This is a genomic window from Monashia sp. NPDC004114 (assembly GCF_053603855.1).
This window is the reverse complement of the sequence record NZ_JBSGGK010000002.1, coordinates 1-55660: the sequence shown is the minus strand read 5'-3', so window position 1 is coordinate 55660 and position 55660 is coordinate 1. Positions and strand designations below refer to the sequence as shown.

56 protein-coding genes (1 of these 56 cut by a window edge) are annotated in these 55660 nt (G+C 69.3%); 36 read left to right on the top strand and 20 right to left on the bottom strand.

All coding sequences use genetic code 11. The annotated features are described in order from the left end of the window. On the bottom strand, window positions 1-404 hold the 5' portion of the coding sequence (locus ACWEOW_RS02990) for a hypothetical protein (protein ID WP_452267671.1). 34 nt of this gene lie to the left of the window's left edge; only the first 404 of its 438 coding nucleotides appear in the window; it begins with the start codon at window positions 402-404; its stop codon lies beyond the left edge, outside the window. 87 nt (window positions 405-491) lie between these two features. Here ACWEOW_RS02990 and ACWEOW_RS02985 point away from each other — a divergent pair, with 87 nt between their 5' ends. The 8 genes from ACWEOW_RS02985 to ACWEOW_RS02950 all read left to right on the top strand — a co-directional run bounded on the left by ACWEOW_RS02985 (window position 492) and on the right by ACWEOW_RS02950 (window position 8141). Next, a complete protein-coding gene (locus ACWEOW_RS02985) occupies window positions 492-1562 on the top strand; it encodes a sigma-70 family RNA polymerase sigma factor (protein WP_452267670.1) in 1071 nt (356 codons plus the stop codon). Window positions 1563-1585: 23 nt separating this feature from the next. After that, window positions 1586-2470, top strand: a complete 885-nt coding sequence (locus ACWEOW_RS02980; protein WP_452267669.1) for an STAS domain-containing protein — start codon at window positions 1586-1588, stop codon at window positions 2468-2470. Further along, window positions 2467-2847, top strand: a complete 381-nt coding sequence (locus ACWEOW_RS02975; RefSeq protein ID WP_452267668.1) for an STAS domain-containing protein — start codon at window positions 2467-2469, stop codon at window positions 2845-2847. The genes ACWEOW_RS02980 and ACWEOW_RS02975 overlap by 4 nt, the downstream gene beginning before the upstream one ends. Then, a complete protein-coding gene (locus ACWEOW_RS02970; protein ID WP_452267667.1) occupies window positions 2844-3131 on the top strand; it encodes a phosphatase RsbU N-terminal domain-containing protein in 288 nt (95 codons plus the stop codon). The genes ACWEOW_RS02975 and ACWEOW_RS02970 overlap by 4 nt, the downstream gene beginning before the upstream one ends. A gap of 259 nt (window positions 3132-3390) precedes the next feature. Further along, the gene (locus ACWEOW_RS02965; RefSeq protein ID WP_452267666.1) at window positions 3391-4842 is read left to right on the top strand and encodes a glycosyltransferase family 2 protein; all 1452 of its coding nucleotides are present in this window, start codon (window positions 3391-3393) and stop codon (window positions 4840-4842) included. A gap of 100 nt (window positions 4843-4942) precedes the next feature. Next, window positions 4943-5974, top strand: coding sequence for a glycoside hydrolase family 113 (locus tag ACWEOW_RS02960; RefSeq protein ID WP_452267665.1), 1032 nt, complete (start codon window positions 4943-4945; stop codon window positions 5972-5974). Window positions 5975-6068: 94 nt separating this feature from the next. After that, entirely contained in the window at window positions 6069-6389 is a 321-nt protein-coding gene (locus ACWEOW_RS02955) for a hypothetical protein (RefSeq protein ID WP_452267664.1), read from the top strand. 282 nt (window positions 6390-6671) lie between these two features. After that, window positions 6672-8141 carry a phospholipase D-like domain-containing protein gene (locus ACWEOW_RS02950; protein WP_452267663.1) on the top strand — a complete coding sequence of 490 codons (1470 nt, stop codon included), beginning with the start codon at window positions 6672-6674 and terminating at the stop codon, window positions 8139-8141. 46 nt (window positions 8142-8187) lie between these two features. Here the strand turns inward: ACWEOW_RS02950 and ACWEOW_RS02945 are convergent, their stop codons facing one another. From ACWEOW_RS02945 to ACWEOW_RS02930, 4 genes are all read right to left on the bottom strand, one after another. Next, window positions 8188-8694, bottom strand: coding sequence for a hypothetical protein (locus ACWEOW_RS02945; RefSeq protein WP_452267662.1), 507 nt, complete (start codon window positions 8692-8694; stop codon window positions 8188-8190). Between the two features lie 5 nt (window positions 8695-8699). Then, window positions 8700-9323 (bottom strand): hypothetical protein, encoded by a 624-nt coding sequence (locus ACWEOW_RS02940; protein ID WP_452267661.1) that lies wholly within the window; start codon window positions 9321-9323, stop codon window positions 8700-8702. Window positions 9324-9503: 180 nt separating this feature from the next. Continuing rightward, window positions 9504-11525, bottom strand: coding sequence for an acyl-CoA dehydrogenase family protein (locus tag ACWEOW_RS02935; protein WP_452267660.1), 2022 nt, complete (start codon window positions 11523-11525; stop codon window positions 9504-9506). A gap of 104 nt (window positions 11526-11629) precedes the next feature. Beyond that, a complete protein-coding gene (locus tag ACWEOW_RS02930) occupies window positions 11630-12673 on the bottom strand; it encodes a S66 family peptidase (protein ID WP_452267659.1) in 1044 nt (347 codons plus the stop codon). A gap of 252 nt (window positions 12674-12925) precedes the next feature. Here ACWEOW_RS02930 and ACWEOW_RS02925 point away from each other — a divergent pair, with 252 nt between their 5' ends. Next, window positions 12926-13651, top strand: coding sequence for a hypothetical protein (locus ACWEOW_RS02925; protein ID WP_452267658.1), 726 nt, complete (start codon window positions 12926-12928; stop codon window positions 13649-13651). A 129-nt stretch (window positions 13652-13780) separates the two neighbouring features. Here the strand turns inward: ACWEOW_RS02925 and ACWEOW_RS02920 are convergent, their stop codons facing one another. After that, the gene (locus tag ACWEOW_RS02920; protein ID WP_452267657.1) at window positions 13781-14335 is read right to left on the bottom strand and encodes a carboxymuconolactone decarboxylase family protein; all 555 of its coding nucleotides are present in this window, start codon (window positions 14333-14335) and stop codon (window positions 13781-13783) included. 102 nt (window positions 14336-14437) lie between these two features. Here ACWEOW_RS02920 and ACWEOW_RS02915 point away from each other — a divergent pair, with 102 nt between their 5' ends. Further along, complete coding sequence (locus ACWEOW_RS02915; protein ID WP_452267656.1) at window positions 14438-14698, top strand: winged helix-turn-helix transcriptional regulator; 261 nt, start codon at window positions 14438-14440, stop codon at window positions 14696-14698. A 33-nt stretch (window positions 14699-14731) separates the two neighbouring features. Here the strand turns inward: ACWEOW_RS02915 and ACWEOW_RS02910 are convergent, their stop codons facing one another. Genes ACWEOW_RS02910 through ACWEOW_RS02895 form a run of 4 tightly spaced genes read right to left on the bottom strand, consistent with a single transcriptional unit; the run spans window position 14732 to window position 17007 of the window. Next, entirely contained in the window at window positions 14732-15688 is a 957-nt protein-coding gene (locus ACWEOW_RS02910) for a hypothetical protein (protein WP_452267655.1), read from the bottom strand. Continuing rightward, a complete protein-coding gene (locus tag ACWEOW_RS02905; RefSeq protein ID WP_452267654.1) occupies window positions 15685-16296 on the bottom strand; it encodes a cytochrome b N-terminal domain-containing protein in 612 nt (203 codons plus the stop codon). The genes ACWEOW_RS02910 and ACWEOW_RS02905 overlap by 4 nt, the downstream gene beginning before the upstream one ends. Continuing rightward, window positions 16293-16508 carry a hypothetical protein gene (locus ACWEOW_RS02900; protein ID WP_452267653.1) on the bottom strand — a complete coding sequence of 72 codons (216 nt, stop codon included), beginning with the start codon at window positions 16506-16508 and terminating at the stop codon, window positions 16293-16295. Before ACWEOW_RS02900 ends, ACWEOW_RS02905 begins: the two co-directional genes overlap by 4 nt. A 22-nt stretch (window positions 16509-16530) precedes the next feature. Continuing rightward, window positions 16531-17007, bottom strand: a complete 477-nt coding sequence (locus ACWEOW_RS02895; RefSeq protein WP_452267652.1) for a CoA-binding protein — start codon at window positions 17005-17007, stop codon at window positions 16531-16533. A 287-nt stretch (window positions 17008-17294) separates the two neighbouring features. Between ACWEOW_RS02895 and ACWEOW_RS02890 the strand changes: the two genes are divergently transcribed. From ACWEOW_RS02890 to ACWEOW_RS02850, 9 genes are all read left to right on the top strand, one after another. After that, on the top strand, window positions 17295-17564 hold the full coding sequence (locus ACWEOW_RS02890) for a hypothetical protein (RefSeq protein WP_452267651.1): 270 nt from the start codon (window positions 17295-17297) through the stop codon (window positions 17562-17564). A gap of 5 nt (window positions 17565-17569) precedes the next feature. Further along, window positions 17570-17974: a hypothetical protein gene (locus ACWEOW_RS02885; RefSeq protein ID WP_452267650.1), complete on the top strand. Its 405-nt coding sequence runs from the start codon at window positions 17570-17572 to the stop codon at window positions 17972-17974. A gap of 3 nt (window positions 17975-17977) precedes the next feature. Beyond that, window positions 17978-20620 carry an ATP-binding protein gene (locus tag ACWEOW_RS02880; protein ID WP_452267649.1) on the top strand — a complete coding sequence of 881 codons (2643 nt, stop codon included), beginning with the start codon at window positions 17978-17980 and terminating at the stop codon, window positions 20618-20620. Then, window positions 20617-22737, top strand: coding sequence for a hypothetical protein (locus ACWEOW_RS02875; RefSeq protein WP_452267648.1), 2121 nt, complete (start codon window positions 20617-20619; stop codon window positions 22735-22737). The genes ACWEOW_RS02880 and ACWEOW_RS02875 overlap by 4 nt, the downstream gene beginning before the upstream one ends. Further along, window positions 22727-23407 (top strand): hypothetical protein, encoded by a 681-nt coding sequence (locus tag ACWEOW_RS02870; RefSeq protein WP_452267647.1) that lies wholly within the window; start codon window positions 22727-22729, stop codon window positions 23405-23407. Before ACWEOW_RS02875 ends, ACWEOW_RS02870 begins: the two co-directional genes overlap by 11 nt. Window positions 23408-23414: 7 nt before the next feature. Continuing rightward, the gene (locus ACWEOW_RS02865) at window positions 23415-24548 is read left to right on the top strand and encodes a M23 family metallopeptidase (protein ID WP_452267646.1); all 1134 of its coding nucleotides are present in this window, start codon (window positions 23415-23417) and stop codon (window positions 24546-24548) included. A gap of 136 nt (window positions 24549-24684) precedes the next feature. Then, a complete protein-coding gene (locus ACWEOW_RS02860) occupies window positions 24685-25329 on the top strand; it encodes a dihydrofolate reductase family protein (protein ID WP_452267645.1) in 645 nt (214 codons plus the stop codon). Window positions 25330-25410: 81 nt separating this feature from the next. After that, window positions 25411-25980, top strand: a complete 570-nt coding sequence (locus ACWEOW_RS02855) for a GNAT family N-acetyltransferase (RefSeq protein WP_452267644.1) — start codon at window positions 25411-25413, stop codon at window positions 25978-25980. A gap of 120 nt (window positions 25981-26100) precedes the next feature. Then, complete coding sequence (locus ACWEOW_RS02850) at window positions 26101-28647, top strand: cellulase family glycosylhydrolase (protein ID WP_452267643.1); 2547 nt, start codon at window positions 26101-26103, stop codon at window positions 28645-28647. A gap of 22 nt (window positions 28648-28669) precedes the next feature. Here ACWEOW_RS02850 and ACWEOW_RS02845 read toward each other — a convergent pair whose 3' ends face one another. The 6 genes from ACWEOW_RS02845 to ACWEOW_RS02820 form a co-directional block, all read right to left on the bottom strand. After that, complete coding sequence (locus ACWEOW_RS02845; protein WP_452267642.1) at window positions 28670-29428, bottom strand: SDR family NAD(P)-dependent oxidoreductase; 759 nt, start codon at window positions 29426-29428, stop codon at window positions 28670-28672. A 34-nt stretch (window positions 29429-29462) separates the two neighbouring features. Continuing rightward, on the bottom strand, window positions 29463-30470 hold the full coding sequence (locus ACWEOW_RS02840) for an acetamidase/formamidase family protein (protein WP_452267641.1): 1008 nt from the start codon (window positions 30468-30470) through the stop codon (window positions 29463-29465). Then, window positions 30457-31701, bottom strand: coding sequence for an alpha-hydroxy acid oxidase (locus tag ACWEOW_RS02835; RefSeq protein ID WP_452267640.1), 1245 nt, complete (start codon window positions 31699-31701; stop codon window positions 30457-30459). Before ACWEOW_RS02835 ends, ACWEOW_RS02840 begins: the two co-directional genes overlap by 14 nt. Window positions 31702-31756: 55 nt before the next feature. Further along, window positions 31757-34141, bottom strand: coding sequence for a lysylphosphatidylglycerol synthase transmembrane domain-containing protein (locus ACWEOW_RS02830; protein WP_452267639.1), 2385 nt, complete (start codon window positions 34139-34141; stop codon window positions 31757-31759). Between the two features lie 211 nt (window positions 34142-34352). Beyond that, the gene (locus tag ACWEOW_RS02825; protein ID WP_452267638.1) at window positions 34353-35264 is read right to left on the bottom strand and encodes an alpha/beta fold hydrolase; all 912 of its coding nucleotides are present in this window, start codon (window positions 35262-35264) and stop codon (window positions 34353-34355) included. A 113-nt stretch (window positions 35265-35377) separates the two neighbouring features. Further along, the gene (locus ACWEOW_RS02820) at window positions 35378-36895 is read right to left on the bottom strand and encodes an alpha/beta fold hydrolase (protein ID WP_452267637.1); all 1518 of its coding nucleotides are present in this window, start codon (window positions 36893-36895) and stop codon (window positions 35378-35380) included. A gap of 268 nt (window positions 36896-37163) precedes the next feature. Here ACWEOW_RS02820 and ACWEOW_RS02815 point away from each other — a divergent pair, with 268 nt between their 5' ends. The 11 genes from ACWEOW_RS02815 to ACWEOW_RS02765 all read left to right on the top strand — a co-directional run bounded on the left by ACWEOW_RS02815 (window position 37164) and on the right by ACWEOW_RS02765 (window position 46721). Continuing rightward, complete coding sequence (locus ACWEOW_RS02815; protein WP_452267636.1) at window positions 37164-38828, top strand: DUF4389 domain-containing protein; 1665 nt, start codon at window positions 37164-37166, stop codon at window positions 38826-38828. A gap of 20 nt (window positions 38829-38848) precedes the next feature. Next, window positions 38849-40090, top strand: coding sequence for an acyltransferase family protein (locus tag ACWEOW_RS02810; RefSeq protein WP_452267635.1), 1242 nt, complete (start codon window positions 38849-38851; stop codon window positions 40088-40090). Between the two features lie 15 nt (window positions 40091-40105). After that, a complete protein-coding gene (locus ACWEOW_RS02805) occupies window positions 40106-40363 on the top strand; it encodes a DUF3303 domain-containing protein (RefSeq protein WP_452267634.1) in 258 nt (85 codons plus the stop codon). Window positions 40364-40414: 51 nt separating this feature from the next. Then, on the top strand, window positions 40415-40858 hold the full coding sequence (locus tag ACWEOW_RS02800) for a hypothetical protein (protein WP_452267633.1): 444 nt from the start codon (window positions 40415-40417) through the stop codon (window positions 40856-40858). Between the two features lie 65 nt (window positions 40859-40923). Further along, window positions 40924-41955 carry an alpha/beta fold hydrolase gene (locus ACWEOW_RS02795; protein WP_452267632.1) on the top strand — a complete coding sequence of 344 codons (1032 nt, stop codon included), beginning with the start codon at window positions 40924-40926 and terminating at the stop codon, window positions 41953-41955. Between the two features lie 48 nt (window positions 41956-42003). Then, complete coding sequence (locus ACWEOW_RS02790) at window positions 42004-42735, top strand: methyltransferase family protein (protein ID WP_452267631.1); 732 nt, start codon at window positions 42004-42006, stop codon at window positions 42733-42735. A 66-nt stretch (window positions 42736-42801) separates the two neighbouring features. Then, window positions 42802-43773 carry an alpha/beta fold hydrolase gene (locus ACWEOW_RS02785; RefSeq protein WP_452267630.1) on the top strand — a complete coding sequence of 324 codons (972 nt, stop codon included), beginning with the start codon at window positions 42802-42804 and terminating at the stop codon, window positions 43771-43773. A gap of 139 nt (window positions 43774-43912) precedes the next feature. Further along, window positions 43913-44170, top strand: coding sequence for a hypothetical protein (locus ACWEOW_RS02780; protein ID WP_452267629.1), 258 nt, complete (start codon window positions 43913-43915; stop codon window positions 44168-44170). Window positions 44171-44305: 135 nt separating this feature from the next. Beyond that, window positions 44306-44809: a GntR family transcriptional regulator gene (locus ACWEOW_RS02775; RefSeq protein ID WP_452267628.1), complete on the top strand. Its 504-nt coding sequence runs from the start codon at window positions 44306-44308 to the stop codon at window positions 44807-44809. Continuing rightward, window positions 44806-45693, top strand: a complete 888-nt coding sequence (locus tag ACWEOW_RS02770; RefSeq protein ID WP_452267627.1) for an ABC transporter ATP-binding protein — start codon at window positions 44806-44808, stop codon at window positions 45691-45693. The genes ACWEOW_RS02775 and ACWEOW_RS02770 overlap by 4 nt, the downstream gene beginning before the upstream one ends. Further along, on the top strand, window positions 45690-46721 hold the full coding sequence (locus ACWEOW_RS02765; protein WP_452267626.1) for a hypothetical protein: 1032 nt from the start codon (window positions 45690-45692) through the stop codon (window positions 46719-46721). The genes ACWEOW_RS02770 and ACWEOW_RS02765 overlap by 4 nt, the downstream gene beginning before the upstream one ends. Before the next feature lie 78 nt (window positions 46722-46799). Here ACWEOW_RS02765 and ACWEOW_RS02760 read toward each other — a convergent pair whose 3' ends face one another. Beyond that, window positions 46800-47690, bottom strand: a complete 891-nt coding sequence (locus ACWEOW_RS02760) for a universal stress protein (protein ID WP_452267625.1) — start codon at window positions 47688-47690, stop codon at window positions 46800-46802. Further along, window positions 47687-48196, bottom strand: coding sequence for a hypothetical protein (locus tag ACWEOW_RS02755; protein WP_452267624.1), 510 nt, complete (start codon window positions 48194-48196; stop codon window positions 47687-47689). The genes ACWEOW_RS02760 and ACWEOW_RS02755 overlap by 4 nt, the downstream gene beginning before the upstream one ends. Before the next feature lie 129 nt (window positions 48197-48325). Between ACWEOW_RS02755 and ACWEOW_RS02750 the strand changes: the two genes are divergently transcribed. Together ACWEOW_RS02750 and ACWEOW_RS02745 are read left to right on the top strand one after the other, a co-directional pair. Next, window positions 48326-50098 carry a GAF domain-containing protein gene (locus tag ACWEOW_RS02750; protein ID WP_452267623.1) on the top strand — a complete coding sequence of 591 codons (1773 nt, stop codon included), beginning with the start codon at window positions 48326-48328 and terminating at the stop codon, window positions 50096-50098. Window positions 50099-50183: 85 nt separating this feature from the next. After that, a complete protein-coding gene (locus ACWEOW_RS02745; protein ID WP_452267622.1) occupies window positions 50184-50840 on the top strand; it encodes a response regulator in 657 nt (218 codons plus the stop codon). A 46-nt stretch (window positions 50841-50886) separates the two neighbouring features. Here ACWEOW_RS02745 and ACWEOW_RS02740 read toward each other — a convergent pair whose 3' ends face one another. Continuing rightward, window positions 50887-52263, bottom strand: a complete 1377-nt coding sequence (locus tag ACWEOW_RS02740) for an MBL fold metallo-hydrolase RNA specificity domain-containing protein (protein WP_452267621.1) — start codon at window positions 52261-52263, stop codon at window positions 50887-50889. 156 nt (window positions 52264-52419) lie between these two features. Here ACWEOW_RS02740 and ACWEOW_RS02735 point away from each other — a divergent pair, with 156 nt between their 5' ends. The 4 genes from ACWEOW_RS02735 (at window position 52420) to ACWEOW_RS02720 (ending at window position 55133) form a co-directional block, all read left to right on the top strand. Next, window positions 52420-52863, top strand: a complete 444-nt coding sequence (locus ACWEOW_RS02735) for a pyridoxamine 5'-phosphate oxidase family protein (protein WP_452267620.1) — start codon at window positions 52420-52422, stop codon at window positions 52861-52863. Window positions 52864-53033: 170 nt separating this feature from the next. Further along, entirely contained in the window at window positions 53034-54281 is a 1248-nt protein-coding gene (gene sqr, locus ACWEOW_RS02730; RefSeq protein WP_452267619.1) for a type III sulfide quinone reductase, selenoprotein subtype, read from the top strand. 22 nt (window positions 54282-54303) lie between these two features. Then, a complete protein-coding gene (locus ACWEOW_RS02725; RefSeq protein WP_452267618.1) occupies window positions 54304-54618 on the top strand; it encodes a TusE/DsrC/DsvC family sulfur relay protein in 315 nt (104 codons plus the stop codon). Beyond that, a complete protein-coding gene (locus ACWEOW_RS02720; RefSeq protein ID WP_452267617.1) occupies window positions 54618-55133 on the top strand; it encodes a DsrE/DsrF/DrsH-like family protein in 516 nt (171 codons plus the stop codon). The genes ACWEOW_RS02725 and ACWEOW_RS02720 overlap by 1 nt, the downstream gene beginning before the upstream one ends. Window positions 55134-55290: 157 nt before the next feature. Here the strand turns inward: ACWEOW_RS02720 and ACWEOW_RS02715 are convergent. Further along, window positions 55291-55660, bottom strand: a 370-nt coding sequence (locus tag ACWEOW_RS02715; RefSeq protein WP_452267616.1) for an HNH endonuclease signature motif containing protein, incomplete at its 5' end; no start/stop codon positions are given.

The window sequence follows — 55660 nt, the reverse complement described above, 5'->3', positions numbered from 1 at the left end:
TGCAGACGGGGTCGGAAGCTGCGGGTGAACGCGGACGCTCCATCGGGTTCTGGGACACGGATGGCGCAGACCGTGACGACGAGTCCCATGAGGTCGACGTCGACTGGGCCGATGGTGACCGGTGCGTCATCCGACTGCCCGAGCCGCGCTGGAGCGGACTGCCGCCTGCTGCAGGCACCGATGCGCTTCCCGTCGGCGTCATACAGCTCACCTGTGAAGACTCCGTCTGCCCAGGCTCGTGTTCCACCCAGGCGAAGGCGCAGGAGACGCAGCGAGCCGGTCATCGTCCCGGACCGGCCGCTGGGTCCTGCGAATCTGCCGCAGATCGCCATGGACCGGCATGTATCGGCGGAGTCCAGGTGGCACCCGGCGGCCTGGCGCTGTGGAAACGGGATGACAGTCATCGTGAGTCCTTGGAGTCGCTTCGTCCTATTGCGGGTATGACGACGCCGTGGATGGATCGGCATGACGTGGGACCCGGGGCGCGAAGGATGAGCGCCGCGCAGGACGATCCGCGTGCCGAGGTCGAGGCCGGCGATGTGGCTGCTCTCATGCCGATGGTCCGACGGATCGTGGGGGCCAGGGTCGGTGCCCACCCGGCCTCTGAGGACCTTGTCCAGGAGACGCTGGCTCGCGTGCTGGCGGCATCGTCCACGATCGAGGACGGGATGCTCGAGCCGTACGCCATCGTCACCGCGAGAAACGTCGTCGCCACGATGTGGCGTGACGAGGACCGACGCAAGCGCAACGTCCATCGCGTCCTGGACCTGAGCCAGCCCGAGTCACCCGATGACCAGCTGCTCCTGTCCGAGGAGCAGTCCGCCGTCGTGCAGGCGCTGGCTCACCTGTCCGAGCGGGAGCGCGAGGCGCTGCTGGCGCACGAGGTCGCGGGCCAGGGCACCCGGACGCTGGCGGATGAGACCGGCAGCACGCCGGGAGCGATCGCGGCGCAGCTGAACCGCACTCGAGCACGGATGCGGGTGGAGTACCTCTTGGCCCTGGAGCAGATCGAGCCACCCACGGACAAGTGCCGCCCCGTCCTCTACGCCATCTCCGGCGGCGACCGCCGCCGCCAGAAGGAGGTGGACGCCGCACGCCACGTGCTCGAGTGCCGCCTGTGCGGCCGCCTCAGCGAGCCGCTGACGGGGCGTGGCCAGTCCCGGGACGACGAGCTGCGCGTGCCCATCGCCACGGACGCGGACATCGTCGCGGCACGTCGGGCCGCGCGTGAGATGGCCAAGCGGGTCGGCTTCGGCGGCACCGACCTGACGATCATCGCCACGGCCGTGTCGGAGGTCTCGCGCAACATCGTCCGCTTCGCGGGACAAGGTGAAGTGGTTTTCGAGCTCCTGAAGGAGCCGCGACAGGGCCTGCTCGTGGTCGCTCGCGACAGCGGTCCCGGCATACCCGACGTCCAGCAGGCGCTGCAGAACGGCTACAGCACCTACCGGGGGCTGGGGCTCGGGCTTCCCGGCGCCCGACGACTGATGGACGAGTTCGCGATCGTGTCCGAGCCGGGCCACGGCACGACGGTGACGATGACCAAGTGGCAGAAGGGATGACGACGATGGAGGAGGACCCACCCGTGGCACAGCAACAACTCAGCGACGTGGCGCAACGCCAATCGGGAGACCAGCTGTTGCCCCAGCTCGTAGCTCACCTGCGAGAGCACCGGGAACGGCTCCGAGAACAGTGGGCCGACCGGATCCATGACTCCCATCTGCTCGAGGCGATGACCCCGCAGGAGATGGCAGCCGAGACGACGTCCGTGTACGACAACTATGTCGGGGTGCTCGAGACGGGCAGCGTCGAGGCGCTGCAGCACTACGCACGCGATCTGTCCGAACGCATCATCCCGCGCGGTGTCGAGACCCACGAGGTCGTGGGGATCGTCCTGCTCCTGCGCGACGTCCTGGCCCGATCGCTCTTCGAGAAGTACCAGCGCGACTTCGAGCTCCTGAGCCGCGTCCTCGACGCCTACGAGCCCGCCGCCAACCGCATCGCCAACACCGTCGCGGTCAGCTTCGTCGAGGAGCGCGAACGGGTGATCCGCCAGCAGCAGGAGGCGATCAGGGAGCTGTCCACGCCCGTCCTGCCGGTCCGGGAACGACTGCTCATCCTGCCGATCATCGGCGTCCTCGATGGCGAGCGCGCCCGCCAGCTCACCGAACAGCTGCTCACCGGCATCCGCAGACATCGGGCGAAGGTGGTGGTGATCGACATCACCGGCGCGCCCGATGTCGACCAGACCGTCGCCAACCACCTCGTGCAGACCGTTGACGCGTCACGCCTCATGGGCGCGAGCGTCATCATCACCGGGTTGTCGCCGAAGATCGCCCAGACACTCGTGACGATCGGCGTCGACCTGAGCAAGATGGACACCATGGGTGACCTTCAAGGTGGTCTCGAGAAGGCGGAACGTCTCCTCGGATATGCCGTGACACGAAGCTCGGAGGCTGATCAGACGTGATCTCGGGGCCGGCCCTCGTCTCGATCCTGCGGCAGGGACCGTACCTCATCGCGTCCATCCACACCGCGCTCGACGACTCCGAGATGATCCGGTTCCGCAACGACCTCATCGAGCAGATCGGGATGCACCGGTCGCGCGGCGTGATCATCGATGTCGCCGCGCTCGACGTGCTCGACTCCTTCGGGTCCAACACGCTCGCCGAGATCGCGCAGATGTCCAGGCTCAGGGGCGCCGAGACCGTCATCGTCGGCATCCAGCCGGATGTCGCGTTGGCCATGGTCATGCTCGGCATGGGTCGGTCGTCGGTCCCGACCGCTCTCGACCTCGAGGAGGGGCTCGCGCTGCTCGACCGGCGGTGCCGTGAGGACGGCGGATGACCGAACAGCCACGACGCGATCTCGGCGACCTGACCGCTGACTACCGCGTGGCCTTCCTGCGCTTCCTGCCGCGGCGCGAGGAGGTGGTCCTGGCCGCGGCGTACGAGCTGGGACGCCGCGCGTACATGGGCGGCGTGAGCCTGCTCGAGCTTGCCCGAATCCACCACGAGATCCTCATCGAGGTGATCGAGCAGACACCTCCCGACGGCGTGGCCGACCTCGCCGAGTCCGCCTCGGCATTCTTCCTGGAGGTCCTCGCCACGTACGAGATGGCGCAGGACTGACAGCTCTTGCCGCCGCTGGCGTCCATCCGCCTGGTCGGACCCGGGTGACCCGGCTGTCGACGTACGCCCAGGCGCCGTCTGGATGACGCGGACGGCATACCTCGTCTCAACATGTGGACGCACACGGAAGGCTCGGGCGCCCCGACCTCGCAGCACCGCTTCGGGTGTGAGTGGCTCACGCCCCGCGTCATGCCCGCCGAACCACGGCGTTTTCCTGGGTGAAGAAGCCGCAGTCCCGTAACCGACGAAGGAGAATCCCGTGCGCACCTGGCGAGGTCCCAGCGCGCTACATCCACCACGCCCATCCGTTCTCGTGTGGCTCACCGTGATCGTGTTCATCGTCAGCCTCATCCTGTATCCGCGCGCCTGGACGCTGGGGGAGTTCGGCTTGGGGGCCTACCTCAGCGTGGTGTGGACCCTGCCGACCGCACTGTCGGTGATGGCGGTCATCGGCAGCGTCCTGGCCCGCCGGTCGCTCGCCGGGTCAGCGCGCCTGACGCCCACGACCCTCTGCGACGACCTGCTCGTGGTCCAGGTCCCGACGATCGGTCGGACTGACGTGATGCCGGCACTGCGACGAGTCGTTCGCAGCATGGAAGAGACGATCCCCGCGTGCTTCTCGCAGTGGCGGGTCGACGTCGTGGCCGAGGAGCGGTCGGAGGCTCGGGACGAGCTCGAGGCGCTCAGGTCGGATCATGTGCGCGTGCTCTTCGTGCCGTCCGGCTACGCGACGCCGAACCACACGCAGGCCAAGGCGAGGGCGAACTGCTGGGTGGACCGGCTGCGACGGCAGGAGGGAGAGTCGCGCCACGACGTCTGGGTGCTGCACATGGACGACGACACCTCCGTAGGACCGGACACGGTCCGGCATATCGCCCGGTTCATCAACGCCAACGCATTCGGTGACTACCGCAGCAAGGTCCTGGCCCAGGGTGTCCTGACGTATCCGCGGCAGTTCTCGAGCAGCGGACTTGTCTGGCTCGCCGACGCGGTCCGGCCGGGGTCCGACCTCTCGGCCTTTCGCCTGTGGACCGGCCTCGGCAGGCCGCTTCTCGGGGCGCACGGCGAGCTGCTGCTCGTCCGGGCGGACGTCGAGTCCGCAATCGGGTGGGACTACGGCCGGGACCTGTCGATCACCGAGGACGCCAACTTCGCCCTACTCTTCGCAACCCGGCATCCAGGCCGCTCTGCCTGGTTTCCGGCCCGCTCCTACGGAAGCTCTCCCGAGTCGTTCAAGGACCTGGTGACGCAGCGCCGGCGATGGGCGCGCGGACTGCTCCATGTGGCGCGGAACCCGGCGGTTCCCCTGCGCAACCGCCTGCTCCTGAGATATGCCCTCACGTCGTGGGTCGTGGGGCCACTGCAGCACGTGCTGGTCGTGCTCGGCGTCGCTGCCGCCCTCGGCATGCGATACACCGCACCGGTTCAGCAGTGGATCCTCGGCGCGTGGGCGCTCAACATGGGCGTCGGGCTCTGGATGTACGTGGACGGCCTACGAGCCAACTGCCACGCCTCGGGCGGACGCGTGCTTGCTCGCTACGCGCTGGGCCTGCTGCTCATCCCGTTCTTCACGTTGGTCGAGGGCTGGGCGGGCCTTCGGGGGTTCCTCGCCTACATCAGGGACCGCATCGGCTGGGGCCGATCCGAGCTGTTCGAGGTCATCGCCAAGACCCACGAGGTCCCGACGACCTCAGGAGGTACACATGCATAGCGCACTGACCCGCTCCTTGGGAGCCCTGGCTCCCGCCCTCGTGGTCCTCGGTGCATGTTCGTCACCGCTGTCATCGCCAACCATCGAGTCGAGAACGCCGATGACGACATCGAATGCGGCCGGGCAGTCGACGAACGACGGGACGACCTCTGCCAGCGTGCCAGCGCAGAAGCGGTGGCGGCCCGGGGCCAAGCAGTACGGGCTCCAGATCTATGCACACAACGCCAACGGCAGGACCGCAGAGGCCAACATCGACAAGATCCTCGACTACGCCGTCAGGCGAGGCGCCAACAGCGTGGCCTACAGCTTCCCGATCTACACCGACGGGCAGCGACCCACGCGGGTCTACACCGGCCCGGAGACACCGACGCCGGCCGCCCTTTCCACGATGGTCGCCGCCGCGCACGCCCGCGGCTTGCGCGTCACCGTGCGCCCCTTGGTCGACGAAGCCAACCTTCGGAACTCCGAAGGTGGCTGGCGCGGGACCATCCGTCCACCACGGCTCTCGGCGTGGTTCGACAGCTACGAGCAGACCCTGAGGCCGTTCCTGAAGGCCGCCACGAAGGCCCGGGCCGACGAGTTCGTGCTCGCCACCGAGCTGACCTCGCTCCAGACGCAGCACGAGCACTGGAGCCGGCTCGCCAAGTCGGCCGGCAAGCTCTTCCCGGCCATGCTGAGCTACACCTTCAACTGGGATGCCCGCGACACACAGATGGCGCCACCCGACGGCGCCGTAGGCCTCGATCTCTACTTCGCCGTGGATCTGGGACCGGACGCCACGGTGGAGCAGCTCGCGACTGCACTGACTCGACAGATCATGGCCAAGCCCAAGGCCCTCCGACAGGTCATGGTGGCCCAAGAGGTAGGCATCGCGGCCCAGGACGGCGCCTATCGGGAGCCGTGGAACTGGGGGAACCCCAAGCTTCACGGGCTCAACCCGGCCATCCAGGTCAACTGGTTCACGGCCGCCTGCCGCGCCGTCGACCGGTCTGGGCTGGACGGCATCTACTTCTGGATGCTCGACAGCAGCGTGGACCCGACGCAGGTCGATGCCAAGACCGAAGGCACCGCTGGCTTCATCGGCAGGCCGGGCGAGAAGGCCATCGAGCGTTGCTTCGCAGGCAAGCCATGAGTCCGACCGGGAGGCGACCACTCCGCCTCGAGCGAGGCATGTCCTGCGGCAAGGAACGGCACCAACGCGGAGCAGGACGGGAAGGAGAGACGTCGTGCGCGCACTGACCATCGACGAGGCTATAGCGGGGCGGCGCGTGATCTACGTGGGACGGGTGGCTCCCTCGAACATCACCAGACGCGACCTGCTCGAGGGCGGGCACATCCTGATGGAGCATCACCCCGGGACCATCGACCATGCCTCCGACGACGGGCTGGTGTTCATCCGGTTCGTCGGGCTCGAGGACGAGCCTCTGACTGATGTCGGCTGGATGCCCGACGAGAATGCCCGGTATCCGGGGCTGGTCCTGGTGGACCCTGATGAATGGGAGGCGGCGCTCGTCTCGGGCTGGTGGGCCGGCGCCACGCCCGCCTGACTGGCTGGGCGCGGAATGGGCCGCCTCAGCCGGGCGGCTCCGTCCGCTTCGGGGGCATGCACGAGCAGGGAAGGGCGCCGGACGGGTATGGACACCGTGGTGGCCGCGGGCGTAGGCACCCGAACGCACCAGAGAGGCCGGGTGCGATATGACCGTTATCGCGTTTCACTGCTCACACGAGCAGGAACCGCCCGTCCGACGTCGGCCAGCGGGCGCAGAGCCTGCTGGCGGAGACAGCGTCCAGGACTCCAACAGCCGGTCCGTTGCGGCCACCCTGGGGTCATGATGAGGGCACCGGGGCTGGCCTGGCTCGATGCAGGGGTGGGCGACGGGATCGAGGCGGTTCTGCGAAGGCACCACCGACGACGGCTGGGTCGGCTCGGCTGGTCAGATGTGCTCGACCCGCCACGGCCCTCCACCGAGGCGGGCGCGCAGACGTGGTGGTCGAGGCAGGCGCCGTTCCGGTCTGGCAACAGCCTCGAGGTCCTCCTCGACGGAGCCGACGCCCTGCCCGAGATGGAGCGGGCGATCCGGTCCGCACAGCACCACGTGCACATCGCCGGCTGGCATGCGACGCCGGGCTTCCAGCTGGTTCGGGGCCCTGGAGCCGTGCGCCTGCGTGACCTGCTGGCCGAGGTGGCCGAACGGGTCCCAGTCCGGCTGCTCCTTTGGGCGGGTCCGCCGCTGCCGCTGTTCGAGCCCACCCGGAAGATGGTTCACCTGGCTCGCGAGGAGTTCATCCGGGGCAGCCGCGTGCAGTGTGCCCTCGACAAGCGGGAGCGCACCATGCACTGCCATCACGAGAAGATCGTCGTCGTCGATGACGACGTCGCCTTCGTGGGGGGCATCGACCTCACCGACCTGCAGGGCGACCGGTACGACGACGAGCTTCACCACCCGCGTATGCCGCTGGGCTGGCACGACGCAGCCGTCCGGCTCCGGGGGCCGGTGGTCGGCGACGTAGCGCGTCACTTCCAGCAACGGTGGACAGCGGTCACGGGCGACGACCTGCCGGCACCCGACCAACCCGCACCCGCAGGCGAGCTCGACGTGCAGCTGCTGAGAACCGTGCCCGAGGACGTCTACGCGTTCGCGCCACGGGGTGAGTTCACGATCCTCGCGGCATACCTTCGTGCGCTGCGCTCCGCAGAGCGCTTCATCTACCTCGAGAACCAGTTCCTGTGGTCGCCCGAGGTGGTGGACGTCCTCGCGGAGAAGCTGACGCATCCGCCACACCCCGACTTCAGGATCCTGCTCGTCCTGCCGGCCAGGCCGAACAACGGCGCGGACACCACTCGCGGGCAGCTCGGGCGCCTGCTCGAGGCCGACGGCAAGGAAGGCCGGCTGCTCGCGACGACGATCGGCGCGCACGACGGCAGCGAACACGCGCCGATCTACGTCCACGCCAAGATCGGCATCGTCGACGACCGGTGGCTCACGATCGGATCCGCCAACCTCAACGAGCACTCGCTGTTCAACGACACCGAGGTGAACGTGCTCGTCTGCGACCGGGGGCTCGCCCGGACGACCCGCCTGCGTCTTTGGTCCGAACACACCGAGCGGCCGATCGAGGAGATCGACGGCGACCCGTGCACCGTCATCGACCAGACCTGGCGGCCGACCGCGCACGAGCAGGCCATCCGGGCCCGGGCCGGCCAACCGCAGACCCATCGGCTCAGGCTCCTCGGCAGCGTGTCCAGGCGTGCCGACCGCCTTCAGGGACCGGTGCGCGGCCTGCTGGTCGACGGCTGACTCGGCGGCAGTATCCCAAGACCGACGCGCATGCCAACGCGGTCCGTCAGAACGACAGCAGCCGATCGAAGAAGGAACGATAGTGGCCGAGCGCCCGCCGCAGGTCCTCGGTGCTGGTCTGCTCGTTGTCGAGGCCGCGTTCCAGGTCGGCCCGCTGGCGCCGGAAGAGGTCCTCGAGCTCGTCGAGGACCTCACCGACCAGCTCGTTCGCGTTCCGTACCGCGGCGCGCGGCTCGTCGACGAACTGGCCCTTGAGCTCATCCCACCGGCCGTTGTAGCTCTCCGCCCGCTCGGGCGCGATCAACCGTGCGCGTTCGCGGGTAGCCGCCTCGGCTGTACCGGGAGCCTCACCGCCGCGAGTGTCGCGGTCTGCCGCGGGACCCGGCTGCGCGGTCTGCTCGCGCTCGGACGGGCCGCCCAGCCTCTCGGCCGCACTGTCGGCGCGGTCTCCGGACCCGGTCTCGGTGGTGACGGTTCGTCCGCCGTTGGCCGGTGCCTCGTCGGCGTTCCTCGTGGCGTCGCTGGTGGCTGCGTCCTGGGTGGATGCGTCCATGTTGCTCATGCTCTCGTCTCCCGCTCGGTCGTCTCGTTGAAGTCCCGCTCGCCGGTCCGCTCGCTCCGCCGGTCATCGCCGTCCCGATGGTCGCCCACGTCCTCACCCAGCAAGGCCCGTACCAGCGCTCGGTAGTTGGTCACCGCCTGACGCAGGTCCTCGGTGGTCACGGTGCCCTCGAGGTTGGCCTGGGCGACGCGGCGGGCCTCCCGGTAGCGCTGGGTCACGTCAGCGTGACGAACCGACAGGTCATCGGCGCGCTGGTCGAAGTCGTCGACCGGGTAGCCACGAGCGGTCATGACCTCCGTCACGAGCCGGTCCGCGTTGCGCACCGCAGTGCCGGGGTCGTCCACGAACTGCGCTTGCACGTCCGACCAACGGTGCTCGAAGTCCTCCCTCTCCGAGGGATCCAGGCGCCGAAGGTCGTAACCCTCGTGTCGCTTCGAGCGCTCACGAAGCTCGAACTCCGCCTCGCGTTGGCTCTCTGCCTGGTCGACCACTCGGTCGTACTCGGGTCCGTACTGCCCACGGAGCCGCTCGGTCTGCCGTCGCTGGGTCATCCGATACCCGATGGCCACAAGCGCGACGACCACGATCACAACGACAACGACCACGGTGGTGGTGCTCATGGTGGCGAAGTACCCCGAGGGCCTTCGCGACTAACCCGACCCGGACCGCGGGCGGGATCCAAAGCACGCCACCGTGTCCGTGCACGGATGCGGCCGTGAAGCTGAGCGGCCGGGTCGCGGTCCGCATGCGTCGACGGGTATGCCGTTGGGGTCCGCGAGGTCGGCGTCGACCGTCCTCGTTCACCGGTAGTGGCGGCGGACCGTCTCGTGGTCGCTCGGTCCTGGTGTCCACGCCGCTATCCACGGCCCGGTGCCCTCGGACTGGTCGAGCACTCCGTGCTCGAGCCAGGTGAAGTCTCCGTCGAGGACGCGGGCGGCGATCCGTCCGTCGTTGTCGTCAGTGTTGGTCCAGAGTCGTTCGAAGAGATGGTCCACGCGTAGTCGGGCCTGTTCGCAGAAGGCGTCGGCGAGCGCGACCGCCGCTTTTCCTTGGTCGGGGTCGTCGGTGCGGATCATCTCGGCGCGTGCGCAGGCCGCAGCGATGGCGAACAGCTCGGCGCCGATATCGACGATGCGTCCGAGGAAGCCCTGCTTGTACTCGAGCCTGGCTTGCCAGCGCGACATGCCGTAGAAGGTCTGGCGGGCCAGCTTGCGTGAGGATCGCTCGGCGTACCGCAGGTGCCGGGCCAGTGGCCCGAAGTCGTGGTAGCCGGTGGGCACGCTCCCCGTGCCGGCGGCGAGGTGGGGGAGCCACTTCGCGTAGAAGCCGCTTGCCTTCGCCGCGGCTCTCAGCTTCTGCTGAAGGTCGGCGTCGGGCTTGGCCAGGTCGCCGGCCGCGGCCAGGTGTGCGTCGACCGCTTCGCGCGCGATGACCAGGTGCATGATCTCGGTGGATCCCTCGAAGATCCGGTTGATCCGCAGGTCGCGGAGGAGCTGCTCGACGTTCACGGCACGCTCCCCGCGGGCGGCCAGCGACTCAGCGGTCTCGTAACCCCGCCCCCCTCGGATCTGCACGAGCTCGTCGGCCACCAGCCACGCCATCTCGCTGGACCAGAGCTTCGCCAGTGCGGCCTCGATCCGGATGTCCTTGGTCCCGGCGTCTGCGAGCGCTGCCGACAGCTCGAGCACCGCCTCCAGGGCGAACGTCGTCGCAGCGATGAATGAGATCTTCTCCGCGACCGCAGCGTGCTGGCCGATTGGCCGTCCCCACTGGACACGTTCGGCCGACCACTCGCGGGCGATCTTGAGTGACCACTTGCTGGCCGCCGCGCACAGGGCGGGGATGGAGAGCCGCCCGGTGTTGAGCGTGGTCAGCGCGATCTTGAGTCCCTGGCCCTCGGCGCCAAGCCGGTTCTCGACCGGCACTCGGACCTGGTGGAAGCGCGTCACGCCGTTCTCCAGGCCCTTGAGGCCCATGAACGCATTGCGCCTCTCGACCGTGATGCCCTCGGACGCAGTGTCGACGACGAAAGCGCTGATCCCGCCACGCCCGCCGTCATGCTGGGGGACTCGTGCCATCACGACGACGAGCTCGGCGATGACGCCGTTGGTGGTCCACAGCTTCACACCGTCGAGCAGATAGGCCGTCCCGTCGGAGGTGGGCGTCGCAGTCGAGGACATCCGGGCCGGGTCGGAACCGACGTCGGGCTCGGTGAGCAGGAAGGCAGTGATCGCGCCCGCAGCACAGCGGGGCAGGAACCGCTGTTTCTGTTCCTCGGTCCCGAACATCCTGACCGGCTCCGGCACGCCGATCGACTGGTGCGCCGACACGAGCGCGCCGATGCTCGGGTGTACAGACCCTAGGAGCATCAGGGCTCGCCCGTAGTACGCCATGGTGAGCCCCAGGCCGCCGTAGCGCCGCGGGATCTTGATGCCGAAGGCGCCGATGTCCGACAGGGCCGCGAGGTACTCGTTCGGAATCCGGTCCTCGCGCTCGACGCGGCGGCCGTCGATGGTCTCGCACACCGCGCGCAGCTTCTCCAGAAATGCCTCACCGCGCTCGACGTCGTCGTCGGCGCCGCGGGGGTGCGGGTGGATCAGAGAGAGGTCGAAGCGGCCGAGGTAGATCCCCTTGGCGAAGCTGGGGCGGCTCCACTCGGACTCACGTGCGGCCTCGGCCAACGCCCTGGCCTCGGACTCGGTGGCGTCCAGCCGCGTTCCTGAAGCCCCGTCGCTGCCTCTCGCGGACTGCACGGGGACGGTCGCCGCCACCTCGCCGGCGTCGCGCTGGTGTGCTTCCCTCTCGGACACGTCTTGAGTCATCTGCGCCTCCCGTTGTCACCACCAGTGTTACCTAGTGGTAACCGAGTTCGGAAGTAGTAGCCGGCACCACCTCTGTCATGGAGTCGACCGATCGGACGCGCAGGTCAGCGGTAGTCGGCGAAGACTCTTCTTGTCGCACCATCCACAGTCATCATTCCTCCGTACGGGACGATCCACTGTGGCCTCGTGTGACCGAACGGTGGGCCCACGACCACAACTGCGTCCGGGTTGTACCGCTCGATGACGGCGAAGGCCGCGTCCCGTTGCTCGTCGCGCTTGGCTCGACGTTCGGCCGCGGTGGGCTGGACGGTGAAGTCCGACGTGGGTGGCCTGGCGACTATCACGGCGTCGACCGCCGACAGCAGACCGCGCTCGCCCAAGGAGCGCAGGATATAACCGAACTCGCGGGCTGGGATCAGCTCCTCTGACGTCTCCAGCAGGAGCACGCCACCGTCCAGGACTGACGGGTCGGCCGGGAAGCGGCCAGCGCTGAGAATCCACTGGATCGCCTCGATACAGCCACCCCACGTGCGTCCGGTCACTGGGCGCTCGGGTCCGGACCAGGACCATGGCTCGGTGGGTTCGCGGCTCCCGAACTCTGTCAGGGCGCGGGGGTCGTTCCATTCGCGACCCATGTCCTCCGACTCTCCGGGCTCGGTCACCTCAACAGGCTCGCCGGTCAGTAGGGCGGCACGAAGCGAGATCTCGTGCACGCGATCCAGTCGCGGTCCGGGACCGATCTGGACCTGCGTCGAGCCACCGTAGAAGCCGGGGACGCCGTTGTTCCACAGCCAGTTCAAGACGTTGGTGTTGTCGCTGTAACCGAGGAATGGCTTGGGATCGTTGGCGATGAGCCGCGCGTCCAGATGCGGGACGACGGTGATCTGGTCGTCGCCACCGATCGTGGCGAGGACGGCGCGGATCTCGGGGTCGGCGAAAGCTGTGTTCAGGTCCGCGGCACGTTCTGCGGCAGATGCGCCGAGTTTGCGGGTGGTCGGGTATTCGACCGGTACCAAGCCGGTGACTCCCGCGAGCCGCCGAAGCGCCTGCTCGTGGATCGCTGGCGCAATGGCGGGCGCGGCGAACGATGGCGACAGCACGGCCACCTTGTCACCCGGCCGTGCCTTCGGCACCGAGACGAACTCCATGGCTCGACCTTAGGTGCGCCGTCAGTGAGACAAGTAGCCAATAATCACGGGGAGCGGGTGTTTCGCCCGCGTTGGCAGGGAGGGGCTGTGGAGACCTCCACACGGGAAGTCGGTCGACGATGGCGGCGCGGGCCCGTCCTGACCTGCCTGTGCTGCGTTCTCGCGGCTACTGGTGCCTGCACTGACGCGGCAGGACCGCCCGTCGTTCCGCCGCTGTCGACAACGGCTGGACCGCTCGACAGTGACAGCGACGTGAGCGGACCCACGATGACGCCGGTGCAGGAGGCGCCGCCTCCGGTCTATTCCGTTCCGGAAGCCCCTCAGACGGTTCCCGCGCCGCTCGAGTGGCAGGCCCAGCGAGTCGCCCCGACCGGCCCGGTGGTTTCCGCCCGAGCGACGTTGCGGCCCGGCGCCACGTATCGGTTGACGATCGGCCACGAGTGGCCGGACGAGTCCCTGCCGGGGGTCGCCGCTGGTGCCGTCGTCGAGGTCACCGTTCCTGCCAGCGGGTGGTTCCTCGAGAAGGGCGCTGTCGTGAAGGGTCAGGTGAACGGTAGCCAACCTGACGTCGCCGGAGTGCGCGCTATGTCCATCGACCGAGTGGCGAGCGGAGGATGCGACAGGCTGCGGCGCCGGTGGGTCGACCCCGGACCGAGACCGATCGACCTCGCGACAGCCCTGCCCAGGAGCTACGGGCTCGACGTCCTCGAGCAGCCTGAGCCCGTCAGGGCGTTCGGCCACGAGGGCGTGCACGTGATCCTGCAGGTCCACGCCGAACCGGATGCCGGACGGTGCCTCGACTTCAACCTTGCCACGTACCGCAGCATGACCTGGTTCGCCGAGATCGTGGAGCTCTGGATTGTCGACGTCCACGGCCGGCGGGTGGTGATCGAGCGGTCCGCCTTCCCTCAGACGTCTGAGCGGGTGCTGGCCCAGCAGCGCGTCATGATCGCGACCATCCGAATCCTCGGACCGTGATCGAGCATCAGGCGGTGCGAACCGTCTTCAACCCAGGGCGGATAGGGCAACGTGGAACGCGTCGCCCCATGTGGCTTTCAGTGATGGGACGAGAGGGAGGAAACCCATGTCGGGTGCGCGAGGATGTCGTCAACGCAGCCCCTCCGTGCCCGGCTCGAGCGGGAGGCGTAGCGCGTTCACAGCGAACGAGATCGCGTGGTACCAGCCTGCAAGGAGTAGCAGCTCCAGCGCGCCATCGTGACCGACGGAGCCGACGAGGTTGGTCCAGGTTTCGTCGTCGAGGTCGGACGTCTCGTGCAGAGTGTCGACGGCCGTGAGCACCGGCCGGTCACGGGCCGGCCAGCACGCATCCGTCGGCTTGCCCGTCGCCAGGGACTCGAGCTGGGGGTCGCTGAGGTCGGCCTTCCCAGCGAACTGGGCGATGTGCACGCCCCACTCGTAGTCGGCGCCGCACAGGGCGGTGGTGCGGTCGATGACGATCTCGCGATGGCGAAGTGACAGCGCGGATCTGCGCGACAGGTAGTAGCGACCCCAGCCGGCGACCGACCGAGCCAGGTCGGGCCGCCGGGCGAACACTCGAAACAGCTGGATCGGTGGCCCGAGCATTCCCAGCGCCTCCGTCGTCTCAGCGTCGTAGGGCGGCTCCACCGGCGGAATGCGCGGATGCTTCGTTTTCAGAGGCACGTCAGTCACGGTAGCATCGGCGCTTCGGAAAGGAAAGCAACCATGGCAGCTACGCCGTTACCCGGACGCCCGGTGCGCGGGTCAGAAACAGGCCGGCCCATCATGGCGCTGCTCGACCTGCTCGGGCGACGCTGGGCGCTGCGCGTGCTATGGGAGCTTCGGAGCAGTCCCACGACATTTCGCGAGCTGCAGAAGCGCTGTGGCGGCGTTTCGTCGAGCGTGCTGGCCGAGCGGGTTCGCGAGCTGAAAGAGGCGGGGATTCTCGCGCACGGCGAGGACGGCTACTCCCTGACGGAACAGGGTCGCCTGCTGCTCACGCACCTCGAGCCGCTCGACCACTGGGCGAAGGCATGGAGGCCGTGACCGCACACTCGGCCCGGAGCGAGCGGCGGCTGCTCAGTGGGGCGCGCGCTCGCGGCGGTACCAGTCACGCCAGACGAGCCGGTGGATCGGGATGAGTCTCGGGATGTCACGCAGCCCGGGGATGAAGGGGAGCAGCACGAGGCCGAGGCTGAGAAGCATCATGAGGCCCCAGACGAGCGCGTCAGCGTTGTCGGACGTGCTGAACGGCGGGATCTGGTACCAGAAGGTGTAGAGCCAGAGCCATGGCTGGCCGGGGTAGTTGCCGGTCTCGTTCATCATCCCCCACTGGTCACCCCCGAGGCTGCGCGCTCGGGCCTGGTCCTCGAGGTAGGTTCCGTCGGCGAGCAGGAGGAGTCGACGTGTGGGATCGCCTCCGTAGAAGGCGTTTTCGCTGACGAGCTGCTCAAGCCCGCCGCTCGCCGCCACGCGTTCGTATGCCGTCGACAAAGTCGGCACCGGGCCGTAGTCACCGGTGACGACCTTGGCGGGATCTCCGTTCTCGGCGTTGCCCAGGGCGGTGACGTAGCCGCTGGCCCACGAGCTCTGCTGGTCGGGCGTCGCCTTGGCCCACTGGTCGAGGGCAGCGGTGAGTGTTGGGTCGCCCGAGACCGCCCGGAGCGGGTTGATGACGAAGTCGTTCGCGGCGTCGATCGGGTAGGTCACCCCGGCCCACTTCTGCAGGGGGATACCCAGCAGCTTCTGACCGTCGGACGCGTCGTTGTAGGGCGGGCCGTACCCGGCCGTACCGCTGTCTCCGGACAGCTCGGCGGCCGCAGTGGCCACAACGTCGTTCGGGGCTGCCTTGGCCCAGTCCTGCAGCGAGATCGCCTTCTCGTCGGGTGAGCCGAAGATGATGGCGAGGACGACCGTGAGGGCGGCGACCGAGGCGAGCGCGATGACGAACTCCTTGACCAGGTCGTAGCGGCGCGTCGGGAACGTGTGCGAGTCCGGAGTCACGACCGCATGCCGGTGCCTCGCGTGAGTGCTCATGACGACAGCTCCTTCGCGTCGATCGGTGGGACGACGCCCTTGCGGCGGACCAGGATCACGTGCACCACGGTGATGAGACCGACCGCGATGGGAAGCAGGACCACGTGGAACAACACCATCTGGGCGGTGTTGAGGACGTTGAAGTAGGCGCCGATGCCGACCGAGTTGAGCCCATCCTTGGCTTGGGTGCTGATCCACTGGCTGTCGAAGTTCGACTGGATGAGATAGCCGGTGAAGGCCGTGCCGATGGAGGCGAGGAACGCGACCGCACCTGTGACCCAGGTCAGGGCCCGTCCGCCGCGCCACGCGGCCATCCAGAACTTGCCCCACAGGTGGATGACCATGAAGAAGAAGAAGAGCTCGACCGACCACAGATGGAGGCTGTTGACGAAATGGCCCACCGACGAGGTGTGCCACCACTCCACCCCACCCAGGCTGAGAATGCAGCCCGTGAGGACGATGACGACGAGCGCGGCCAGGGTGAGCACGCCGAAGACGTAGATCCACGACGAGACGTATGCGGGCTGCCGGTCCGGGAGCGCCTCACCCGGTGGGACGGTGTGTTCGATCCGCGTGCGCAGCCGCTCGGTCCAGGTGGTCGAGCTCATCGGTCCACCCCCTTCTCGTCGGGGTTGTCTGCAACCGATCTCCCGGCGCCTCGCGACGTTTCGCCACGTGCCTTGGGGAAGGGGATCAGCAGTGCCGCGAAGAACACGACGACCATGAGCAGGATGACCAGGAGGTTGGCCAGCGAGATGTGGACGACACCCCAGTCGAGATAGGTCCCGGCGCCGTCTTGTGCGGCGAGGAGAGTCACCATGGTGACGCCCTCCTTTCTGGTCTCAGACGTTGCGCGGCACGTGGCCGTTGAGGCTGAACATCCAGCGCATCACCTGGTGCCCGGGATCTGCCGTGGGTCCGAACATGAGCGGGCAGCCGCCGTCGATGACGCTGATCCCGTGCCCGCGCGCCCAGTCCGCGGCCTCCTTCGAGACGCTTCCGCCGCCAGGGCCACGATGCATCCACACCCGCTGGATACCGAGCGCGGCGCACTCCTCGAGCGTTGCCCGCGCACGTTCAGGACGGGTTCCGATCACCACCGCCTCGACGCCGCCCGGGATGGACTTCAGGTCCGGGTAGGCGGTGTCACCCTCCACCTGTTCGGCGTTCGGGTTGACGGCGTACACCTCGTAGCCGCGCTCCCGGAGCCGCTGGTAGACGGCGTTGCTGCCGTGTGACGCCGCCTTTCGGGATACGCCTGTGACAGCGACCCGCTTGTGGCTCAGGAAGTCAGCCGCCGCGTCCTTGATCGCTTGCATCTCGGTCCACCTCGCCTGGGGTCACGTTGAGCGCGCCGCGCTCGAGGATCAACGATCCCCCCGTGCCCGGGGTCCTCTGCCAGGGCCGAAGGTCCCGCCCGTTGCCTCGTCCTGGTGCTCGTGTGGACTGTGGGACAGGTGAGGCCGGGACGGTTCGGCAACATCTTGACGTGCCGTCTCTGAGGGTGAACGCCCGATTAGTTCCAAGTCGCGGACCTCGAGCAGAGGGGTCACAGTGGACGTCCTGGGGCGGATCCAGCCCCCGGTCTCACGCAAGGAGCCACAGCATGCAGACCCTCACGACCCTCGCCGCGCTACCGGCGGCCGACTACGGCACGTCCGGGCTCGTCGGCTGGCTGCAGAACAACGCCATCCCCCTGGTGATCCTGATCCTGGCCATCACGGTCCTGTGGGCGGCACGAGGTGGCAACGTCGGCAAGGGCATCACGATCGTGGCCGGCCTGTTCCTTGGCCTGGCCGTGCTGGGCATCGCGACCGGAACCAACGCATCGGACATCGGCACCTGGATGGCCGGTCTGCTCAGAGGCAACAACTGACCGCCATGCGGCTCCCGGACGACGACGAGCTCTACGAGGTAGACCAGACCTACCTCGGACCACCGGGCCGGTACATCGCCCCGATGCGGCACAAGGCCATCTTCGCGTGGCTCGGGATCGCCCCCTTGGCCTTCGTGATCGCACGCCAGGTCGGTATGCAGTTCAGCCTGCTCAGCGTCGGCCTGCTGCTCATCGGTACGGTCTGGGCGGCCATGGTGATGGCAGACCACGCGACGCCCGAGCGCCCGATCAGCGCGATCGCCGCGTCCTTCTGGAACGATCTGCGCGCGCCGCGGCTCGACCGAAGGGCCCGTGGGTCCAGGGGCGATGCCTTCGGCCGCGTCATGCGGCCGCGGGGTGCGCTGGGACGGTACCTGGCCCGCCGCGCCCGGCGAGACCGGGAGGACTGAGCCATGTGGACGCCGTTCAGAAAGGGTCAGGAGCGCCGGGCACCGGTCGGCGACCAGGCGCAGTACCGCGGCCGGCTCGACGACTGGGCGCTGCGTGCGGTGGTCAACCACGTCACCTTCTCGGGCAAGGGATCGGACCGGATGGTCGCGTGGTACCTCGCGGACCCGCAGACGTGGAGCTTCCGGTCGGTCGAGGAGGGCGAGGGTCTCATCTACGACCAGGCCGTGCAGCTCGCCGAGCTTGTCGGCACGACGGTGTACTGCCGCGTCACGACCCGGCCCTACCCGGTCCACCACTGGGCCGCTGCGGCATATGCCAACGCCCCGGAGCCCCAGACCGGGTTCGACGAGATGATGCACCGGGACCAGCTGCACATGGCGCAGCACACCCAGGCCGACAAGCTCGTCTTCTACGGGGTCGACCTGGGCGAGCGGGGGGTTGCGCTCAAAGCGCTCGGAAAGGTGCTCTCGGGCGCGGTCGACCGGGAGATGCAGGCGCTGGAGGAGCGGCTGCAGGCGGTCGACGCGATCATGGCCGGCCCTGGCATCGAGGCGGCCCCGGCGTCGCCCAAGGACATGGAGTGGCTGCTCGCACGCTCGTTCGCGCTCGGCTGTCCCGTCCCGGTGCCCAGTCCCGACGAGCCCGACCGCCACTCGCTCGACGAGGATGACCTCGCCGAGTTCGTCAACACGGCGTCGTGGACAGCCGAGCCGCTCGGCGCCTCGGTGCGGATCGTCACGGCGGTCAACGACGTGCCGGTGACACGGCACGTCGTGGTCCTGACGGTGGCGCGGGTGGGGGAGATCCAGATCCCCGAGAAGCACGAGCCGTGGATGGCCAAGTCGGACCGGCTCGGGTTCCCCGTCGAGTGGTTCTACCGCGTCGACCCGCGGGCGCCGGAGGAGATCTCCAAGGAGATGTCTCGGCTGACCAACCGGATCGACGGGCAGATGACGCACTGGCGTGAGGAGCACGGGAAGCGCCCGCCGAAGCAGCTCGCCCGTCAGGCCGACCGTGCGGCCGACGTCGAGGACGAGATGCGGACGGAGTTCACAGGTCTGTCGACCCGGACCCGCGGCTGGTACCGCGTGGCTGTGTCCGGCAGCACCGAGAACGAGGCTCTGGAGCGCGCGTCTCGGCTCGTCAACCTCTACAAGCCACAGATCAAGCTGGTGCGGGAGCTCGGGCAGTACCACCTGGCAAGGGAGTTCGTCCCCGGCGAGCCGTTGTCCAGCAACGCTCACGCGCGCAAGTTCCCGATCCTCAAGGTGGCCGCGGGGCTGCCGGCCGTGACGGCCGAGGTCGGCGACCGCCGTGGCGCCCACATCGGTGAGACCGCCGGGCTGTCGGCCCGAGCGGTCTGCTTCGACCCGTGGTTCCTCACCGAGGTCATGGAGCAGGGCGGCCTCGTGCCGGTCGTCGGCACGCCCGGCTCCGGCAAGTCGATGCTGCTCGGGACCTGCTCGTACAAGTTCGTCCTGTCGGGCGTGCGCGGCGTGGCCATGGACCCGGCCGGCCGCCTGCAGAAGATGCTGAAGCTGCCCGAGCTGGCGCACATCTCGCGCAGCGTCGACCTGCTGGGTGGCGCGCCAGGCAGTCTTTCGCCGTATGCCGTTGTGCCAGAACCAAATCGGGCCATGGTCGCGCTCGACGCGCAGGACGAGGAGGACTTTGCGACCAAGCTCGAGCTCGCGGAGAACGCGGCCCGGTCCACCCGGCGGGACCTCGCGTACGAGACGTTGCGCTGGTGCCTGCCGCTGTCGATGGGCCGCGACCCCAGCGCACAGGCGAGGCTCCGCTCGGCCATCACAGCCTCGCCGGACACCCGGTACTCCTCGCCCATGTCCGTCATCGAGCAGCTGCGGCGCGGCGACCAGCTCGCCCAGGACGTGGCCAACGAGCTCGTGGCGGCATCGCAACGCGAGCTCGGGCGGCTCTTCTTCCACGCGCGCACCGTGACTCCGGCGCATCTGGACCGCGCCCAGGAGGCGAGGTTCACCGTCTTCAACCTCAAGGGACTGGTCAAGCCGGACGAGTCTGTGGCGTTGGAGGACTACAGCCCGGAGGAGCTGCTCTACCGGCCGATCATGGCGCTCGCCGCGTGGTCATCCCTGCAGCTGATCTATCGGGGCGACCCGCACGAGCGGAAGCTGTTCGTGCTCGACGAGGCGCAGGAGGTCACCGAGGGATCGGGGGCGGGTCGGACCCTGGTCTACAAGCTCAGCTCGGACTCGCGCAAGAACAACTGCGCGGCCCTCGTCGCGATGCAGAACGCCTCGACGGTGCTCGGCGCCAACAACGTCAACAACTTCGTCGGGGCTGCCCTGGTCGGCCGGACGCAGGACATCGACGCTCAGCGGGACGCTCTCAAGCTCCTCGGCAAGCCCGAGGGCATTGGCTACGAGGAGATCCTCGGCAACCTCTCGCCCCGCGGCCGCCGCAGCGAGGAGCGGCTCGGGTTCCGCGAGTTCATCTACCGCGACGGCCTCGGCGGCGAGGGCGGGCGGGGCGGGATGGAGAAGATCCGGGTCAGCCTCAAGCACCACCCGGAGCTGTTCGAGGCACTCAACACGACGGCCTCGCCCGAGAAGCGCGCGACCCGGATCGCGCAGTTCCCACCCCGCGAGAGCGAGGGCGCTGCGTGACGCGGCGGTTCGCGCTGGCCCTCGTGGCCGCTGCGATACTGCTGCTCGGCCTGGCGGGGTCCGCGACGGCGGCGCCGCTCACGGCTCCCGGGCCCGCGGCGCCCTCGGCCGCCGTCCCGGAGCTAGCGGCGGCACCCGCCCTAGGCCCGGACTGCAATGGGGACCCGCCGCTGCCGTCGAATCCCTACGGGCACATCGCGGTTCGGCCGGCGATCGTCGCCGACGGAGACCCGTTCAGCGACCCCAACGTGTCGATCCAGTCGGTCTACGGCACCAACTACAAGTGGTGGAACTACGACAACGGCTGCTCGCCGCAGGACGGGATCATGCCCAGCCTCGGGGCGAACCTCGGGAACCTGATCGGCCTCGAGCTGCCCGGGCTCCTCCCGTCGTGGGGGCAGGGTCTGTTCACGCTCGTCGTCGACCCGTCGGGCTGGATCGGCTCGTTGGACACGACGGTCGCCAGTGTGACGGCCTCGACGGCAGCTGGCACGTGGTTCCCATGGCTGAGCGTCGCCATGACCATCGTGGCGATCGTCACCCTGCTCAGGGCGCGCAGCGGTCAGCTTTCGGGGTCGATCAACGCGGTCGCCTGGGCGCTGCTCGTCCTCGTCGTCACGTCGTGGGCCGTGAGCTATCCCGTCGAGTCGGTCAAGCTCCTCGACGACGGCGTCCAGACCGCAGTTGTCGCCATCGCCGACGGGTTCGACAAGGCTGACTTCGTCGGTCCGGTCGCACCGCAGTCCACCCAGGACAAGGCGACCGCGGCCAAGCAGACCCTCGACCGACAGTGGGACACGCTGACCCGTGAGACCGTGTTCCGCTCGTGGGCCGAGGGGGTCTTCGGCGACGCCGACGGCGTGACGGCCCGGACGTACGGCCCCGACGTCTTCGCCGCGACACACTTCACCTGGAACGAGTACGACACGTACGCAAAGGATCCCGCCGGCGCCGGAGCGCGCATCGTCGCGGCGAAGGCGCAAGCGTTCCGGCAGCTCGCCGACAAGATCCAGCAGGACGACCCCGTCGCCTACGACTACTTCACCGGCAACAAGTGGGGCGAGCGCATCACGACGGCGCTGCTCAGCTTCGTCTCGGTGCTCACGGTCGCGCTCTTCCTCGTGGTCGCCGGGATCTTCGTCCTGGGCGCCTACGTGCTGATCCGGCTGCTGCTGCCCCTGACGCCCGTCGCCGGCGTCGTCTTCCTCGTCGACTCCACCCGAGACATGGCGCTTGGCCTGTTCAAGAAGGTCGTCAAGCCGCTCGTCATGGGCCCGATCTACTTCCTCGCCGCCCTCGTCGTGCTGCGCTACAACGTGGGCGTCCTGCGCTCGAACCTGCCCGACTGGCTCAAGCTCGTGCTGGTGTTCCTTGTCGCCTACCTCGCCTGGAGGCTGCTGCGGCCGACTGCGGTCCTGCCGAAGATGAAGTTCCCGGGGCGGTTCCTGCCCGCCTACCTCGGCACGCGCGTCGGGACCGAGCGCGGGAAGGACGCCGACGACGCGCGGGACAAGCAGCCCGGGCCGGATGGCATACCCCCGTCGGGGCCTCAGCGACAGCACCCGGTGCACTACCCGGCGGCAGTGCCGCCGTCCTCCGAGGCTCTGTTCGTCGCCGCTTCGCGGACGCCGGAGTATGCCGGCGAGCTGACCTCCGGGCCCGCCCTCCGTGGGACTGGGCGGGGCACGTTCGCGCCGCGGGAGCAGCCGGTCGCGGGGCTGCCATCGGCCGAGGCGGGACGGATCGCGCGCGAGGCGTCGGGCGGCACGCGGTCGACGTTCGCTCAGCTCGGCTCCGGCGCGGGTGAGTTCGTCCGGCCCAGCGGGCCCAGCCAGGAGCCCTACCTGGGGAGGCACGCGACGCCCCTCGTGGCGCGCGAGGAGCCCCAGCGCAGCATCCCCGACCTGGTGCCGGTCGGCAGTCGTGAGGGCCTGTCGCGTCGCACGCCGCTCGGGACAGGGGCGGTGGAGGGGCGCGTCCTCGACGACCGCGAGACCGCAGTGACCTCGGTCGTCGACGACTCGAACCTGACATATGACAGCGCCGGCCAGCGCGTGTTCGTCGTCTTCAGCCCGGCAAGGAACCACGCCGAGGACGGGAGTCTCGTTGAGTCCTAACCAGCGCCAGACCCGCGGCGTGCTCTGGGACGTCATCGCTCCCTGGGTGCGGTGGCCCCTGCACTCACCGCGAAGACTCTTCGCCGTCCTGGGCGGCGTCGTCGTCCTCATGGTGCTCTGGCACGTCGCGTCCCGGGCCGCGGCCACAACGCAGCCGACCGCGAGCGCGACCTCAGCGGCGGTGACGAGCACGGCTGCCCCCAGCACCCCGTCAGACACCGCGCCCGCACCGGCCAGCACCATGACCGCCATGCCCACGGGCACGCTCCCGGGCACCACGCCGTCGGCGTCGGTGGGCACCAGCCCGGCGGGCGGCAACCCGAGCGACCCGACCGACCCAGCCGTTCCGGCCGGGTCCGCGGAGGCGGCCCAGGGATTCGTGACGGCCTGGGCCCGCCCCTCGCTGCCAGCCGACCAGTGGCTGTCAGGTGTGCGGGGGTACGTCGCGCCAGAGCTCGAGCGTTCGATGTCGTACACCGACCCGGCCCGGATCGACGCGACCACGGTCACCGGTCCGGCGCGGATGGTCCATGTCCTGCCCGACGGGAGCGCCGCGACGTTCGAGGTGCCGACCGATGCCGGAGCCACCCGGGTGGAGCTGGCGCTCGTCAAGGGCCGCTGGCTGGCCACCGACATCGTGCCGGCGTCGGCGGCCGCACCGGGGGACTGAGCCGAGAGTGTGGGCCCGCCTGCTCCTCGCGATCGGCCCCCGCAGGCTGGCCAAGGGTCTCGTCGGCGGTCTGGTCCTGGCCGCCTTCGCGGGCATGCTCGGCTTCACCCTCCTGCTCGGCGCGGTCGCCGGGTCGAGCGCCAGCAGCCAGGACCCGGCCCCGGTGGCCTGCACGTTGGCTCCTGGGTCGGGCTCTGCCGGCACGGCTGCCGTCGACGCAGCGGCCGCACGGACCCCGTCGGGCGCCGCGGCCCGACCGGCACGTGCGAGCCGCTGGTCGGCGGAGCAGCTGGCGAACGCGACGGTCATCGCCGACCGGGGACGGGCAGCGAACGCAGGCGCGAATGGGGTCATCATCGCGCTGATGACCGCCATGCAGGAGTCCTCGCTGCGGAACCTGCCGAGCGGCGACCGTGACTCCGTCGGGCTCTTCCAGCAGCGGCCGTCTGCCGGGTGGGGCACCCGCGAGGCGATTCTCGACCCGGTCCAGGCGAGCGACGCGTTCTTCGGCGTCTCGGCCCACACGAACAACCCGGGCCTGCTGGACGTCCAGGGCTGGCAGAGCATGCCCTACGGGGTCGCGGCCCAGGCCGTCCAGCGCTCGGCCTTTCCCACGCTCTACAACCGGTGGGAGCCCGACGCCCGCGCCCTGGCCCAGGTGCTCCTGTCGGGGGCCGCCGGGACCCTCGACTGCACCGGTGCCGCAGGCGCTGCCCAGGTGTCGGGAGTGTGGGCGCACCCGCTGGCCCTGGTGGCATACGTCCTCGTGAGCCCGTTCGGGATGAGGCTCGACCCGGTCAACGGGTCGTGGAAGCTGCACCGCGGCCAGGACTTCGCCGTCCCGATCGGCACGCCCGACCGGGCAGCGTGTGACGGCGTGATCGCTCGCACCGATCCGGCCGACCCGTTCGGCGGGGGAATGCAGACCGACCTCGACTGCGGCAGTGGCGTGGTGCTCAAGTACATGCACCAGAGCGCGTTCCTGGTCACGGCCGGCGACGCGGTCAAGGCCGGGCAGGTCATCGGTCGGACCGGGAACACAGGTCACTCGACCGGACCGCACCTTCACTTCCAGGTTGACGTCGACGGGCAGGCCACGGACCCCGTCGCGTTCATGCGGCTGCGCGGCATACGGCTCTGAGACGGATGAGCCCGATGTGCTGTCTACCGAGAGGCCGCGACGCGGTCGGCATCGGCCACGACCACGAGCCTCGTCGACGCGGTGGGGGGCTTCAGTATCGTGAGGGCAACCACAATCGCTCGCCCTGGAGGCGCAGATGGCAGTTCGCGTTGACCTCAACATCTCGCTCGACGGATTTGCGACCACCACGGATCAGACCCCCGAGAACCCGATGGGCGAGGACTGGTCGCGCCTGGTGGACGCCTATGTCGCGACCAGGACCTTCCGCGAACGCGTCCTGCACGACACCTCGGGGGAGGGCACGACCGGCGTGGACGACGAGTATGCGCGGGCGTACTTCGCGGAGGTCGGCGCGGAGATCATGGGTGCCGGGATGTTCGGCCTGCACAACTTCCCCGACGACCCGGACTGGCGAGGCTGGTGGGGCGACGAACCCCCGTTCCGGGTGCCCGTTTTCGTGCTCACGCACGGCGCTCCACGGCCGCCGATCGAGATGGCCGGCGGCACGACGTTCCATTTCCTGTCCGCGACACCGCAGGAAGCGCTCGACCGCGCGCTGGCAGCCGCCGACGGCAAGGACGTCCGCGTGGGCGGCGGAGCCAGCGTCGCGCGCGACTTCCTCAGGGCGCGGCTCGTCGACCAGCTCCACGTCGCGATCGCACCGATCCTGCTCGGTCGCGGTATCCGCCTCTGGGACGACCTGCGCGGTCTCGAATCGGGCTACGACGTCACCGCCGAAACGGCCGAGAGCGGCACCGTCCACCTGACGTTCCGACGGTAGGCGCGCGGCGTTCCGGATGTGGATCGTCCGGAAGCGCGCCTAGCCTGCTGGGATGGCACCTGCGCTAGAGGACGCGGACGGATGAGCACGGTGCGTGTGGTGCCCGCGACCGCCCGGACGTGGCCACAGCTTGGACGCGCCTTCGGACCGCGGGAGAAGGACCCCACATCGTGCTGGTGCCAACGCTTTCGACGGCACGGCGAGCCCGATAACCGGGCCGCGCTGCACCGTGAAGTACACGAGGCAGATGTCCCGATCGGCCTGTTGGCCGTCCTCGACGGCGTGGTGGTCGGCTGGACGCGCGTGGTGCCGCGCTCCACGCTGCCGGCTATCACCGAGCACCGGCGCCTACGCCGCATCCTTGATGACGATCCCGACGCGTGGTGGGTGTCCTGCTTCGTGGTGCGTCGCGAACACCGGGGGATCGGCATAGGAGTCGCGCTGCTCGAGGCCGCCGCGGACTGGGCGGCGCAGCACGGTGCCTCGGTGCTCGACGGTCACCCCGTCGACACCGATGGTCTGGCCGGCACCCCGTCACCGTCAGCCGTATTCACGGGAACCCTGGCCATGTTCCAGCGGGCCGGATTTGTCGAGATCGGACGTTCCTACCGCACGCGCCCCGTCATGCGGCGGGAGCTTCGGCAGCCGTAGGTTGTTCGCCCGCGCCACGGAGTCCGGCGATCTGGCCTGCGTTCATGCGGAGCCCGGCTATGCTCCGCACTCACTATGGCCGATCAGACGACGTCGTCCCGCGCCCGGTGGAGCACGCTGATGCGACGCCGAGAGCTCCGTGCGTCCGCCGCCGCCGGCGCGGTCGTGCTCCTGCTCGTCGTGGTCCTGGCGATTGCTGACCCGACGGGCCTGCTGGCGCCGGTGGGAGGGCACGGGATGCCCGTGGTCGGGTTCGGTGGTCCGTACCAGTGGGCTCCCCTGGTCGTGGGACTGCCGGTGCTGCTCGCCGGGACGATGGTTCCGGTCTACGCGCTGGGCCGCTCGAGCCGACGGCTGTTCGCCTTCACCTGGGCCTCTGTTGTCGGCGCGGTCGCCCTCGCTGCCGCCGCAACCGGGTTCGCGGCGGCCGTCCCGATGCTTGGGCCGCACCTGAGCCTTGCTGCCGCCCTGAAGTTCGCCGTTGCGACGAGCGGGTTCGCCGGCATCAAGGGCCTCGTGGCGGGACCACTGGTCGGGGCGGGCGCCGCTCTCGGGCTCGGCCGCCGTGTGTCCGGAACCACGTCTGGAACGGCGTCCGGAAACGAGTCCGGAACCGCCGCAGCCCCGGGCAGCGGGCACTGGCTCGAGTCGGGCTGGGCGTTCCTGGTAGCGGTTGCTGCAGTCGTCGTTGCGCTCACGGCGCTGGGCAGCTCGAACTGGCGCGGCGGCCCGGTCGGTTACGCGTTCAGCGGGTCCCTTGTTGCCCCCACCAGCGCCGCGAGCGCGCTCGGCACGCTGGCCGGGATAGCCGTGTTTCTCGGCCTGTTCGCGCTGACCGTCCGGGCCGCGCTGCGCCGGACTCCGGACAAGGCCCCGCTGGCGGTCTGGCTCGCGGCGCTCGTCGCGGGCATCGGACTCGGGGTCGTCGGGGCAGCGGTTGCTGCCCTGACCGGTCACCTCGACGACGCCGGCGGGGACAGCTGGTGGATCGCGACCACGTTGATCGCCGTTGCGACAGGGATCGGGTACGGCGTGGGCGTGGGCCTGGTCGCTGCGGTGGCGACCGGAGTCACGTGGCCCTGGCGAGCTCGCATCGGCGCAGGCGACGAGGAGAGCGCGACGCCCCACCGCGCGCGCCGGCGAACCTGGATCGTCGTAGGCACTGTCGTGACCCTGCTCGTGATGCCACTCATCGTCCCGACGGGAAGCCCAGGCCCTGCAGCCGTCGCGCCCGTCCCCGCCAGCGGCGGACTGGAACGACTGCACCTGCTGCCGGCACAGACCAGCGACGGGCTCCCCGTCATCGGCGACGTCACCGGCCGACGGGTTTTGCTTCGCGGCGTCAACGTCAACCAGCTGATCGACTACTACCTGCGCGACCCCGACGTCCCCGCGACCCAGAAGCCCGTCGACGACGACTTCGCGCAGATCGCGTCGTACGGCTTCAACGTGGTCCGCCTGGGCATGTCCTGGTCGCGGCTGGAGCCGACCAGGGGCAAGTTCGACCAGGGCTACCTCGACGAGATCAAGGCCGCAGTGGCATCAGCGAAGGCGCATGGCCTCTACACCGTGCTCGACATGCACCAGGACGCCTGGGGCAATGCGCTGGCCGCGCCCGACGCGACGTGCGGCGGTGGGACGTCCCCGACGACCGGGTGGGACGGTGCCCCGGCGTGGGCGACGATCACCGACGGTGCCCAGCACTGCCAGTTCATGGCGCGCGACCTCGCGCCTGCGGTGGCGACGGCATACAGCAACTTCTACACGGACCGCGACGGCATCCAGACCGAGCTGGTCCGGACCTGGGCGACGGTGGCGAAGGCATTCGCGAACGAGCCGGCCGTCGCCGGTTATGACCTGCTCAACGAGCCCGGTATCGGCGCGACGCCGCCGGTCAGCAACGCACTTCTGCTCGGGCGCTACTACGACGCGGCGATCACGGCGATCCGCGAGGCGGAGACCCCCGGTTTCGCGCACTTGATCTTCTTCGAGCCGAGCGTGCTGTGGTCCGGACTCGGATTCGACGTGACGCCACCCCCCGGGTTCACCTCCGACGCTCAGCTGGTGTTCGCTCCGCACCCGTACAGCGAGTCGATCACCCTGGACCAGAGCCTCGGGCTGACCATCGCATCGATCGAGCGGAACCTGGCGATGTCGGCCGAAGCGGCCAAGTCGTACGGCGCCGCGCTGTGGCTGGGCGAGTGGGGCTGGTTCGGGAACCCGGGTGTGGATGGCGCCAAGGTGCAGCGCTTCGTCGCGGCACAGGACAGGCTCGGCGTCGGCGGCGCGTTCTGGGTTTGGCGTCAGGGCTGCGGCTCCCCGGAGACGGGGGACGACGCGACGAGCAGCGGCAACCTGGTCTCGGTCGACTGCAGCACGGGCAGGCTGAGCCCGCCGCCTGCGGGCTTCGCAGAGCCTCTGAGCCGGGCATACCCGCGCGCATTCCCGGGGCGGTTGGACTCGCTGGCTTCCCGCGGCAGCGATCTGGCGTTCGCGGCGACCGTCGACGACCCCGACATCAACTGCCAGGTCGACATCTGGGTGCCCGGCGACACACACCCGAACCTGAAGACGACGGGCGTGACGGACACCGAGGTGACGCAGGTCGACGGCGGGTGGCGGGTGTCGGGCTGCGCGACGGGCAGCTACAAGATCCACGTCACCTAGCCCATCCGGCGGCGACGCCGAGTCAGAGCTGGACGCCTCGGGTCAGCGCACCGTCGACGACGAGGTTGGTGCCGCTGATCCGGCTCGCGAGCGGGCTCGCCAGGAACACGACCGGAGCAGCAACCTCTGCGGGGGTGCCCATGTGGCCCGTCGGGTTGAGCCCGACAGCTGTGGCGTAGAGCTCGGGGTTCCCGGTCTCGATGCTCGCCCACACGCCTCCGTCGAAGTAGGTGTTGCCCGGCGAGACGGTGTTGGCACGAATTCGCTTGTCCGCCAGCTGCAGAGCAAGGCCGTGGATGTAACCGACGATGGCTGTCTTGGCGGTGCCATAGGGACCGGAGGCGAAGTCCGACTCCCGGCCCGAGACGCTGGAGATCGCGATGATCGATGGGGCCTCGCTCCGCTCTAGGTGTGGCATCGCCGCCCGCACCAGACGCACCGTGTGCATGACGTCGACGTTGAGGCTCTGCTGCCAGTTCTCCTCGGTGTCGGGGATCGCCAGCGCGCTCACGTTGGCGACCACCGTGTCGATGCCGCCCATCGCATCGGCGGACCGCTCGACCCATGCAGCCAGGGCCTCGCCGTCACCGACGTCGAGCACGGAGCCGGTGACCTGGCCGCGGCCGGACAGGTCGCCCTGGGTCCCGTCGACCTCGTGGGGATCGCGCGCGCAGTAGCCCACGACGGCTCCCTCGTCGAGGAACGCCTCGACGATCGCTCGACCGATGCCTCGGGTGCCTCCGGTGACCAGGACGCGCTTCCCGGCGAGATGCAGATCCATGGGGTTGGGCCTTTCGTCGTGGTCGATGCCTCTGTCAGTTCGAGCCGAGGCCGCGGGCCCGGTCACGCAGGTCGGCGTGGATACCGTCGTAGACCTGCGCCCCTGGAAGCAGGGCTTTGGGCGCCTTGACGACGACGCTGTAGTTCGCGTCGACGACGTTCGCGACGGGCACCTGGGCAATCTGGGAGCACAGCTGGTAGGCGTCCATCGTGTGCAGACCGAGGAGCTGGGCGACCCAGTGCACGAGCTCGGCGTTTCCGATGCGCCACGAGTCCTCCAGCGGCCGGCTCGACCCGACCGCCATCACGTGCGCGTCGTCCTCGATGCGCGGCCATCCCGGTGCTCCGCCCTTGACCAGCTCGACGATGAGGGTCGAGTTCATCGCGCCCTCCACCGCGGTGCCGCACGCCTCTCCCTCGCCCTGCCGGTAGTGCCCGTCGCCGATCGAGAACAGCGCCCCCTCGACGTTGACACCGAGATAGACCGTCGACCCGGCGCGCATCTGCGGCGTGTCCATGTTCCCGCCGAAGCGGTCGGGGACCAGCGAGGAGCGCACCTCGCCTCCGGCGGGGGCTACCCCCACGGTGCCGAGCATCGGCTCGAGCGGCAGCTCGATGCGGTGGTCGGTATGCCGTGCGGCGAAGGCCACGGTCCGGCGGTCGCTGTCCACCTCGTAGATCCACGTCGTGTCCGGGAGGGGGTCCTGCAGAGTGACGACACGGTCGGTGCTCGTCATGCCCCCGAAGAACGGGATGGCCGCAGAGGCGCCCCAGTCTCGGGCCGGGGTCAGGTCCACCAGGTGCAGGACGAGGGTGTCGCCGGGCTCAGCGCCCTCGACGTAGAAGGGGCCGGTCTGCGGGTTGACGAAGCGGAGGTCGACTTTGGCGCTCGACAGGTCGTCGACCGTGCGCAGGACACCTCCGAAGGCATCGTCAGACCACAGCCGAAGGGCGTCTCCCGGCTTGATCCGCATCGCGGGAGCGACGCCGCCGAAGGTGTAGGCGTACTGATCACGGCTTGGCGTGAAGTCAATGACGTCCATGCTCGAAAGTACCGCCGGGCTCGCGGATCTGGACATGGTCTGGCCGAAGCTCCGCGACACCACCCACGCCGAGCAGCGCGAGGGTGCCGGTGAGCTCACGGAGCAGGATGTCCGCCGCGCGCTGCACCCCTCGCTCACCGCCGGCCATGAGGCCGTACAGATACGCCCGTCCCACGAGGGCAGCCCGGGCGCCGAGCGCCACGGCGGCCGCGATGTCGCTGCCCGACATGATGCCTCCGTCGACGTACACCTCCGCCCGGTCACCGATCGCGTCGACGATGAGCGGCAGCACCTCCAGCGGTGTCCTGCTCCGGTCCAGCTGGCGTCCGCCGTGGTTCGACACGACCACGGCATCCGCGCCGGCGTCCACGACTGCCTTCGCGTCAGCGACCGTGAGGATCCCCTTGACGACGAGCGGCCCATCCCACGCCGAGCGCAACCAGGCCAGGTCGTCGAGTGTTGCAGCGGGGTCGAAGAGCCGGTTGACGAGGTCTGCGACGGTGCCGTCGGAACGGTCGAGCGACGCGAACTCGAGCGGCTCCGTGGTCAGTAGGTCGAACCACCAGCGCGGATGGAGGGCGCCGTCGACGAAGGTCCGCAGGCTGAGGGAGGGCGGGATGGTCAGGCCGTTGCGGACGTCGCGGAGCCGGGGCCCGGCGACCGGCGTGTCGACCGTGAGCACGAGCGCCTCGTAGCCCGAGTCACGGGCGCGGGCGACGAAGTCCCGACTGGCCGCCCGGTCCCGCCACAGGTAGAGCTGGAACCAGCGCCGAGCGCCCGGGGCCGCGGCGGCTAGATCCTCGATCGAGGTGGTGCCCATCGTCGACAGCGCGTAGGGGATGCCGACGCGCTCGGCCACCCGCGCCACGGCGGGCTCGCCCTCGGTGTGCATCATCCGGGTGAACCCGGTCGGCGCGAACACGAGTGGTGCCGCGGACCACCTGCCCAGAATGGTCGTCGAACAGGCGACCGCGGAGACGTCGCGGAGCACCTGCGGGTTGAACTCGACGCGGGCGTATGCCGCTCGGGACCGTCGCAGGGCGTACTCGTCCCCGGCGCCGCCGTCGGTGTAGTCGAAGACCGCACGTGGCGCCCGACGTCTCGCCAGCAGCCGGAGGTCGGCGACCGACGCGGCGTGGGCCAGCCGTCGGTCGGTCGGGTTGAGTGGTCCGCCCCGTGGGCGCAGCAGGGGCTGGAGCTCGGACCACCTGGGCCGCCGACGTGCGGTCATCTACGAGTTCTACACCGCGCGGGCGGTGCGCGGAACGGGCCCGAATGGGTGTCGGTCACAGGTACTCGCGCTTGCGCAGCCAGAAGATGGCCGGGTATCCCCACACCGGCGGAAGGTATGCCGTGATGAGGCGGTAGGCGAACGTGGCGGGCACCGCTTGCGCCTCCGGGACGCCAGCCGCCATGAGTCCCGTGATGATCGCGCCCTCCATGACGCCCATGCCACCGGGGACCGGCGCGAGGCCGCCGAGCAGTGAGGCTGCGGTGTTGACCAGGATCAGGACCCATACGGAGGCGGAGCCGCCGTATGCGTGCAGGCACAGCCCGAGGCTCCACGCGAACAGAACCTGGCTGCACAGGTTCGCACCGAAAAGGCGTTGCAGCTTGGCGGGCTTGCTCGCGATCTCGCGCAGGTTGTCGCGCACGATCTCGTACTGGGGTTTGGCCTTGTCGACCACCTGCTGACGGAAGCGGGGACGCAGGGCCAGCAGTCCGGCGATCACCCCGACGAGCACCAGGGCCGCAAGCAGCAGCCACAGCAGGTAACCGTGGCCGCCCGCACTGTCCGAGGTGTCCGAAGAGCTGGACTGCAGGTTCGCCAGGGAGAACGAGCCCCATGCGAACAGCGCGGCGATCAACGAGAGCACGATCTGGACGGCGAAGCCTGCCAGGCTGTACAGAACCCCCGAGCTCACCGCGACGGAGGCGCCGAGGCCCTCCTTCTGGAAGAAACGCACCGCCGCCGCCGTGGTCGCGACGGTGCCGCCGATGAGTCCGAAGAAGCCGTCCGCAAGCCGGAGCATGACCAGCGGTCCGATCCGCATCGTCGCAGCAACCGCGCCGCTGATCGCGACGGCCTGCGTGAAGTTGGGAAGCACCCCGACGACGAACGCCGCGGCGATCCAGACCCAGCTTGCGGACAGGATGGTCTGCCAGAGATCGTCGAACCCGGCGAACTGGCCGATCAGCAGCCAGACACCGAGCAGGGTGCCGGCGGCCATGAGGATGCTGCTCGCCTTGAGCCTCCGGACCTCGGCCAGCTCGGCCGACTCGACGCCGAGGTCGCTGGTCAGCGCCTGGCGCAGGTCCTTCAGCAGCGGGGACTTGCGGCTCGGACGCGCGTCCGCAGGCAGCGCTGCCACCTGGACCATCGACAGGACGTCGCCGAGCTGCTGGTCGTCCAGAGCCCGGCGGCAGGCAGCAGCGGCGCGGTCAGGACCGACGACCCCGGCGGTGACGACGAGGCAGGCGGCCCGGTCGGCGGCGAGGTCGCGATCACTCGCAACGACCGATCCGCCGGGTAGGTTGCGCAAGGTCCACGAGGTGCCGTCGGTCGCGGCCGCCTCGGCCGTGATGGCACCGTGCGAGACACCGGCCCGTCCGAGTCGGAGCATGAGCTGCCACAGCGTGTCCAGGAGGCGGTCGTCAAGGACGTCGTCGTCGAGCTCGGCAAGCGTCCGACCGTGGTCGAGCGTGGTCACGACGACCACGTCCTCAGCGCTTCCGGCGAGGCCGGCGGCCAGGATGCTCGTGGATGACGCGCCGGCTTCGGCCGCCCGCATCGTGACCGCGAGGTGATGCTCGAGGTTCTGGAGCCGGGTCAGCGGCACTGGCATACGTGCGTTGCGGTACCAGAGGAACCGCAGCAGCCGCGACAGCACCTGGGTATCGACTGTGCTGCGCTGGTAGACCCAGATCTCCACGCTGCCCACGTCTGCGCGCGCGTGGAACCGTTCCGCCATGCCGTTGCGTGCCTGCCGGACACGCTTCGGGTCCGCGATCACCACCCCGATGTCGCCTGCCAGGGCCGCCGCCTCGGCGGGAGTGACTGTCGGGATGTCGCGGCCGACGATCAGACGCCACGCGCATCCGGTGGCATAGCCGATGGCCGCCATGGCGGCGAGCGCAGGAAAGGAGATCGTGGTGTAGAGCAGCACGTACACCGCCGTGGTCAGCTCGCCCAGGACGAGCGCCCGATGGAGCGGACCCAGACCAGCCGGCCACTGGGCCGCGGACGCGGCGACCCCCATCACCCACCCGACACCGGCAAGCGACACATCGCCGGTTGCCGCCCCGACGACGACCAGTGGCGCGGCCGCCGCCCCGATCCCTGCGGGGAGCCCCAGAAGCCAACGGCGCTGCCGGATCGCCAACACCACCAGGGCAACTCCGGTCCCGGTCAGCGCCAACAACATGATCCCAGCGAGCAGCGCCCCGACCCATACCCCCGACAGGGACCACCCCGAGCCACGCACGTCCCCGCCGGCCCACCACGCCACGGCCGCGACCAGCAGCGCGACGACACAGCGGACGGCGTCGACGGGCGAGCGCACCACACCCTTGGACTGTGCTCCGCTCCGCAGCAGTGCCCCAGCCCACCGGTCGAGGACGCTCGACTGTCGGGGCTCGTCCGCGGACAGGACCATCCCCGCTGCGCTCATGCCCTCACCGCCTTCCCGCCAGGATTATGTCGGCCGCAACACACCTGGCGCTGGCGACTCGCCTAACTGCGCTCGCTCGGTCGTCCGGCGACAGCGCTCGTGCCGCAGGCCGGTAGGAAGGCACGTCAGCCACAGCGACCCGCCCGGGGTCGTGACCGCCTCTACCAACGTCGCGCACGGTGCGCACAGCTGGTGCGGCCTCGGGCCGGCGTCAGTCAGCTGCCCGTGCCGATGGCCCTGCAGGCATCGTCGGCGCCGTCGAGGCAAGGAATGACCTCACGGCTCGCATGACCTCGTCCGGCCGCTCGTCATGTGGGTTGTGGCCGGCCGCCTCGATGAGCACGAGCTCCGAGCGGGGGATGCCGTCGGCGAGCTCTCGTTGGCACTCGGGCGGGAAGACGAAGTCGTCCAGCCCGGCCAGGACCAGTGTGGGCACGGTGATCTCGCCGAGCCGGTCGGCCACCGACCAGTCGTGAAGCAGATGCCGGCTTGCGTAGATGAAGGCCTCGGGCCGGATCCGCGACCGCCACCCTCCCGCGGCCAGCTCGCGTGCCACGGCGCGCAGACCATCGCCCGAGCTGTAGGCGTCGCCGATCCGCCAGAAGATCCGGTAGTACTCGCGGCGGCTGAAGTCACCCCGGAACCACCGCCGCACGAGCTCGACCTTGTCGGGTGGGTATCCACGCCGCGCCAGCACGTCGGGCGCGACCTCCCGCGCCCACCGGCTGTCGGCGCCCGTGTCGACGAGCACCAGCCGGGAGACATGGTCGGGGTGGCGCAATGCGTACTCCAGCGCCACATGCCCCCCGAACGAGTGTCCGAGCACGGCCCAGGTCTCGAAGCCGAGGTGCTTGCGCAGCATGTCGGCGTCTGCGGTGAGGTTGTCCCAGCTCATCGACGACACCGGCGCGCCCGTCGATCGCCCGTTGCACCGGTGGTCGTAGAACACCAAGGTGTACTCGTTGGCGAGCCGCCGGAACGCGCCCAACGTCCAGAGATCGGCACTGGGCCCGCCGTGCATCAGCACCAGCGGTTCACCCGTGCCCACCACGTCGACGTAGAGGGAGACACCCCGAAGCGTCACTCTTCTCGGCCAGTCCCGCGACCCGATCGGCCACCGCATCGTCCCTCGCCCCAATCCTCTGAGAGCTTCGCCGGCCTCCCAAGCCGATCGCGGTGCGTCCCAACCCACCAGAGCCCAAGGTCCTGCCACCCGCCACGCGGAGGTGGCCGGCATCACCTCAGGCGGAACGGCGGAGCCGGAGATCCCTTCGCGACGCACGACGTGTTGAGCCCGATCGCGCTGGCGCTGCTGAGGAAGGCCGCGATGATTGACGGCATACAGCCGAGCTGGCCGACGACGTGCTGCTCAGCCGGCATCACGACGATGCGACTGTTCGGCTGTTGGGCCGGAACACCGGCGAGGTTCGACGGCGGGTCCTGAGGATCGCCGTCGCCCACCAGCCACAGCACAGGAGTCCGCGTCCGGACCGCGGCGCCGTCCGCCGGCGCGACGGCGCCCTTCGGCAGGTACCGGCACTTGGCCTCGCGCTGCGTCGCATTCGACAGTTCCAAGGGGCGTGAGTAGCTGCCTCTGCCGAGCCGCGCGACCTCGGCCGGCCTGAGCGTGGCCCAGGCCTCTGAGCACAGGATCTCGTCGGCCATGACCAGCGTTGGACCGCCCGAGGGTGGTGCGCCGATGACATCGGCCGCCTCGACCCACCGACCCAAGGAGGCGAGGTGGATGCCAAGCGGCACCTGCGCCGCGGTCGACTCGTTGAGCAGCGCCAGGTGAATAGCGTTGGCCAGCAAGGCTTGGTCGATGACAGCCGTGTCACCCGATGCGGGGTCGACCACGGTCAGGGGCTTGGCCAACCGGTTCAGTAGAGTCGTCCACTCGTTCGCCAGTCTCGGGAACGCCTCGTGGCAGGCCGGGTCGGCTGCGCAGCGCTTGAAGAGCAGGTTGAGGGCTGCCTGGCTGCTGGCCGCCATCCGTTCCAGGACCGGCACGTCGACCGGGGTCGAGCCGTCGAGGACGGCCGCCCGCACGCGGTCCGGGTACTGGCGCAGGTAGTACTGCACGAGGGTCCCACCGTAGGAGGTCCCGTAGAGGTCGATCTGCTCGTAGCCGAGCGCCGCTCGGACGTCGTCGATGTCGTCGGCCGCGACCGTCGAGGTGTACAACCGTGGGTCGCCATCGATCGACGCGAGCGCGCCGCTGGCCCAGGCAGATAGCCGCGTCTGCGCGGCGGTGGGGGAGAGCCCCTTCGTGTCCGGCACGGCCGGGTACTCGAGAGCGTTCGAGGCGCCCGTGCCGCGCTGGTCGACAAGAACGATGTCACGCGAAGCATGCACATCCGCGAAAACCTTTGGCATCCAGGCGAAGAACTGGGTGCTGGGTGCGCCCGGGCCCCCCGCCAGCACGAACAGCGGCTCGGGCGCTTGACGCGGCGCGAGCGCGGGGACGACCGCAATGCGCAGCGCGATCTGGCGCCCGTCAGGCCTTGACCGGTCCTCCGGCACCCGAAGCGTGCCACACAGTGCCGACGCCTCGGCATGCACGGGATACTCACCCTTGATCGTGCAAGAGACCAGAGGCTCCCCGTCCACGAGCCTGCCGTATGCCGGGTGCGCTCCTTCCGAGACCGTGTCCGGTTGCGTCGTGCACGCGACCAGAGCCACGGCCATGGGCACGATAGTCGACATGACGATGGCGGTGACCAGCCCCGTGCGGGATCGTCGGCCTCGTCCCATCGGGCACCTCCCTCACCGGGCCCTGCCGAGCGCCGGGCAGGAAGCGCCGCCGTCTCGGACATCGGCTCCAGGGTGCGACCGGTCGACGTGCCGTGCTAGATCCGAAGGTCCTCCGCCCGGGGCCGAGTCCGGCTATACCGGGCACGAGTGCTCCCGGTCCGGCGTAGCGTGAGGACACCGGGGAGCTCCAGGACGCCGACAGAAGCCGTCCGCGTCGCCTCGGCGACAGGACGATACGGCTACCGGAGCCGAGACAGGTCGCTGGACCATGAACATTCCCAGCACAGCACCACCTCCGTCCGGGCCTCCCAGGCATCCACCACCTGGGTATCCGCCGGGATACCAGCCGCCGGTTGAGACGCCGCCCCGCCGCAGCCTCGCCGCCCTGATCATCGGCTGCCTGCTGCTCCTGCCAGGTCTGGGGCTGGTCTTGGGCGGAGCCGGCATCGCTGTCGCGAGCGCCGTGGCCAAGGACGACGCCGGCTTCTTCTCGGCGTCCCTCGACAGCCTCCGGACTCCGACGCCTGCCATCACGGTGGAGGACGTCGTTGTCCGGAGCGAGCCCGACGTGCCGCAGTGGGTGCTGGATCGTCTTGACATAGAGATCCGACTCACGGCGCGCTCGGTGGACCCAGGAAAGGCGATCTTCCTGGGGTTCGGCCCTGCGGATGCCGTCAGCGCCTACCTAGCCGGGACAGCGCACGACCAGATCATCGACATCTCCGACCGTCGGGTGCCGACCTACCGCACGGCTCCCGGAGACATGGAGATCGCGCCTCCGACCGAGCAGACGTTCTGGACGTCGAAGGTGTCTGGGACAGGCCAGCAGGTGCTGACCTGGAGGCCTTCGAGCGGGCGCTGGGATGCCGTGCTGATGAACGCCGATGGCTCGGCCGGGGTCGACCTTGCTGCCACGGTTGGCGTGCGGGCCGGCTTCCTGCTGCCGATGGCCCTGATCATGGTGGGGCTCGGTGTCCTGCTGACAGGTGTCGCAGTCGCACTCATCGTGTTCGGTGCCGGCGCCGCGCGGACGGAGCCCGGCCCGCCTGGCCCGTACCCGGCATACGGCGCCCCTGATGTGAGCGCCGGTGCCGACTCGGCGAGTCCGCCGGTGCCCGGAGCGGTCGGCGCGGTCCGGGTGCTCGACCAGGAGGGGCCGCTGGGCGGCCCGCCGGCTCCGGAGGCTCACCCGTGGGCCGGCAGTCCGGTGGCCATCAATGCGTGGCTCGACGACGGGCTCTCGCGGTGGATGTGGCTGGTCAAGTGGCTGCTCGCGATCCCGCACTTCATCGTGCTGGCGTTCCTGTGGTGCGCCTTCTGCGTCGTCGCCCTGATCGCCTTCTTCGCGATCCTCTTCACGGGGACCTATCCCCGCGGACTCTTCGGCTTCAACCTCGGCGTGCTGCGCTGGTCCTGGCGGGTCGAGTTGTACTGCGCACATGGAGGACTCGGCACTGACCGCTACCCACCCTTCAGCCTGGGCGCCGAGCCGGACTACCCAGCCACCCTCGACATCGCGTATCCGGATCACCTGTCGCGGGGGCTCGTCCTCGTGAAGTGGTGGCTGCTCGCGATCCCGCAGTACCTCATCGTGGCCCTGTTCGTGGGCGGGGGCTGGGGCTGGACCAGCACCCGCAACGGCGACATCTACCGCTTCGACCCGATCGGGGGTGGCGTCCTCGGCCTGCTCGTCATCGTTGCCGGGGTCATGCTCCTCTTCTCGGGCCGGTACCCGACGTCCCTCTTTGCCTTGATCATCGGGCTGAACCGGTGGGTCTATCGGGTCATCGCGTATGCCGCCCTGATGACGGACGCGTACCCGCCGTTCCAGCTCGACGAGGGAGGCCTGGAGCCACCTAGGGCGCCGGTCTCGGCGCGCGTGCCACCCGGGTCGGTCCCCCTGTCTCGGGCGCCGTCGCCACCGCCAGAGTAGGACCAGGGTAAAATTGGTCGGTGCACGACCGGGGTAACCAGCCCGGATTGGATGGCGTCCGTGGCGTGGCAATCCTTCTGGTCCTCGGCCAGCACGCCCCGACCAGACCGCTCATCGACGGCTTCGTCGGTGTGACGGTGTTCTTCTGCCTGTCGGGGTATCTCATCACCACCTTGTTGGTCCGGGAGCTCGACACCGGCCGCATCGATATCCGGGCGTTCTATCGCCGGCGCGCTGCGCGCCTCTGCCCGGCGTTGGTGACAGTCGTGGCGGTGACGATGGTGGTGCTGTACCTGGTCCGGCACGACCTCGGCGTCGGGCAGATTCTCGGACCCGCCGGCGCAGCAGTCACCTATACGACAAGTCTCTTCGACTGGGCCGGCCATCCTTTCGCGACCCAGGACTACCTGAACTACACCTGGACGCTCTCCGTCGAAGAGCAGTTCTACCTGCTCTGGCCGTTGGCCCTGCTGTGGGGATACCGACGCAGTCCTCGGCTGTTCGCAGCACTCACGGTGACGCTCATCGGAATCACCGTGGCGCTTGACCTCTACCTCGGCCTGAGTCGAGAGGTGTTCTTCGACCAACACGAGTATGTCGGGACAGACACGAACGCTCTGCCCATCTTGGTCGGCTCACTGCTCGCGATGGTTGTTCACAACACGTGGCTCACCATGACGGTTCGGCGTCTCGCGCCGACAGCGTTGATGGCCGTGGCCCTGCTGCCGGTTCTGGCATATCGGAACGACACCTATCGCGCCTCTCTGGTGATCGTCGCGGGGACCGTCCTGACCATCGTGATCTTGGCTGGTGTCGTATCGGCACCGGCTTCTGCAGCTGGACGCCTCCTCGCTAGCCGCCTGATGCGGTGGCTCGGCGAAAGGTCGTACTCGATCTATCTCTGGAACGTCCTGGCGCGAATTGCGGTGCTCAGTGTGCTCGGCCGCACTGTGGTCGGTGATGTCGCCTGGATCGTCATGTCTGTCGTCCTGGCCGAGGCGAGCTTCCGCTTCGTCGAACGCCCCCTGCGCGCCAAGCTCGGCCACAGACCTCGGCGCGCCGCGCCGCCGATCGGCGGTGGAACGCGACGCGGGCTGCGGACTCGACCCGGCGGCATACCCGACGTGTCGGCCAGCCACGTGCGTACGGCGCCCTGGCCCGGGTACGAGTTCTCTTCGGGGCGTCATCCTGAAAGGACCGGGCTGCCGCACGGGCCGTCGCTACACTCTGAGACGACGGGAGGCGTCCGGTTGGACGCATGATGACCGAGGAGCACCATGCTGTTCCATATCAAGCAATCTCATGCCCCGGCGGACTGCCCGTACGGCGCGGGCGGGTCACGGTCGCTCTTCGACCGCGACAACCCGGACGTGACGATCCACGGCTTCTGGCTGGCTTTCCCCCAGCACACCACGTATCTCGTGGTGGAGACCGACGACATCGCGCATCTCCAGGCGTTCCTCAAGCCGGGCACGGGCGTGACGGTCTGCGAGATCACCCCGGTCAGCGACAGGCCGGTCGCTCCCAACACCTAGCCGCGCCGGACACGTCGGCAGGGCCCGGTACTGACGCCACAAGGGGGAGCGATGCGCAACGAGGCCATGGAGCGGCTGGCTGTCCTGGTCGGGTCGTGGCACGCGACGCTGCGAAACGCGTGGTTCCTGGAACCGGCCGACCTCGAGGTGCCAGGCTCAGCGACGGTCGAGTGGCTGGGCGACGCGTTCGTGGTGTTCCGCTGGACGATGGAGGGCGATGTCGGATCCGCCACGAGCGAGATGGTCCTGGTCCTTGGTCGCAGTGACGCACGCGACGCATTCACCGCGCTCTACCACGACGAACGAGGGGTATGCCGCGTGTTCGCCATGACGTTCGCCGGCTCTGCGTGGACCCTGAGCCGAGAGGACCCTGACATGTTCCAGCGGTTCATCGCCGACGTCGGGCCCAGCCGGATCGCGGGCCGCTGGGAAGCATCTGAGGATCGCGGAACCACCTGGCGCAAGGACTTCGACCTCGTCTTCGACCGGGCGTAGCACGGGTCGTGACGCCATCGCGTCACTCGTGCCCTGAACCGACCTCACTGCGGTTCACTGGTGCCGTGGCTGCCCGGGACCAGCGTCTGGGGATGGCGCCTCTGGCCGATGGGGCGCGAGTGGCCTACGCCCTGACGGGCACCGGTCCGTTCCTTCTTGCGGTGCCGGGTTGGCTGAGCCATCTCGAGCTGGGCTGGGCGATCCCGGCCGACCGCGTCTTCTACGAGGCGCTGTCGTCGGGCCGCACGCTGGTGCGCTACGACCGACCGGGCTGCGGGCTCTCCGACGCATACGAGGGCCCGCGCACGATGGACCTTGAGGTGGCCACGATCAAGGCGGTCACCGAGGCGATCGGCATGACCCGTTTCGACCTTCTCGGCTGGTCCATGGGGGCAGCGGTGGCGGCCCAGTGGGCCGCAGACCGGCCCGCCGGGGTCTCGCGACTGGTGCTGTACGGCGGCTGGGCCACAGGTGCCGCCATCGGCGACGACGACAGCAGGCGCCATGTTCTCGGGCTCCTCTCGACTCACTGGGGCCTGGGCTCGGACCTCCTCACCGATCTCTTCGCGCCTGACGCGGACGCCGGCACTCGCAGAGCCCTCGCCGGCTACCAGCGCGCCGCCTCCTCGCCCGAGACAGCGGTGGCACTGTTGCGCTTCGCGTACGACATCGACGTGCGTCCGGTCCTTCCGCGCGTGACAGCGCCGACGCTCGTGCTGCACCGGCGCGGCGACCGCGCCGCGCCCGTCAGCCAGAGCGTGGTCCTGGCCGACGAGATCCCCGATGCGCAGCTCGTCGAGCTCGAGGGCCGCTCACATCTGCCTGCGTTCGGGGACGCAGAGTCCGTCGTTGCCCAGGTTCGGCGCTTCCTCGGCCTGGCCCAGCTCAGAAGCACGATGCCGACCGGGCTCACACCCCGCCAGTCAGAGGTCGCCGCTCTCGTGGCCGACGGTCTCACGAACCGTCAGCTGGCCCAGCGCCTGGGCATCACCGAGCGATCGGCCGAGTCGCATGTCGAGCGGATCCGGCTGCGCCTCGGGTTCAGGACCCGCTCGCAGATCGCCGCCTGGTACGTGGCGAGCGGACCACCCAACTGAGGTAGTTCCACGGCTGACTCGGCCTGCAGATGTTCGCACGATGAAGTCATGTCACGACGCCCCGTGTATCTCGTTCTCTCCGCAGCCGGCTGGTGCGGGTTCGTTGCGGTCACCTTGTGGACCATGGCATTCCTCGCCGGCGTCGTCGTCCCGAGGACCGTCGACGGACCCGCACGCACGACGACCGCCTGGGCGATCGTCGTGGACACTGCGCTCCTGCTGCTCTTCGCCGTGCAGCACTCTGTGATGGCACGTCATCAATTGAAGTCGTGGCTCCGTCGGCGCGTCCCCCCGGCGCTCGAGCGCACGGCATACGTCCTCGCCACCGACCTCTGCCTCGCCGTGCTGCTCCTGCTGTGGCAACCGTGGGGCGGCCAGGTCTGGCGCGTCGACGGTTTGGCCGCGATCGTGCTGTGGTCGCTGTGTGCAACCGGCTGGATCCTCGCGATCGCGTCGACGTTTGCGGTCGACCATCTCGAGCTCCTCGGTCTGCGACAGGTCGGATGGGCGCCACGGCGGGACGTCGGGACCATCGCGGGCCTGCGGGTCGACGGCCTCCACGGTGTCGTGCGCCATCCGCTGATGACGGGCCTGTTGGTGGCCTTCTGGGTGACTCCGCACCTGGGAGCAGCGCATCTCTTCTTCGCCCTCGCCGCGAGCGGGTACATCGCCGTGGGGATCGCGTTCGAGGAACGCGACCTCAGGCGAGAGTTCGGGCCTGCTTACGACGCGTATGCCGCCCGCGTCCCGGCGCTCGTGCCCAGACTGCCGACCAGGTAGCGGCCCGGCCTGGCCGCGACGATCCGGCTCTCATCGCGTGGTGACATCGTGTGGTGTCATTGCGTGGTGACCGCACCCGCTGACCCTCGTGCTCAAGGGATGCTCGATGTCGGTGAGGGGAACGAGATCTACTGGGAAGAGTGGGGATCGCGGTCTGGTGTCCCGGCTGTGTATCTTCACGGTGGTCCGGGCGGCGGCCTGCGCACGAGCCTGTACCGCACGCAGTTCGACCTCGACCAGACCCGGTTGGTGGGCTTTGAACAGCGGGGATGCGGGCGCTCGACCCCACATGCCTCAGACCCGTCGGTGTCCCTGTCTGCCAACACGACCGACCACCTCGTCAGCGACATCGAGCACCTTCGCGAGCGCCTCGGCATCAGCTCGTGGATCGTCAACGGCGCGTCCTGGGGGTCCACCCTGGCGCTGGCGTATGCGCAGGCACATCCAGACCGAGTGCTCGGCATCGTCCTGTTCGCCGTCACGACGACGAGCCGACGTGAGGTCGACTGGATCACTGAGGGCGTCGGCAGCGTGTTTCCAGAGGCCTGGGACCGTCTCGCCGCTCACGCCGAGAGCGCCGGCATCGGCTATCGCCGCGGTCAGGGTCGGCTGGTCGAGGCGTATGCGCACCTGATGGAATCGGCAGACCCGGCTGTCCGTGAGATCGCGTCACAGGAGTGGGCCCTTTGGGAAGACACTCATATCTCCATCGGCACCGGAGGCTTCCGGCGCGACCCGAGGTGGGACGACCCGCGTTTCCGGCACGCGTTCGTGCGCCTCACGGCGCACTACTGGTCGCACGACGGGTTCTGCAGTCCGCCGATCCGAGATGGGATGGAACGCCTCCGAGACATTCCGGGCGTGCTGGTGCAGGGTCGACGGGACATCTCATCCCCGACGGTGACTGCGTGGGAGCTGCACCGAGGCTGGCCCGGGTCGACGCTCATCGTCGATGAAGGGGACGGGCATGGCGGCAGCTCGATGTCACAGCGCTGGCGCGACGCGAACGACCAGCTGGTGGCGCGCCTGCGCCAGTGACCTGCGGTCAGAGGCACGGCATCGCGGATACAATCGAGCCAGGCCCGGCATACTCACGTCACGGCCCTCCAGAGCCGCGACGCACGCGCGGATCCAGCCGCGGGGCACCCGGCCGGGCGGCAGAGGTCGGAGGTACTCGATGAGTGATACCGACCTGCTGCGCGAGCTGCACGAGGCGTATATCTGGGAAGTCAACGCCGCCGTCGGCGAGGATCGCATGGACCTCGTCTGGCAGCTGGCGGACGAGTACACCGACCGGGCCATTGCGCTGATCACGGCGATGGGGTCGCCCGGGTGTGGCCGACCTGACTGCGTCATCTGCGCACGGCCCGCATCGTCGCACGCCGTTCCCGTCCCCCACAGGTCCTGGTGGGCGCGCCGCCGCCACGCGTCCTGAGGCCATCTCCTGACCCGGGCCCCGTCGTTGACGAGGACGACCTTCGCGACCCGGCCGCGAGTATGCCGGCGCCGAGGGTCCGCGCGCGCCTGCCCTTGGGGTTGACGCTGAGCCGTCGAGAAGTACCGTTGTCTTATGACACTAGATAAGCCGATCAGCGGGCGAGGGGTTGAGTCGGCACCGGCGCGGTCGCCGATCGAGTTCCGTCTTGACCCGGCGTCCGGCGTGCCGACCTACCTCCAGCTCGTGCGTCAGGTAGAGGAGGCGCTGCTCGTCGGCTATCTGAGGCGGGGAGACCAGCTGCCGAAGGTCCGGGAGGTCGTCGCGGACCTCGCCATCAACCCGAACACGGTGCTCAAGGCCTACCGAGAGCTCGAGCACAAGGGCCTGGCATCGGGTCGTCCCGGCCAAGGCACCTTCGTCGAGGGCGACGGGACCACGGCGACGCTGCCCGAGCTCGCGGGCTTGCGTCGGCGGTTGCTTCGCTGGCTCGAGGAGGCTGAGGCAGCGGGGCTGGACGAGAGCCGTGTCGTTGCGCTGTTCAGCACGACTTTGCGGGATTTCGATGAGCGCCGGCGGACGAGCGACGCCGGCGGCCTGCAGCCGGGCTCGGACCAGGTCAGCGGCGGTGTCGCGTGAGCATCATCGAGGCCCGAGGGCTGAGCAAGCGATATGGCCGCACCTCGGCTCTTCGAGACTGCACCCTCGCGATCCCGGAGGGCCACCTCGCAGCCCTGGTAGGTCCCAACGGCGCCGGCAAGACCACCCTCCTGCTCATCGCCGTCGGCCTGGTGGCCCCGACCAGCGGCGAGGTCACCGTTCTCGACGGGGTCCCCGCGGGTTCGCCTGCCGCACTCGACGGCATTGCCTTCGTCGCCCAGGACATGCCGCTGTACGCCCACCTGTCTGTGGGAGACATGGTGCACCTGACCCGCAACCTCAACCGCGGGTTCGACCTCGCTTTCGCCCGCCGCCGACTGGGCGAGCTCGAGATCTCGGATCACACCCGGACGGGGCGACTGTCCGGCGGGCAGCAGGCTCAGCTGGCGCTGACGCTCGCACTCGCGCGGCATCCGCGGCTCCTGGTCATGGACGAGCCGACCGCGCGGCTCGACCCGATCGCCCGTCACGACTTCATGGCGACCGTGATGGGTGCGATGGCCGAGGACGGCGTGTCGGTCCTGCTCTCCTCGCACGTCCTGGCTGAGCTCGAACGCGTCGCCGACTACCTGGTCCTGATCACCCACGGACTCGTCCGGCTCGACGGACCCGTCGACGACCTGTGCGACCGGCACCGGCTCATGACGGGACCAGCGGGTAAGCCACCCGACCCTAGCTGGGAGGTCATCGAGTCGAGCGTGGCCGGCGCACAGCAACATCTGCTCGTGGGACTCGACCCGGCGGTCGATCCCGAGCCGGTCGGCTGGCAGGCCCGCGCGGTCGGGGTTGAGGAGCTCGCGATGGCCTACCTGCGTGATGCACCGTCGGCGCCCGCTCTTGCAGCCGTGGGGGCCGAGCCATGACCACCGCCCTGACGGTGACTCCGGCATCCGCAGCTCGTCCTGTGCCGTGGCGTCGCCTCGGGTGGGTCGCCTGGCGGCGGTATCGCGCCACGGTGGCCGGGGCCGTTGCGGTGTTGGGCGCTGTGGCGCTGTACCTCGTGATTCGCGGCGAGCAGATGAGGAGCGCGTACGACGCAGCGGTGGCGTGCCGGCCCCTGGCATCTGCGGCATGCCACTTCGCCTGGGACACCTTCCAGGACACCTACGGCAGCCCGGGGTTCATCGACGGAATGCTCGTGTTCCTGCCGGGCGTCCTCGGAGCCTTCGTCGGCGCGCCACTGCTCGCACGAGAGCTCGAGACCGGCACCTTCCGGTTCGCCTGGACGCAGGGGGCCGGGCCGATCCGCTGGCTGCTGGCTGTCGTCGTCCCCGGCGCTGTCGGCGTCGCCATCATGGGCGCGCTCTACGGAGCCCTCGTCTCCTGGTACGACGTCCCTCTGATCGGCGCCGGCGACCTGCAGCGGCTGCATCCCATCGTGTTCGGGATCACCGGTGTCGCCGCGGTCGGATGGCCCCTGCTGGCGTACTCCATCGGCGTGCTCGCTGGGCTGCTCACGAGGCGCGTCGTGCCCGCCCTCGTCGCCACCCTGGCCGCCTGGACCGGACTCGCCTTCCTCACCGCCGAGCTGCGCAAGTATCACTACCTCGCACCCCTCGACACGTCCCAACCGCGAGTGTCCAGCGGCGACCAGGTGCTCGGGACCTGGTGGACCCGGGGAGGTGTCCGAGTCAGCGACGCTCAGGTGAACCAGGTGCTGCAGTCCCTCGGTTTCCAGACCAGCAACGCGGGCGGCGATGTCGCTGCCAAGCCCGGCGGTGACCCGACCGACCCGTTCCACTACCTGGTCCAGCACGGCTACACCCAGTGGACCACCTACCAACCCGACAGCCGCTACTGGACCTTCCAGGCCATGGAGGTCACCTGGCTGGCCGTCGTGTCCCTCCTGCTGCTTGCGGCGACCGTGTGGCTGGTGCGCCGACGTCCCTGACGCGCATCCGCGCTGAGGGCGCTGTCGGCGCACCCGGCATACCCGCCCGCAAGCCTTCCCGCCGTGACGGCACCAGCGTCACGTGCGAACCACGATGACCGGCGTCTCGGCGTAGTGGATGACAGCGCGGCTGACCGACCCGAGCAGCAGGCGCTTGAAGCCCCCGAGTCCCCGGGTCCCGACGATGAGGAGGCCCGCCTGCTCGGCCGCGTCGAGCAGTCCCACGACGGGATGTGCCTCGACGACCCGGGTCTGGACCGTGACGTCCGGGAAGGACTCCTGAACCGCCCCCGCAGTCGAGTCGACCGACTCGCGAGCCGCACTCTCGTAGAAGGCGATCTCGTCGGGCTCTGCGGCGACGCCACCAACGGAACCCGCCCATCCAGTCAGGCTCGGGAGCTGCCACGCCCGGACGACCAGCAACGGAGCACCCCAACGGGAGGCGATCTCAGCCGCCCGGAGGGCAGCTTGCATGGCCGCCTGGCTTCCGTCGGCGCCGACGACCACGGGGCGGTCGGGCCTGGGCAGGACCAGATCGCCCGGTGGCACGACGGCGACGTCGCACTTCGAGTGTGCCGCGACAGCGAACGCGACTGAGCCCGTGATGTACTCACGCGCCTTGCCTCGTTCTGGGTGCCCGACGACGACCAGGGATGCCTCGCGCGACTCGTCCACCAAGGCACCCGCGGGCTGCCCCCAGATGGTAACCGTCGCGACGCGTGCGTCCTCGAGGACCTTCTCCGCACGCCGCCGCCCCTCGGCCACGACACCGGACGCGGACGCGGACGGGTCTCGGGGGGGCACGGCGAGGACGCCGGCGCCCGCGAACGGGAGGTCCACATAGACCCTGGCCGTCACCACGCGCAGCGCTACACCGCGGCGGTCGGCCTCCTGAGCCGCCCAGTCCACCGCGCACTCAGCACCAGGGCTCCCATCGAAGCCCACGACGATGTCCGTTGCCGCCTTCATGATCGTCCTTTCTCCTTGTGCTCCAACCCTTTCGCGCGCCGTGGTGCCCGGGCAGGGACCAAGGTCCCGGCGGGGGACTCGTCGGCTACGACGTGAACGTGGCAGCCCGCCATGGCGCGGCAGTAGTCCGCGACGTGGCCCATCACGTCGGACTCGTTCAGGTGGTCCTCGCCGACCACGAGGGCCAGCGCCCCCCGGCTGCGGTCGACCAGAAGCCGTCCTGGATCGCCACACGGATACTCGAAGGTGACCCGGACCCGAGGCTGGCCGCGAAGGGCGTCCAGCGCAGCAGCGAGGACGCCGTCCTCGAGCTCCGCCCGACGTGCCGGGGTGGTTCCTTCGGGGATCACCTGCACGAACCGGACCTGCGCGGCGAGCTCTCGCGCGAGCCGAACCGTCGTCGTGGCGACGGCGCTCGCGCACTCGTCGTTGACCAGGCCGCCGACTACCTCCCGAGTGCCCGGGTCGCGACGGACAGCACGAGGTCGGGGTCGGGGGCCGGTCATGATCCCAAGGATGACCTGCGAGACGGCTGTCGCCCTGGGCCGATGGTCCCGCCACGACCGCACTGTGATGTTCGTCGGGGCACCTTCGCTCTGCACCGCCGGGGACTGCGGCCGGGCTAGGCTCCTGATGTGGGCTCGGGCGAACCGTTGGCAGCCGAAGGACATTGGTCGGACGGCTCGGCTGCGAGCGTCGAGGATCCGACGTCCAACCCTGCGGACCCGGCGGGCGCCGAGCTGCGTGGGCACGCGCAGCTCGAAGCCCTCCTCGACGCCGTCACAGCAGTCAGCGCCGATCTGGAGCTGTCCGAGGTGCTGGGCCGCATCGTGCGTACGTCCTGCGCACTGGTCAATGCTCGCTACGGGGCCCTGGGTGTCCTTTCCCCGGACGGGGAGCACCTTGTCGAGTTCGTCACCCACGGGGTCAGCGCCGAGGAGAGGGAGCTCATCGGTGACCCACCGCGGGGCCATGGGGTCCTGGGCCTGCTGATCAGGGACCCGCGGCCGCGGCGGCTGACGGACATCACCGCTCACCCGGACTCGTATGGGTTCCCGCCGCACCACCCGCACATGACGAGCTTTCTCGGCACGCCGATCCTGATCCGGAACGAGGTCTTCGGCAACCTGTACCTCGCCGAGCGCCAGGGCGGGCATGAGTTCACGGCGGCCGACGAGTCGATCCTTGTGGCTCTGGCCGCGGCGGCTGGTGTAGCGATCGAGAACGCCCGCCTCTACGAGAGGGCCCAACGACAGCGGTGGTGGGCAGAGGCCACCGGCACCCTGACCCAGTCGCTGCTCGAAGGCGACGACGAGGATCGCGCGCTCCGGCTCATGGTCGAGCTGGTGTGCGGCCTCACCGGCAGCGCGATGTGCGCCGTGGCGCTGCGCGACGAAGCCGGCCACGTCTCGGTCCGGGCCATGCATCTCGCCGATGGAGAGCCGGCCGGTTCGCGCGAGCGACCGGACGACTGGCCGGTGCTCGGGGGACTGCACTGGGCCGAGGTGTTCGGCGCCAGCCAGGATCTGCTCCTGCTGCCCGGCCCCGACACCCGCGGTTCGAGCGCTGTCGTGTCAGCCGTGGCGTCCATCGCTGGTCTCGATGCCGCGGGTCCGGTGGCGATCGTGCCCATCCCGGTCGGGGTGGGCGACATCGGGTTCCTGCTGCTCGCCTGGTCACCGGAGAAGGCCGAGGCCGAGGCCGCCAGCGATGCCATGGCAGACCTGGCGGCGTTCGCGCAGCAGGCGGGGCTCGCGCTCACGGCATCGAGGGCACAGCATGATCGGGCGCTCGTCGCGATGCTGGAAGACCGTGACCGGATCGCCCGCGACATGCATGACCATGTCATCCAGCGTCTCTTCGCGACCGGCTTGTCCCTGCAGTCTGCCGGCAGGCTTGCCGTCCATCCGCTGGTCCAGCAGCGGCTGGACGAGGCTGTCGACAGCCTGGACGATGCGATCAAGGACATTCGTTCGACCATCTTCGACCTGCACGCCAACGCCGGTGCTCCCGTCGATCCCGTGGACATCGAGGGGATCGTGAGGTCGTATGCAGACAGCCTGGGGTTCGAGCCACGCCTAGAGCTGACTGGCGACGTGACCGCGCTGGAAGAGTCGCTCCAGGACGATGTGGCGGCCGTGATCCGGGAGGGGCTGTCGAACATGTCCCGTCATGCTCGCGCAGGCACGGGCTGCGTGAGACTCACGTGCGGGCCGAGGGTGCGGATCGAGATCGTCGACGACGGCGTCGGGATCGGGGCCCGGGGGCGCAGCAGCGGACTCGCCAACCTCGAGCGCCGCGCGACGTCGCGCTCGGGATCATTCACCGTAGCGGCAGCCTCGCCGACGGGAACGCGACTCACGTGGTCGGTGCCGGTCCGGACGCGCCCGGGACGTTCGGCCCTATGACCAGTCGGCGTCCTCGTGCACGATCGATAGTGGCGACGTGCCGGGTCCCCGGCGCGCCCTCGAAGTCCCCAAGGAGTGGCCCGACGTGACGATCAAGGTTTTCCTGCTGGACGACCACGAGATCGTCCGGCGTGGCCTGCGCGAGCTGTTGGAGAGCACACCCGGCTTCGAGATCGTGGGGGAGTCCGGGCTCGCTCGCGAGGCGGAACGGCGAGTGCCGGCACTCCGACCCGATGTGGCCGTCCTCGATGCCCGGCTGCCCGACGGATCCGGCATCGACGCGTGTCGAAGCATCCGGTCGGTCGACCCTGACATCAAGGCCTTGATCCTCACGTCGTACGACGAGGAGAGCGCCCTCGCATCGGCGGTGCTGGCCGGCGCGTCCGGCTTCCTGCTGAAGGACATCAAGGGCAACGGGCTCGTCGACGCGATCCAGCGGGTGGCCGCCGGAGAGAACCTGCTGGACGGCGAGCGCGTCCGAATGCTGCGCAAGAGATGGACGAGCAGCGACGACACGCCCGATCCGCGGCTACGCCACCTGAGCCCGCAGGAGCGCAGGATCCTCGACCATGTCGCGTCGGGTCTGACGAACCGACAGATCGGGGAGTCGCTCTCGCTGTCCGAGAAGACGGTGAAGAACTACGTCACGTCGGTGCTGGCGAAGCTCGGAATGGAGAGCAGGACCCAGGCAGCCGTGTATGCCGTGACGCACGAGCCGGCGCATCGCAAGGACGGCTCGTGAGCCGTTCACGCCATCTGCAGGTGTGAGCGGGCAGCTGAACGCTCCGTCAGGCCAGCAGGACCCGCTCGCCCACGCGCGGGACCACAACCGCACAGTCGATGCTGTGTCTGATGCGCTCGGCCAGTGCGGCACTGGCCGCCGGCTCGCCATGCACGACGTAGACGGACTCGGGTGGCTCGCGCATGGCCTCGAGCCACGACACCAGCTCGCCGGCATCCGCGTGGACGGAGAAGGTGTCGTCGACCACGACCTCGGCGCGAACGCGCACATACCTGCCGAGCAGCTTGACCTCGCGCGCACCGTCCTGAAGGGCTCGCCCGCGCGTGCCGACGGCTTGGTACCCGGTGAGGACGACGCTGTTGCGAGGGTGCGGCAACAGGCTTGCGAGATGGTGCAGCACTCGGCCTCCGGTCGCCATGCCGGAAGCGGAGACGATGATGCTGGGCCTGCCCGGGTTGTTGAGCCGCTGTGACTCCTGCGCGGTGCGGGACTCGTTCAGGCCGTGCATCGTGGTGAGCTCGATCAGGGCCTCGGGGCGCATCTCGTCGCTCAGATCCGGGCGGCGATAGACGTCCAGTGCTGACAGCGCCATCGGACTGTCCACGTAGACCGGCACATCCGGGATGGACCCACGGCGCCGCAGCCTCTCGATGGCGAGCAGCACCAGCTCGGTGCGGTCCACGGCGAAAGCCGGGATGACCACGGACCCGCCCCGGCCGATCGTGCGTCTGATGGTGTCACCGAGCCGATCGTGGCCGTCGGCGGGACGCGACGGATGGGCTGCGTCGCCGTACGTGGACTCGATGACAACGATGCGCGCGGAAGGAGGGTCGCTCCGGGGGAGCAGGAGCGGGTGATGCGGACGACCCAGGTCCCCTGAGAACAGCACGCTGGTGCCGTTGAGCTCGAGCAGGACCGAAGCGGAGCCGAGCACATGCCCTGCTCGGTGCACGGTAAGGGTCACTCCTGACTCCAGAGCGACCTGCTCCCCGTAGCCGATGGGTCGGATCAGCTCTGATGTCCGCACCGCGTCGCTGACGGTGTAGAGCGGCAGCGGAGGGTCGTGGCGCGAGTACCCGGCGGCAGCGGCATACGTCGCCTCTTCCTCCTGCAGGTGCGCGCTGTCGCGCAGGACGATGTCGCACAGCGCGGCGGTCCCGGGCGTCGCCCACACCGGCCCGCCGTATCCCTGACGTACGAGTCGGGGCAGGTACCCGCAGTGGTCGAGGTGGGCGTGCGTGAGCACGACGTCGGCTATCGACGTGGGGGACACGGCCAACGGCTCCCAGTTGAGCCGGCGCCACTTCCGCTCACCTTGGTAGAGCCCACAGTCGACCAGGACCCGGGCGCTTCCTCGCTCGAGCAGGAACTTGCTCCCGGTCACGGTGCCGGCGGCCCCGAGGAAGGTCAGTGCGGCATCCATCTGCGTTCACACCCGCCGGCTCGACCAGCACCCATACGGCAACCGTGACGTGACGTCTGCGGCACTGACAGGGACCTTCGACCCTGCTGCGCTGGTCCGCCCTCGACGAGGATCGATCCGACGGGACGCGCCCGGGTGACCGAAAGGAGCACGACCATGAGCACCGCAGAGCTGGCCGACAGCGCACGCGACCACACCGGCCTCGTCGTCCTCGGGCTGGATGAGTGCCTCGCGAGACTGGCCTCCGCGCCGATCGGGCGGGTGGCCTTCCGGCTCGACGGTGCGATCACCGTCCTGCCTGTCGCACACGTCGTGGACGGCGTCGACGTCTGCTTCCGGACAGCCGGCGCCTCGAAGATCCAGGCGGCGCTCGACCGGGACGAGGTCGCGTTCGAGGCCGACGGCTACGACGTCGCCGAGCGCTCGGGCTGGAGCGTGCTCATGCAAGGGCCGGCGGTCGAAGTCACCAGCGAGCCAGAGATCCGCGCTCTCGAAGGCCGTGCGGACGCGCCGTGGATCCAGTTCCCGGACGAGGGCACCGTGTGGATTCGGGTGAGGGCGGAGAGCATCAGCGGTCGCGAGCTGCCCGGCCGGAGCTGAGCCGATCGGACGCTCGGCGGGATGTCCCTTGGGGTCGGTTCCGCCGGGCTTCCACCTGCCTACATCAACCCGAAAACCTTTGTGTGGCAATGCATTCTGTCGTCTAGGTCACACCCAGGATGTCTGCTGCATCACTGCGTCTGGTATACCCCCAGAGGTATGTTCGATCCATGACCACCACAACGAAGTCACTCGTGGTCCTGGGAGCGGGCACGGCCGGCACCATCGTCGTGAACAAGCTGAGGCAGCGCCTTCCGGCCAGCGAGTGGGAGATCACGGTCGTCGACCGCGACGACATCCATGACTACCAACCCGGCTACCTCTTTCTCCCTTTCGGCCTGCTCCCTCCCGAGAAGGTGCGTCGGTCGCGGCATCCGCTGATCCATGACGGCGTCAACCTGCTGTTCGGCGACGTCGACCAGGTCGACCCCGAGGCTCGCACCGTCGCACTCGTCGACGGCCGCCGGCTGGCTTACGACTATCTGGTCATCGCCACCGGCACGACGCCGCGACCGGACCAGACGACGGGCATGCTCGGCGACGAGTGGCATCGCTCGGTGGGGGAGTTCTACACCTACGACGGTGCGATGGCGCTCCGACGTCAGCTCGCAGCATTCTCCGGTGGCCGGCTCGTCGTGCACATCACGGAGCTGCCCCTGAAGTGCCCCGTCGCTCCGTTGGAGTTCACGTTCCTCGCCGACGACTATCTGCGTCGTCGTGGACTACGAGAGCGCACCGAGCTCGTCTTCGTGACTCCGCTGGACGGAGCGTTCACCAAGCCGGTGGCGAGCCGGGAGCTGGGGCACCTGCTCTCAGAGCGGGGCGTGCGCGTCGAGACCGACTTCATGGTCGAGAGCATCGACCAGGACCGCAAGCTGCTCGTCTCCTACGACGAGCGAGAGGTGCCCTATGACCTCCTGGTCACCGTCCCCCTAAACATGGGGGCCGAGTTCGTCGCGCGATCAGGACTCGGTGACGAGCTCAACTATGTGCCGGTCGACCGGCACACATCGCAGTCCACGGCACACCCGACGATCTTCGCGCTGGGCGACGCCGCCAACCTGCCGACCTCGAAGGCCGGCTCGGTCGCGCACTTCTCCGTCGAGGTCTTCGTCGAGAACTTCATGGAGCTGGTCGCGGGGCAGCCGATGAGTCACGCGTTCGACGGCCACGCCAACTGCTTCGTCGAGTCGGGCCGCGGCAAGGCGCTGCTCCTCGACTTCAACTACGACACGGAGCCACTCACCGGCACGTTCCCCCTGCCGGTGGTGGGCCCGATGAGGCTGCTCAAGGAGAGCCGGTCGAACCACCTGGGCAAGCTCGCCTTCCGGCACCTGTACTGGCACGTCCTGCTTCCGGGCCGCCCGATGGGACTGCCCGCCCACATGTCCACGGCGGGGAAGGTGCCCGCCGCCTGACGCAGGAAGGAGCGTCAAGACCATGACAACCGCGATGATCGCCGGCCACCAGGTCGACGTGAACGACGAGGGCTTCCTCACCAGACCCGACCAGTGGAGTGACGAGCTGGGGGAGGAGCTGGCCCGCCTGATCGGGATCACCATGACCGACGAGCACTGGAGGCTCGTCCGGTTCCTGCGAGACGACTACGCCACTCAAGGAGAGACCGCCACCCTGCGCCGGGCCAGCACCCAGACCGGAGTCCCGGTCAAGACCCTCTTCACCCTGTTCCCCGGCAAGCCGGCCAAGAAGATGGCCTATGTCGCCGGCCTGCCCAAGCCGAAGGGATGTGTGTGATGACCAACACCGCTACCGCCACGCCTGTCGTGCCTGACTTCGACAGCCCGACCTCCGCAGACCGCAAGCTCGCGATCATCTGCAGCAAAGGCAACCTCGACATGGCCTATCCCGGCCTCATCCTCGCCAACGCAGCCCTGGGTGAGGGCATCGAGACGCACCTGTTCTTCACGTTCTGGGGTTTCGACATCATCAACAAGAAGACGAGCGGCGAGCTCAAGTTCACACCCCTCGGCAACACGGCGACTCACATGCCGCAAGGCCTGGGCGGCGTCCCCGGGATGACCCACCTGGCGACGTCCCAGATGAAGAAGGCCATCGCCGAGCTCGACGTGCCGGAGGTGCCCGAGTTCCTCGACCAGATCGTGGCCTCCGGCGGCCACCTGTGGGGATGCCGGATGTCGGCGGACATGCAGCACCTTGGCGCGGACGACCTGCGCGACGACGTCGAGGGCATCATCTCGGCCTCGGATTTCATGGAGCTCACCGAGGGCGCCCAGCTGCTGTTCATCTGACAGGCAGGACGCGTGGACATCGCGCGACGGGACCAGTCGCCCCTGACGCCCCAGCGGGCAGACTCGGCTCGGGCTCGTCCGACCGCGCCGAAGCCGACACGACCCCGGCCGACACGCCCCCGCCGACAGCACCCGAGCCAACCCACTGTCCGAGTTGCTAGAACGGCGGCTCATCACGGCCCGCGCGATTCGGAGGCCTCGGCTCTCCTTGAGGTCGCGGCCGCTCGCCGTTGCGGCGTTCGCGCGGGTGTGCGTCGACTGGGGTGCGGTGGTGTTCGAGCCAGTCTTTGGGGTGGGTGGTGTAGGTGCGTCCGGCGGCGGTGGTCCAGGTGAGGGTGCCGATGTCGGGGTCGCGGTGGGTGGTCCAGAGGCCGGTGGTGCGGATCCGGTGGTGTTGGCGGTGGGTGGCGGACAGGTTGTCGGTCGAGGTGGGTCCGTGTGGGGCGGGGATGTCGTGGTCGAGGTCGCAGCGGTGGGCCGGGACGGTGCAGCCGGGGGCGCGGCAGTGGCCGTCGACGGCTTGGACG

What these genes read in the sequence shown, in the direction of transcription:
- ACWEOW_RS02985 (WP_452267670.1), top strand. Translation starts at nt 492, where the DNA reads ATGAGCGCCGCGCAGGACGATCCGCGTGCCGAGGTCGAGGCCGGCGAT.
- ACWEOW_RS02970 (WP_452267667.1), top strand. Translation starts at nt 2,844, where the DNA reads ATGACCGAACAGCCACGACGCGATCTCGGCGACCTGACCGCTGACTAC.
- ACWEOW_RS02960 (WP_452267665.1), top strand. Translation starts at nt 4,943, where the DNA reads ATGACGACATCGAATGCGGCCGGGCAGTCGACGAACGACGGGACGACC.
- ACWEOW_RS02950 (WP_452267663.1), top strand. Translation starts at nt 6,672, where the DNA reads ATGATGAGGGCACCGGGGCTGGCCTGGCTCGATGCAGGGGTGGGCGAC.
- ACWEOW_RS02945 (WP_452267662.1), bottom strand. Translation starts at nt 8,694, where the DNA reads ATGGACGCATCCACCCAGGACGCAGCCACCAGCGACGCCACGAGGAAC.
- ACWEOW_RS02940 (WP_452267661.1), bottom strand. Translation starts at nt 9,323, where the DNA reads ATGAGCACCACCACCGTGGTCGTTGTCGTTGTGATCGTGGTCGTCGCG.
- ACWEOW_RS02935 (WP_452267660.1), bottom strand. Translation starts at nt 11,525, where the DNA reads ATGACTCAAGACGTGTCCGAGAGGGAAGCACACCAGCGCGACGCCGGC.
- ACWEOW_RS02930 (WP_452267659.1), bottom strand. Translation starts at nt 12,673, where the DNA reads ATGGAGTTCGTCTCGGTGCCGAAGGCACGGCCGGGTGACAAGGTGGCC.
- ACWEOW_RS02915 (WP_452267656.1), top strand. Translation starts at nt 14,438, where the DNA reads ATGGCGCTGCTCGACCTGCTCGGGCGACGCTGGGCGCTGCGCGTGCTA.
- ACWEOW_RS02910 (WP_452267655.1), bottom strand. Translation starts at nt 15,688, where the DNA reads ATGAGCACTCACGCGAGGCACCGGCATGCGGTCGTGACTCCGGACTCG.
- ACWEOW_RS02905 (WP_452267654.1), bottom strand. Translation starts at nt 16,296, where the DNA reads ATGAGCTCGACCACCTGGACCGAGCGGCTGCGCACGCGGATCGAACAC.
- ACWEOW_RS02900 (WP_452267653.1), bottom strand. Translation starts at nt 16,508, where the DNA reads ATGGTGACTCTCCTCGCCGCACAAGACGGCGCCGGGACCTATCTCGAC.
- ACWEOW_RS02895 (WP_452267652.1), bottom strand. Translation starts at nt 17,007, where the DNA reads ATGCAAGCGATCAAGGACGCGGCGGCTGACTTCCTGAGCCACAAGCGG.
- ACWEOW_RS02890 (WP_452267651.1), top strand. Translation starts at nt 17,295, where the DNA reads ATGCAGACCCTCACGACCCTCGCCGCGCTACCGGCGGCCGACTACGGC.
- ACWEOW_RS02885 (WP_452267650.1), top strand. Translation starts at nt 17,570, where the DNA reads ATGCGGCTCCCGGACGACGACGAGCTCTACGAGGTAGACCAGACCTAC.
- ACWEOW_RS02880 (WP_452267649.1), top strand. Translation starts at nt 17,978, where the DNA reads ATGTGGACGCCGTTCAGAAAGGGTCAGGAGCGCCGGGCACCGGTCGGC.
- ACWEOW_RS02860 (WP_452267645.1), top strand. Translation starts at nt 24,685, where the DNA reads ATGGCAGTTCGCGTTGACCTCAACATCTCGCTCGACGGATTTGCGACC.
- ACWEOW_RS02855 (WP_452267644.1), top strand. Translation starts at nt 25,411, where the DNA reads ATGAGCACGGTGCGTGTGGTGCCCGCGACCGCCCGGACGTGGCCACAG.
- ACWEOW_RS02850 (WP_452267643.1), top strand. Translation starts at nt 26,101, where the DNA reads ATGCGACGCCGAGAGCTCCGTGCGTCCGCCGCCGCCGGCGCGGTCGTG.
- ACWEOW_RS02845 (WP_452267642.1), bottom strand. Translation starts at nt 29,428, where the DNA reads ATGGATCTGCATCTCGCCGGGAAGCGCGTCCTGGTCACCGGAGGCACC.
- ACWEOW_RS02840 (WP_452267641.1), bottom strand. Translation starts at nt 30,470, where the DNA reads ATGGACGTCATTGACTTCACGCCAAGCCGTGATCAGTACGCCTACACC.
- ACWEOW_RS02835 (WP_452267640.1), bottom strand. Translation starts at nt 31,701, where the DNA reads ATGACCGCACGTCGGCGGCCCAGGTGGTCCGAGCTCCAGCCCCTGCTG.
- ACWEOW_RS02830 (WP_452267639.1), bottom strand. Translation starts at nt 34,141, where the DNA reads ATGAGCGCAGCGGGGATGGTCCTGTCCGCGGACGAGCCCCGACAGTCG.
- ACWEOW_RS02825 (WP_452267638.1), bottom strand. Translation starts at nt 35,264, where the DNA reads ATGCGGTGGCCGATCGGGTCGCGGGACTGGCCGAGAAGAGTGACGCTT.
- ACWEOW_RS02820 (WP_452267637.1), bottom strand. Translation starts at nt 36,895, where the DNA reads ATGGGACGAGGCCGACGATCCCGCACGGGGCTGGTCACCGCCATCGTC.
- ACWEOW_RS02815 (WP_452267636.1), top strand. Translation starts at nt 37,164, where the DNA reads ATGAACATTCCCAGCACAGCACCACCTCCGTCCGGGCCTCCCAGGCAT.
- ACWEOW_RS02805 (WP_452267634.1), top strand. Translation starts at nt 40,106, where the DNA reads ATGCTGTTCCATATCAAGCAATCTCATGCCCCGGCGGACTGCCCGTAC.
- ACWEOW_RS02800 (WP_452267633.1), top strand. Translation starts at nt 40,415, where the DNA reads ATGCGCAACGAGGCCATGGAGCGGCTGGCTGTCCTGGTCGGGTCGTGG.
- ACWEOW_RS02790 (WP_452267631.1), top strand. Translation starts at nt 42,004, where the DNA reads ATGTCACGACGCCCCGTGTATCTCGTTCTCTCCGCAGCCGGCTGGTGC.
- ACWEOW_RS02780 (WP_452267629.1), top strand. Translation starts at nt 43,913, where the DNA reads ATGAGTGATACCGACCTGCTGCGCGAGCTGCACGAGGCGTATATCTGG.
- ACWEOW_RS02775 (WP_452267628.1), top strand. Translation starts at nt 44,306, where the DNA reads ATGACACTAGATAAGCCGATCAGCGGGCGAGGGGTTGAGTCGGCACCG.
- ACWEOW_RS02765 (WP_452267626.1), top strand. Translation starts at nt 45,690, where the DNA reads ATGACCACCGCCCTGACGGTGACTCCGGCATCCGCAGCTCGTCCTGTG.
- ACWEOW_RS02760 (WP_452267625.1), bottom strand. Translation starts at nt 47,690, where the DNA reads ATGAAGGCGGCAACGGACATCGTCGTGGGCTTCGATGGGAGCCCTGGT.
- ACWEOW_RS02755 (WP_452267624.1), bottom strand. Translation starts at nt 48,196, where the DNA reads ATGACCGGCCCCCGACCCCGACCTCGTGCTGTCCGTCGCGACCCGGGC.
- ACWEOW_RS02740 (WP_452267621.1), bottom strand. Translation starts at nt 52,263, where the DNA reads ATGGATGCCGCACTGACCTTCCTCGGGGCCGCCGGCACCGTGACCGGG.
- ACWEOW_RS02735 (WP_452267620.1), top strand. Translation starts at nt 52,420, where the DNA reads ATGAGCACCGCAGAGCTGGCCGACAGCGCACGCGACCACACCGGCCTC.
- sqr (WP_452267619.1), top strand. Translation starts at nt 53,034, where the DNA reads ATGACCACCACAACGAAGTCACTCGTGGTCCTGGGAGCGGGCACGGCC.
- ACWEOW_RS02725 (WP_452267618.1), top strand. Translation starts at nt 54,304, where the DNA reads ATGACAACCGCGATGATCGCCGGCCACCAGGTCGACGTGAACGACGAG.
- ACWEOW_RS02720 (WP_452267617.1), top strand. Translation starts at nt 54,618, where the DNA reads ATGACCAACACCGCTACCGCCACGCCTGTCGTGCCTGACTTCGACAGC.